Annotated in this window: 52 protein-coding genes and 1 pseudogene (1 of these 53 only partly in view); 5 read left to right on the top strand and 48 right to left on the bottom strand. The window is 53.5% G+C overall.

Translation table 11 applies throughout. The features are described 5' to 3' along the window. The 22 genes from ACAW75_RS12810 to ACAW75_RS12705 form a co-directional block, all read right to left on the bottom strand. Nucleotides 1–3,007: the 5' portion of an Ig-like domain-containing protein gene (locus tag ACAW75_RS12810; protein ID WP_370729123.1), read on the bottom strand. 989 nt of this gene lie to the left of the window's left edge; only the first 3,007 of its 3,996 coding nucleotides appear in the window; its start codon is at nt 3,005–3,007; its stop codon lies beyond the left edge, outside the window. Between the two features lie 393 nt (nt 3,008–3,400). Beyond that, nucleotides 3,401–5,344 (bottom strand): hypothetical protein, encoded by a 1,944-nt coding sequence (locus ACAW75_RS12805; protein WP_370729122.1) that lies wholly within the window; start codon nt 5,342–5,344, stop codon nt 3,401–3,403. Between the two features lie 2 nt (nt 5,345–5,346). Next, nucleotides 5,347–6,246: a hypothetical protein gene (locus ACAW75_RS12800; protein ID WP_370729121.1), complete on the bottom strand. Its 900-nt coding sequence runs from the start codon at nt 6,244–6,246 to the stop codon at nt 5,347–5,349. Nucleotides 6,247–6,252: 6 nt separating this feature from the next. After that, nucleotides 6,253–7,665, bottom strand: coding sequence for an OmpA family protein (locus tag ACAW75_RS12795; protein WP_370729120.1), 1,413 nt, complete (start codon nt 7,663–7,665; stop codon nt 6,253–6,255). A gap of 73 nt (nt 7,666–7,738) precedes the next feature. Continuing rightward, nucleotides 7,739–8,992 (bottom strand): hypothetical protein, encoded by a 1,254-nt coding sequence (locus tag ACAW75_RS12790; protein WP_370729119.1) that lies wholly within the window; start codon nt 8,990–8,992, stop codon nt 7,739–7,741. 12 nt (nt 8,993–9,004) lie between these two features. After that, complete coding sequence (locus ACAW75_RS12785) at nt 9,005–9,907, bottom strand: porin family protein (RefSeq protein WP_370729118.1); 903 nt, start codon at nt 9,905–9,907, stop codon at nt 9,005–9,007. Between the two features lie 154 nt (nt 9,908–10,061). Then, a complete protein-coding gene (locus tag ACAW75_RS12780) occupies nt 10,062–11,024 on the bottom strand; it encodes a hypothetical protein (protein ID WP_370729117.1) in 963 nt (320 codons plus the stop codon). Further along, complete coding sequence (locus tag ACAW75_RS12775) at nt 11,021–11,524, bottom strand: hypothetical protein (RefSeq protein ID WP_370729116.1); 504 nt, start codon at nt 11,522–11,524, stop codon at nt 11,021–11,023. Before ACAW75_RS12775 ends, ACAW75_RS12780 begins: the two co-directional genes overlap by 4 nt. Before the next feature lie 42 nt (nt 11,525–11,566). Continuing rightward, nucleotides 11,567–11,869, bottom strand: coding sequence for a PAAR domain-containing protein (locus ACAW75_RS12770; RefSeq protein ID WP_370729115.1), 303 nt, complete (start codon nt 11,867–11,869; stop codon nt 11,567–11,569). 15 nt (nt 11,870–11,884) lie between these two features. Continuing rightward, nucleotides 11,885–13,033, bottom strand: coding sequence for a hypothetical protein (locus ACAW75_RS12765; RefSeq protein ID WP_370729114.1), 1,149 nt, complete (start codon nt 13,031–13,033; stop codon nt 11,885–11,887). Between the two features lie 21 nt (nt 13,034–13,054). Next, nucleotides 13,055–13,915 (bottom strand): TssN family type VI secretion system protein, encoded by an 861-nt coding sequence (locus ACAW75_RS12760; protein ID WP_370729113.1) that lies wholly within the window; start codon nt 13,913–13,915, stop codon nt 13,055–13,057. Further along, nucleotides 13,912–14,859 (bottom strand): hypothetical protein, encoded by a 948-nt coding sequence (locus tag ACAW75_RS12755; protein ID WP_370729112.1) that lies wholly within the window; start codon nt 14,857–14,859, stop codon nt 13,912–13,914. Before ACAW75_RS12755 ends, ACAW75_RS12760 begins: the two co-directional genes overlap by 4 nt. After that, nucleotides 14,856–16,664, bottom strand: a complete 1,809-nt coding sequence (locus ACAW75_RS12750; RefSeq protein ID WP_370729111.1) for a hypothetical protein — start codon at nt 16,662–16,664, stop codon at nt 14,856–14,858. Before ACAW75_RS12750 ends, ACAW75_RS12755 begins: the two co-directional genes overlap by 4 nt. A 2-nt stretch (nt 16,665–16,666) precedes the next feature. Further along, nucleotides 16,667–17,101: a GPW/gp25 family protein gene (locus ACAW75_RS12745; RefSeq protein WP_370729110.1), complete on the bottom strand. Its 435-nt coding sequence runs from the start codon at nt 17,099–17,101 to the stop codon at nt 16,667–16,669. A gap of 7 nt (nt 17,102–17,108) precedes the next feature. Beyond that, on the bottom strand, nt 17,109–18,926 hold the full coding sequence (locus ACAW75_RS12740; protein WP_370729109.1) for a type VI secretion system Vgr family protein: 1,818 nt from the start codon (nt 18,924–18,926) through the stop codon (nt 17,109–17,111). A gap of 33 nt (nt 18,927–18,959) precedes the next feature. Continuing rightward, nucleotides 18,960–19,502 carry a hypothetical protein gene (locus ACAW75_RS12735; protein ID WP_370729108.1) on the bottom strand — a complete coding sequence of 181 codons (543 nt, stop codon included), beginning with the start codon at nt 19,500–19,502 and terminating at the stop codon, nt 18,960–18,962. Nucleotides 19,503–19,570: 68 nt separating this feature from the next. Then, entirely contained in the window at nt 19,571–19,963 is a 393-nt protein-coding gene (gene tssD, locus ACAW75_RS12730; protein WP_370729107.1) for a type VI secretion system tube protein TssD, read from the bottom strand. Between the two features lie 53 nt (nt 19,964–20,016). Then, nucleotides 20,017–21,381, bottom strand: a complete 1,365-nt coding sequence (locus ACAW75_RS12725; protein WP_370729106.1) for a type VI secretion system contractile sheath protein TssC — start codon at nt 21,379–21,381, stop codon at nt 20,017–20,019. A 56-nt stretch (nt 21,382–21,437) separates the two neighbouring features. Beyond that, a complete protein-coding gene (locus tag ACAW75_RS12720) occupies nt 21,438–21,881 on the bottom strand; it encodes a hypothetical protein (protein WP_370729105.1) in 444 nt (147 codons plus the stop codon). A 32-nt stretch (nt 21,882–21,913) separates the two neighbouring features. Further along, a complete protein-coding gene (locus ACAW75_RS12715) occupies nt 21,914–22,387 on the bottom strand; it encodes a M23 family metallopeptidase (protein WP_370729104.1) in 474 nt (157 codons plus the stop codon). 42 nt (nt 22,388–22,429) lie between these two features. Then, nucleotides 22,430–22,609, bottom strand: coding sequence for a hypothetical protein (locus ACAW75_RS12710; protein ID WP_370729103.1), 180 nt, complete (start codon nt 22,607–22,609; stop codon nt 22,430–22,432). A gap of 328 nt (nt 22,610–22,937) precedes the next feature. After that, complete coding sequence (locus ACAW75_RS12705) at nt 22,938–23,888, bottom strand: DUF2279 domain-containing protein (protein ID WP_370729102.1); 951 nt, start codon at nt 23,886–23,888, stop codon at nt 22,938–22,940. A 180-nt stretch (nt 23,889–24,068) separates the two neighbouring features. Here ACAW75_RS12705 and ACAW75_RS12700 point away from each other — a divergent pair, with 180 nt between their 5' ends. Continuing rightward, nucleotides 24,069–25,214: a T9SS type A sorting domain-containing protein gene (locus ACAW75_RS12700; protein ID WP_370729101.1), complete on the top strand. Its 1,146-nt coding sequence runs from the start codon at nt 24,069–24,071 to the stop codon at nt 25,212–25,214. Between the two features lie 2 nt (nt 25,215–25,216). On the opposite strand, the gene ACAW75_RS12695 is transcribed toward ACAW75_RS12700, so the two are convergent. The 26 genes and pseudogenes from ACAW75_RS12695 to ACAW75_RS12570 form a co-directional block, all read right to left on the bottom strand. After that, on the bottom strand, nt 25,217–26,194 hold the full coding sequence (locus ACAW75_RS12695; protein ID WP_370729100.1) for a radical SAM protein: 978 nt from the start codon (nt 26,192–26,194) through the stop codon (nt 25,217–25,219). Nucleotides 26,195–26,311: 117 nt separating this feature from the next. Beyond that, nucleotides 26,312–27,154, bottom strand: a complete 843-nt coding sequence (accD, locus tag ACAW75_RS12690; protein ID WP_370729099.1) for an acetyl-CoA carboxylase, carboxyltransferase subunit beta — start codon at nt 27,152–27,154, stop codon at nt 26,312–26,314. A gap of 179 nt (nt 27,155–27,333) precedes the next feature. Next, nucleotides 27,334–28,032 carry a DNA alkylation repair protein gene (locus ACAW75_RS12685; protein WP_370729098.1) on the bottom strand — a complete coding sequence of 233 codons (699 nt, stop codon included), beginning with the start codon at nt 28,030–28,032 and terminating at the stop codon, nt 27,334–27,336. Between the two features lie 3 nt (nt 28,033–28,035). Further along, nucleotides 28,036–29,466 carry a cell division protein FtsZ gene (gene ftsZ / locus ACAW75_RS12680; RefSeq protein WP_370729097.1) on the bottom strand — a complete coding sequence of 477 codons (1,431 nt, stop codon included), beginning with the start codon at nt 29,464–29,466 and terminating at the stop codon, nt 28,036–28,038. Between the two features lie 111 nt (nt 29,467–29,577). Continuing rightward, complete coding sequence (gene ftsA / locus ACAW75_RS12675) at nt 29,578–30,993, bottom strand: cell division protein FtsA (RefSeq protein WP_370729096.1); 1,416 nt, start codon at nt 30,991–30,993, stop codon at nt 29,578–29,580. Further along, nucleotides 30,990–31,694, bottom strand: coding sequence for a cell division protein FtsQ/DivIB (locus ACAW75_RS12670; RefSeq protein ID WP_370729095.1), 705 nt, complete (start codon nt 31,692–31,694; stop codon nt 30,990–30,992). The genes ftsA and ACAW75_RS12670 overlap by 4 nt, the downstream gene beginning before the upstream one ends. 102 nt (nt 31,695–31,796) lie before the next feature. Further along, the gene (gene murC / locus ACAW75_RS12665) at nt 31,797–33,146 is read right to left on the bottom strand and encodes a UDP-N-acetylmuramate--L-alanine ligase (RefSeq protein ID WP_370729094.1); all 1,350 of its coding nucleotides are present in this window, start codon (nt 33,144–33,146) and stop codon (nt 31,797–31,799) included. A gap of 123 nt (nt 33,147–33,269) precedes the next feature. Beyond that, nucleotides 33,270–34,376, bottom strand: coding sequence for an undecaprenyldiphospho-muramoylpentapeptide beta-N-acetylglucosaminyltransferase (gene murG / locus ACAW75_RS12660; protein WP_370729093.1), 1,107 nt, complete (start codon nt 34,374–34,376; stop codon nt 33,270–33,272). Nucleotides 34,377–34,460: 84 nt separating this feature from the next. After that, a complete protein-coding gene (locus ACAW75_RS12655; protein ID WP_370729092.1) occupies nt 34,461–35,591 on the bottom strand; it encodes an FtsW/RodA/SpoVE family cell cycle protein in 1,131 nt (376 codons plus the stop codon). A gap of 65 nt (nt 35,592–35,656) precedes the next feature. Beyond that, nucleotides 35,657–37,000, bottom strand: coding sequence for a UDP-N-acetylmuramoyl-L-alanine--D-glutamate ligase (gene murD, locus ACAW75_RS12650; protein ID WP_370729091.1), 1,344 nt, complete (start codon nt 36,998–37,000; stop codon nt 35,657–35,659). Nucleotides 37,001–37,190: 190 nt separating this feature from the next. Then, entirely contained in the window at nt 37,191–37,523 is a 333-nt protein-coding gene (gene mscL / locus ACAW75_RS12645) for a large conductance mechanosensitive channel protein MscL (protein WP_370729090.1), read from the bottom strand. 104 nt (nt 37,524–37,627) lie between these two features. Continuing rightward, nucleotides 37,628–38,590, bottom strand: coding sequence for a DUF3078 domain-containing protein (locus ACAW75_RS12640; RefSeq protein ID WP_370729089.1), 963 nt, complete (start codon nt 38,588–38,590; stop codon nt 37,628–37,630). Between the two features lie 51 nt (nt 38,591–38,641). Next, a complete protein-coding gene (locus ACAW75_RS12635; RefSeq protein ID WP_370729088.1) occupies nt 38,642–39,469 on the bottom strand; it encodes a mechanosensitive ion channel family protein in 828 nt (275 codons plus the stop codon). A 55-nt stretch (nt 39,470–39,524) separates the two neighbouring features. Next, nucleotides 39,525–39,701: a hypothetical protein gene (locus ACAW75_RS12630; RefSeq protein WP_370729087.1), complete on the bottom strand. Its 177-nt coding sequence runs from the start codon at nt 39,699–39,701 to the stop codon at nt 39,525–39,527. A 25-nt stretch (nt 39,702–39,726) separates the two neighbouring features. Next, nucleotides 39,727–40,317 carry an RNA polymerase sigma factor gene (locus ACAW75_RS12625; protein ID WP_370729086.1) on the bottom strand — a complete coding sequence of 197 codons (591 nt, stop codon included), beginning with the start codon at nt 40,315–40,317 and terminating at the stop codon, nt 39,727–39,729. A gap of 106 nt (nt 40,318–40,423) precedes the next feature. Then, on the bottom strand, nt 40,424–41,257 hold the full coding sequence (tsf, locus tag ACAW75_RS12620) for a translation elongation factor Ts (RefSeq protein WP_370729085.1): 834 nt from the start codon (nt 41,255–41,257) through the stop codon (nt 40,424–40,426). Nucleotides 41,258–41,411: 154 nt separating this feature from the next. Then, entirely contained in the window at nt 41,412–42,272 is an 861-nt protein-coding gene (gene rpsB / locus ACAW75_RS12615) for a 30S ribosomal protein S2 (RefSeq protein ID WP_370729084.1), read from the bottom strand. 179 nt (nt 42,273–42,451) lie between these two features. Next, entirely contained in the window at nt 42,452–42,838 is a 387-nt protein-coding gene (rpsI, locus tag ACAW75_RS12610) for a 30S ribosomal protein S9 (protein WP_370729083.1), read from the bottom strand. A 3-nt stretch (nt 42,839–42,841) separates the two neighbouring features. Next, nucleotides 42,842–43,285 carry a 50S ribosomal protein L13 gene (gene rplM / locus ACAW75_RS12605; RefSeq protein ID WP_370729082.1) on the bottom strand — a complete coding sequence of 148 codons (444 nt, stop codon included), beginning with the start codon at nt 43,283–43,285 and terminating at the stop codon, nt 42,842–42,844. Between the two features lie 200 nt (nt 43,286–43,485). Beyond that, entirely contained in the window at nt 43,486–44,109 is a 624-nt protein-coding gene (locus tag ACAW75_RS12600; RefSeq protein WP_370729081.1) for a Uma2 family endonuclease, read from the bottom strand. Nucleotides 44,110–44,349: 240 nt separating this feature from the next. After that, nucleotides 44,350–44,484: pseudogene (locus tag ACAW75_RS12595) on the bottom strand (DUF1501 domain-containing protein); the annotation flags it as partial. Between the two features lie 5 nt (nt 44,485–44,489). Further along, nucleotides 44,490–44,837 carry a XisI protein gene (locus tag ACAW75_RS12590; protein WP_370729080.1) on the bottom strand — a complete coding sequence of 116 codons (348 nt, stop codon included), beginning with the start codon at nt 44,835–44,837 and terminating at the stop codon, nt 44,490–44,492. Further along, nucleotides 44,822–45,238 (bottom strand): element excision factor XisH family protein, encoded by a 417-nt coding sequence (locus ACAW75_RS12585; RefSeq protein WP_370729079.1) that lies wholly within the window; start codon nt 45,236–45,238, stop codon nt 44,822–44,824. Before ACAW75_RS12585 ends, ACAW75_RS12590 begins: the two co-directional genes overlap by 16 nt. A 41-nt stretch (nt 45,239–45,279) precedes the next feature. After that, on the bottom strand, nt 45,280–46,755 hold the full coding sequence (locus ACAW75_RS12580; protein ID WP_370729078.1) for a DUF1501 domain-containing protein: 1,476 nt from the start codon (nt 46,753–46,755) through the stop codon (nt 45,280–45,282). Nucleotides 46,756–46,852: 97 nt separating this feature from the next. Further along, nucleotides 46,853–50,368 (bottom strand): DUF1553 domain-containing protein, encoded by a 3,516-nt coding sequence (locus tag ACAW75_RS12575; protein ID WP_370729077.1) that lies wholly within the window; start codon nt 50,366–50,368, stop codon nt 46,853–46,855. A gap of 250 nt (nt 50,369–50,618) precedes the next feature. Beyond that, nucleotides 50,619–52,094 (bottom strand): aminotransferase-like domain-containing protein, encoded by a 1,476-nt coding sequence (locus ACAW75_RS12570; RefSeq protein ID WP_370729076.1) that lies wholly within the window; start codon nt 52,092–52,094, stop codon nt 50,619–50,621. A 74-nt stretch (nt 52,095–52,168) separates the two neighbouring features. On the opposite strand from ACAW75_RS12570, the gene ACAW75_RS12565 reads away from it, so the two are divergent. From ACAW75_RS12565 to ACAW75_RS12550, 4 genes are all read left to right on the top strand, one after another. Beyond that, entirely contained in the window at nt 52,169–52,816 is a 648-nt protein-coding gene (locus tag ACAW75_RS12565) for a pyridoxamine 5'-phosphate oxidase family protein (protein WP_370729075.1), read from the top strand. Between the two features lie 105 nt (nt 52,817–52,921). After that, a complete protein-coding gene (locus ACAW75_RS12560; RefSeq protein ID WP_370729074.1) occupies nt 52,922–53,557 on the top strand; it encodes an FMN-binding negative transcriptional regulator in 636 nt (211 codons plus the stop codon). A 34-nt stretch (nt 53,558–53,591) separates the two neighbouring features. Next, nucleotides 53,592–54,830 (top strand): hypothetical protein, encoded by a 1,239-nt coding sequence (locus tag ACAW75_RS12555; RefSeq protein ID WP_370729073.1) that lies wholly within the window; start codon nt 53,592–53,594, stop codon nt 54,828–54,830. A gap of 215 nt (nt 54,831–55,045) precedes the next feature. After that, nucleotides 55,046–57,472: a glycoside hydrolase family 2 TIM barrel-domain containing protein gene (locus ACAW75_RS12550; RefSeq protein ID WP_370729072.1), complete on the top strand. Its 2,427-nt coding sequence runs from the start codon at nt 55,046–55,048 to the stop codon at nt 57,470–57,472. Nucleotides 57,473–57,671: the final 199 nt, after the last annotated feature.

Genomic DNA, 57,671 nt, shown 5'->3' with positions numbered 1-57,671 from the left:
CGGGCGTATTGCGTACCTGCACAGCCAGTGGAATGAGCCGACTTTCACAGCCATTGCTGTTCTGACTCACCTTGTAAGTAATGTCTCGCACCTGGTCGGTGGGCGGCTTGGGGGCCTCGGTGCTGATGAAGGTGCCGTTGCCGTCATACCACCGCAAATTCTGGCCTGTGGCAGAGAGGGCGGGGGCTGTTTGGTCGCGGCAAAGCAGGAGCGTGGCGGTGACGGGGTCGGGCGAGGCGGGACTGATAACTTGCTCTATTTTCGACCGTGGTCCTTCGCAGTTATTCACAAATTGACTGACCCAGAAGGCGGTGGTACCGTTGGGGTCACTGGCCGGTTTGATCTGGCTCTCGGCAGTACCGCCTGTTTCCTGCCGATACCAGCGTAACCCCTGACCAGTGGCGGCGAGTACAGGTACGTCTTTATACTGGCAGATCGGCGCTGGCGTACTGACGGTTGGTGCTGCTGGCAACGCAATCACATGCACGGTCAGCTTGGCGCGGGGGCCTTCGCAGGTGCCAAACCGTTGTGCCACCCAGTAGGTCTGATCACCGGGTTGGGCGGTTGACACAGCTGGTGCATTGTCTGCTCCCGTTCCGCCCGTTTCCGCCGTGTACCAAAGCAGACTACTACCCTGTGCCGTGAGTGTGGGCGCGGCGGCCTTGTTGCAAACGTTTATATCTAACACGCCTGGCGCACCGGGCGTATTACGTACCTGAACCAGAAGGGGGATCAGTTTACTTTCGCAGCCGTTGCTGTTCTGACTCACTTTATAGGTGATGTCACGTACCTGGTCGGTTGGGGGTTTCGGGGCTTCGGTACTGATAAAATTATTGCCACCGTCGTACCAGCGCAGGTTCTGGCCGGTCGCTGTCAGGCTGGGGGCTGTCTGGTCGCGGCAAAGCAGGAGCGTGGCGGTGCCAGGGTCGGGCGAGGCGTCGTTGATGCGTTGCTCCAGCCTGGCGCGGGGGCCTTCGCAATTGTTCACCACCTGGCTGACCCAGAAAGCGGTAGTGCCTGCCTGATCGCTGCCTGGCTTGATGGCGCCCTCTGAGGGACCGCCGTTCTCCTGCCGGTACCAGCGCAGGTTCTGCCCGCTGGCCGACAGCGTAGGGACATCTTTGTACTGGCAGATAGCGCCCGGCGCGTTGGGCGTGGGCGCCGATGGTAGTGCAATGACATGCACGGTCAGCTTGGCTCGTGGACCTTCACAAGTGCCAAATCGTTGCGATACCCAATAGGTCTGATCGCCAACCTGTGCGGTAGAGATCCCGGGTGGGTTAGCCGCGCCGTTCCCCCCTGTTTCTGCCGTATACCAGAGCACATTGCTGCCCTGTGCCGTCAGTGTAGGGTTAGGTGCGTTATGGCAAGCGTTTATCTCCGAAACGCCGGGTGCGCCGGGTGTTTCGCGGATCTGTACCACAAGAGTCACCAGCCGACTTTCGCAGCCATTGCTTGTCTGGCTCACTTTATAGGTGATGTCACGTACCTGGTCGGTCGGGGGGCGAGGGCCATCCGTACTGATAAAGTTGTTGCCATCATTATACCAGCGTGGATTCTGTGCCTGAGCTGTTAAAGTTGGCGCATCCTGCCGTTGACATAATTGCAACGGCGAATTCACCGTTGGGTCGGGCGAAGCGTCGTTGATGCGCTGCTCCAGCCTGGCGCGGGGGCCTTCGCAATTGTTCACCACCTGGCTGACCCAGAAAGCGGTAGTGCCTGCCTGATCGCTGCCTGGCTTGATGGCGCCCTCTGAGGGACCGCCGTTCTCCTGCCGGTACCAGCGCAGGTTCTGCCCGCTGGCCGACAGCGTAGGGACATCTTTATACTGGCAGATAGCGCCCGGCGCGTTGGGCGTGGGCGCCGGTGGTAGTGCATTAACATTGATGGTGATCTCGGTCAGATCAGACCGGCAGCCATTCTCATCGCGCGAAACGAAAAACTTCTGCTGCCCGGCAGAGCCCGTATTAGGGCGCGGCGCATTGCTGCCAAGACTAGTTCGGCTGGCGTCGTACCAGACCAAATTGGGACCATTGGCCGACAGCACATCGGCCCCCTGATTCTGGCAGTACGTTATGTTTTGATTCGTGCCGGGTGCGCTGCTTTTAGGCTTTATCGTGACGGAGACATCGACTTTGTCGCTCTCACAGCCGTTGATCGTCTGCGATACTTTGTAGCCGAACGTACCTGGATTGCCTGTTGTCTGAGTTGGCGCACCCGGCTGTCTATTTCCGTTGGAATCATACCAGTTGATGGTGCCACTCCCCGATGCCTGAAGCGTTACGCCATTCTCGCCCTGACAGGGAGAGGCTGGCGTTGTCACGTTGGGCTTATCTGCTTTGGTAATGGTTATTGGCGTTGAGGAAGGAATCAGATACAGGTTTTCGTCAGGGTTGACGGCAATGATCTGTATCCGATAGCCAGAGCCTGGCGCAAGGGAGGCGGGTAGGGTCACATTAACTTGTTTGTTGTTAACGGTGCCATCGCCTAGTTGCGTAGGATTGCCGAATGAGCCGTTTGCATCTGACAACAGCACGCGTGGTCTGAAGCTAGGCTGCAGCACAACATTCGGATTGTCGAGTGAATATGATACGGTTAGGTTAGCACCGCTACAGAGTGACGAACGGGAAACCGATGTGTTCAGGGTAAACTTTAGAATAGTAATCTGCGCGGCTCCACTGACTTGTCCGGTGCAGCCTAACGCATCTTTTACATTCCTGACGTATTTATTATCGTATGGAAACGGAATCTGGTTAGTCAATGGAACAACTATTGAGAGATATTGTGTGGTGCTTTGACTGCTGCCACTTCTCGGAGCATAGTTGTTGGCAATGTCTTGAAGGGTGTAGTTGTTATACTCGAATGTAAAGGGAGGCACTCCTGAAAACGTAAGCTGAACCGAGCCACCCATACCGGCCTGTACAAATGGAGTTCCTGAAATAACGAGTGCTGCGCCAGGGCTGAAGGAGAACTTGGAGCTTTCTGAAACTACAGAGAAGTAGTCCATGTGAGTCACTGTAAAATAGTAACGATCACCTGGTACTAATGAAGAAGTAGATAAGTTAAACTGTATCCGAATTTTATTTGCCGCGGTATGAACACCCGCCGCCCGCGTTGTAACGGTACCGATGTATGTGCCAACCCCCTGAGCAACGACGGTGGAACCAGATACACCGAACCGATGAAGGTTTACCCTGTACCGATTGGCTCCTCTTCCATCGTCGGTAACATTAACATTAAAATCAACCGCATACGGATTGGTCTTGCATATCGTACTGAAGGGCAGGGGTTCTGGTGAAGTGATTTGGCCGAGACCAATTAACGGCATCAGAAAAAACAGTAAAATAAGTACAGAAGAGAAAATCGTTTTCATGATGTGGAGGTGTAAACAGGCTATCCATTACTTCTTCTTGCTAATCTTTCCAGCTTTCAATAACGTGCGTATGCCATTGACGGTCAGCCCCATGCCGACTACGCCGCCGCCGTATACGCCATAGATGGTGGGGCTGCCATATTGGGTAATAGACAAGGCATTGGGCGGCGGTGGTATATCCCGCCGCGACAGATCGCGGTAGAGGTTATACTCCGCATTGAGCGCGTTCACTTTCTGCGAATAGGCATCATACTCTTTCCTGATGCCCGAATAGGCCACATAGCTACCGCCCAGGGCTGCCAGGCCACCAACGACCTGCATCCAGCCGCGCAACCGCATGCCAGCCACCATACGTTGCTGTTCGCTGGTAAGCGATTTTTTCAGCTCAGGCGAAACCGACATGGCCGCTGGCTTCTGAATGATCGGCTTCGGTAGCTTCTCTTTCTCCACGGCCCTGGGTACGTCGGCCAGGACCGGTGCGGGCGTCGTTGGTTTTGGCGTCGGTTTGTCTACCGGTGGCACTACCGGAGGGGCAACCGGTTTGGCTTTTTCGGCCATCACTTTAGGCGGGTCGATAACGGTTTTTGGCGGCTCGGCAACAGGCTTTGCTGGTTCAGCGGTGGGCTTTTGCTGTTCAGGCGCTGGTTTTGCTGGCGCTGGTTTTGGCGTTTCCGTTACTGGTGGCTTACTGATTTCGACCGGCCTTTTATCAGTTGGCTGCACTGTTTTGGGGGCTACCTCCTCAGGAACTGGCTTGGGTGGTTCTGTTACAGGTTTAGGCGCTGGCTTCACGGGTTCTGTCCGTTGGGGAGGGGGCGGGGCCGACTGATTAACGGCTACAGACGGAGCTGTTTTGGGGACCGTAACCGCTACTGTCTCTGTAGCCGGCGCGCTGGTGGGCGGCTCAGCTTTGCGCTTACGTTGTTCTTCATTGGGGGCCAGATAACCGGGCGTTACTACGTCGGGAAGCGGCTTGGTGGCCAGCGGGCGGGTGGTGTCTGGTTTTGGGGCTTTTGGCTGAAGCAGTACGAAACCCAGCTGGTCGCGATCCCGATTTTTATAGATGAACTTGTTCCTGTTGGCCTCGTCGAACCGAATCGAATTGCCGTCCAGCTCGTAGGTTCCGCTGCCATCGTTTCGGTATTGCCCCGGTGGTACACGCGGCGATTCGGTTTTAACAACATCCAGCGCTTTGCTATTGCGCCGAATGGTCACGTTGAACTCGTAGTCTTCCTGCCGGTACACCTTTAGCGGTTCGCGAATCTCGATAGGTGGTGGCGGCGGTGTCTCGGCTACCGTAGGTAGCTGCGCCGTAACGGTATTGGCTGTTTGCGAAACACCAGCGCCGGGGCGTTCAAACGTGATCTGACTGATCAATACCGTCCATTTTTTGCCGTCGCGCGTCGCCTGTAGCGTAGCCACACGCTTAACACGCTGAAAGCTGCGCCCCTGCGTGCGCTGGTTGGTACTCTGCCCCCTGAATATGGATTCATAGAAAATATTGATATGGGCCGATGTGGGACTATCCATGATCGGCTCGGTCTTCCGAATACTACTGACGACAAAAACGACAGGATTGGCCTCTGACGTTTTGCTGACGTACTGGAGCAGATCGTTGAGGTAGCGCTTAAGGGTTTTGTCTAGATCGGCGGCCGATTTGTGATCAATATGGTTAGGGTCTATGTCGTCTTCAATGGTACAATTGTCGTTGACGAATAACTGCTGACCCTGTTCATTCAGGGTGTACATATTCAGGATTATTTCGTTTTTATCGAACTCTGTATTCGTGTCGAACAACAGCGTGTTGATCCGTTCGGGGAGATCTTTCTCAACACACTTCTGGGCCAGCCGCTTGATCTCATTGATATCTTTTGTTGTTAACGGCTGATTCTGCGCCCAGACCGAAGGCGCTAAAAGCCACTGACTGATCAGCAAACACAGGAACAGCCGTAATAAGCGTTGACTGGTCATGGTTATTTAGCGCAGTTAGTGTAGTAGAATTTACCCCGTTCGCCGGTACTGGCTGCGTAGCCCAGCGCGTAGCCTTCGCCATTGTAGCTGTACTGAAACGTGACGCGCTCGGTCAGGGTGAGTTGGCCGTTTCGGAACTGGTTGAGCACGTATTGAGTGAGCAGACCGGGCTTGCCGCTCCCATCCTGGATGTCGGGAATACCGCGAAACCGGAGTTGGGTGTTGTTGTAAAAGCCACTGCTGGTGTAGGTATACGTGGAACTGGTTACCTTGCTAAGCGCCGGTTCGTTGTATGTTTTCACCAGGTGGTTCCCGTTGTTGTTCACCGTAAAGGTTTCATACACGCCATCGGTATGCGTATAGGAGGTGAGGTAACCGGTGGCGGGGTCAACGGCAAACCGTTCGCTGGTGCCGGGTCGGGTACGTGTTGCCAGCTTCCCGTTATCTTGAAAAGTAAGCAGTTCGTCAACAGTGCCGCCCGGGCTTTTGATGGTCAGGCTTTTTAGTCGATTACCTTCCCAGGCATATTCCCAGGTAGTACCACTGCCCTGAACCGGCGCAATCCGGGTAATCAGTCCAGAGGTAGCATCGTAGGTATAGGCGTAACGGGTGGTGCCTGTTGGGGTTTTGTCTTCGCGGGTACGTACATAACGCAGCGAATCATAGCTATAGGTTTGGGTCAGGCTGCGCTGGCCGTTCTGATTTTCTTCATACACCTGGGTCAGGTTGCCGAAGTCATTGTACACATACCCCCGTCGGCTGATCGCCCCGCCTTCCCGAATGGTTTCAACCAGCCCGATCCGGCAGGCGGCAGGAAGCTGGGCGCCTGCTAAATCGGGTTCGTGGTAGCAACCCGTCAGCACGGCCAGGCAGCCTATTACAAAGCGTAGAAATGGATTCATAACGAGCTAGTTGGTTTCTGATCGGGTAATGCCCGACGAAGAGCGGGCGGGCAGGTACGTCAACGAAACGCGTCTGTTCTGGCGTCGACTACCTTCATTATTGTTGGCACCAACAAGAAAGCGGCTGCCATAGCCGATAAGCTCAAGGCGACTGTCATCAATACCCCATTGCCAATGCAGGTAACTGGCGGCTACTTTAGCTCTGAACTCACCCAGGTATTTGTTCAGTCGTTCGTCGCCCAGCCGGTCTGTGTGGCCCACCAGCCGCAGATTGACCGTTGGATGCTGCTGTAAATAGCTCCCCACCCGTCCCAGGATCGCCTGTGCTTCGCTGGTAAGTGCGCAACTGCCTTCGTCAAAAAAGAGTACAGGCAGGTTATCAGCCAGCACAACTGTATCGGGGGCTGTGGTCGTTGACGCGGGCGATGAAACAGGGCTGATGCCGGTTGGCCGAGGCGTTTCTGTTACTGGCCTGCGTGCCGGTAGAGCAACCGTCTGTACGTTCAGGCCAGCCGATACGGTGATCGTCTGCTGGGCTAAAACGGCTTTTTGCTGGTTGATCAGGAGCAGCTCATATTGGTCAGGCGGTACGTCGTAGGCCGTGAAAAGCCCCGGCCTGCTGGCGGCTGAAGCAAGCACCACCGGGGTTTTGTTGCCGGCGGCCCGGAGAATGGCTTTCACCCCACTGCCGGCCTGTGCGGGTTCACTCTGCACAGAAAGCAGCACCAGTTCCCGCAGGAGCCGTACCGTGTGCCGATGGGCTACGCCGCCCAGTTGCTCCACGCTGATATTTCCCTGATAAGGCTGGTAGCCTGTTGCCTGAACTTCCAGGGCCACAATATCTTTGGTCGTAAAATCGGTGGCGCAGTTGCCGATGGCGTCTGTGCTCAGGCAGGTACGTTGGCCGGTTTTGGTGAAAACGAAACAAACCTGGGCTTGCAACGGCCGGCCCGTCAGGGCATCAGTTATGGCAAAGACACTGTGCTGGACCTGGCCGGTTATGTCGCTGCTTTTCGGTTGTACGTAGTGCGTTTGTTCAGTCTGTAAATAGGGCCGGTCTACACCTTGCTGGTCAGTAGCTACGAGCGGAATGACCACATAGGCTTCATCGGCTGCCGTAAACGACGCCGGGTTCAACGGCAGGCGCTGGGTACGGTAGCCCGCCCGCTCGATCAGCAGTACGGTGGCGGTGCAGGCTATATCTACGGCAAACTGACCGGTGCCCGCCACACTGTTACTAACCAAAGTAGCCCCGTTTGTTGACCGTACCAGCAGTTTTGCCGCCAGCGGCTGATGGGTGCTGACATCCTGCACGACGCCCAGCAACCGCAGGCAGACCTGTTGGCCGACTCGGTTAGTAGCGGCTGAGGCCAGGGAGCACGCCAGCAAAGAGCTGAGAAGAAGGAGACGAATGGGCATGGGGTGGAAGAAGCTGAAAAGCCGATAGATCCGGGTACCGCTGGTGCAACCAATTGGCTGCACCAGCGATCACTTACTGGTTCGATGCAACGCCAATGTTACCGAGCAGCACCTGCCAGTTTGTCTCGAGTTGCTCATTGATGGTCTTCTGCGACGGCTGTAGCTTAACCCGTACATTTTTTTGAGTCACGTCGCTGTAGGTAACCGTGTCGTTCTTGCCGTATCCCTTGAAGGTTTGCTGGCCGGTAATGAGCCCGTAATAGTTACCGTCAGCCTCCTGGGTGAGGTCTTTCACGTACTGAACATCAGACCAGGTCACCTCGGTGTAGTTATAGGGGAGTAGTTTCAGGCGGGTCAGGTACGTTCTGACGCCCATTTTCCGGGGCGGACCAGGTTTGTTCACTGAGGTAACCTCAATGGTGGCGTCGGGCATGAACAGATTCAGCGCCTGCTGTATGGCCCGGTCTTTGTCATCGCCCGACAGGCTTTTGTCGGTAATAATGGCCACATAAGACACGAACTCATCGACCCGCTGCAAGGCTTTTGCCCGGTAGGTCACCCGGTCGGCATCACTCATCACTGGCTTTGAGGCATTGCCAGCTGGTGCTTCTGCCGCTACCGTTGGCGGCACCGGTGCCGGCATAGGTTTCTCTTTCTCTGGCCGATTTTTGGGCTGTGCTACCGGTTTAGAAACAACGGGCGCCGGGAGTGGTTCGGGGGCGGGCGGCGCAACAGGTGGCTCATTGACCGCCACGGAAGACGTACCGGATGCCATCAGCTGAGGGCGCATCTCAGCCAGAATAGGTCCCATTTCGGCGAAATCAGTCAGCACCTGATGCTTTCCATCGCTGTAGAAAATCATCAGCAGTTCATTTTTATTGATCGCTGCGGCCCCGCCACCAACGGGTTTGTAGTTGACCACCTCTTCACTCTCATAGGAGATCGTCCCCCGCAGTATCTCCAGCGGTACGCGCCGGATCAGCATATCGGTGGGTGATGTACGGGCGGGCGCCATCAGGAAATCTTTCAGTTGCTGGTTGGCCCGCACGGGGTTGGTACTCACCTCGTCGATGATCAGGAAATTGCCTTCCTGCGTAAAGGCCATCAGCACCACATCGCGGCTGTAGTTGTGATTGATCAGCGATTCACCATGTTTTACGGTGAAGCTTATCCGTTTATCGGTGATCTCAACAAGCTGTGCGTCTTTGTAGCGGGTTCCGTTCGCCAGGTAGATGGCATCACCCGCCGCGCCAGTGTTGCTTTGAGCGCGCGCGGTCTGACAAAGACACAGGCCTGCGAAGACACTCAGAATTAGTCGGTATAACATGGCTTCAACGATTTATTGACCGAATAAATAGCGAATACCTACCCCAAACGTGACTTGCGAAACAAGCGGCGCCCCAGCCGCCGGAGCCATGGAGGTGAACCCATAATTACTTTGTATGTAGACCGTGAAAGGCTGGCTGAACCGGGCGCCCAGCTTCACGTCGCTGCCCGCATGAAAGGCATTGAAGCCCGCGTCTTTGAAAGAAAAGTTTTCGCCACCGCCGCTGACATTCACGCCGTAGGCCCCGTATAAGCCCAGTGAATAGAACAGATTGACGGGCTTTGCGTCGTTATACAGCGAAGCAATGGCCAACGTACCTACACCGTAGCTGAGTCCAGCGGTGTTAGGGCTTTTGCCTTGCGACAGTTGCAGAAACTCAACAGAAGGCACCAATGCCACCTTTTTGCCGAGTGGTATCTCCATGGTAATACCACCACGAAAAGCCAGACCCATGTCTGAGCTGTTGCTTTGTGCGGTGAAGAAGCCACCCCCGGCGCCAGCCGTCAGGCCGAAGCGGGTTCGGGGATCGGAAGACGATGCCACTGGCGCTGCCACCTCCCGCCGGGTGCTGGTCACCTCCTGGGCGGGTGCCGGGCGGGAGCGGGTGGTCGGGGCTACTGCAGGCCGGGGTGCCGCCGCCTGATTCGCTTTTCCATCGAATCGCTCTACTTCACCGTTGTTATACCGGATGTAGCGGATATCGCTCTTCTTAATCTGGTACTGCTGCCCCTGGGCCGATGCCGACTTGCGATAAGAAATAGCCGTTTCATTGATCTCGCTGATGAAACCTTCAACAACAGTATTGTCATTACGAACGATCTGATCAGCGCGCCGGGCCGCCTGACCAAAACTGGTAAAAGAAAGCAGCTGGCCGATTAGTAGACCAACCAACAGGAAGGTACGGGTACTGTTCATAAGGAAAATTGGTTATGGTGTAAATAAAAGACTGAGTGCCAATCCGGTACACGGATAGAATCAGGCCAAATTTCGGCCTAAGCGTAATGCTGCGAATCCCCCAAAAAGGGTATATCGAGTCGTACAGTCTACATGGTATGCGCTTTTTTACCCTTCAGCGGGCCAGATCGATGCGAATAGGCCGGTTTAGCTTGACGGTGAGCGAACTGCCGTTGAGGCCCCCGATGTCGAGGTCCTGGGTTTTGGCCTGAATCTGGAAGGTAAACAGGCCATCGGCAAAGGGAAACTGGTCTTCCTGCTGGTCTTTGTCGACGTAGTTTATTCGCCAGGGAGTATTCTGTGGAGCCGAAACCGACGTGATATGGAAGCCGGGCGGGGCCGTATAGATTTCGTAGCGCTCGGTGGTTTTAGCAAACGTGCTGTTGTCGCTTAATTCAAAGTAAAGGCTCAGCGTTACCTGCCGTTCGCCCACAATAATGAGCTGAGCCGAGGCATTCACGGTTGGGTTGGTCGTGCTAAATTCGCCCGAACCACGCACGAGCAACGGTTTGAAAGGGCCATAATGACCTGTGAAAATGACGGGATGTAAGTTCGTTCCCTTACTGGCAGGTGGGGGTGGCGGTGGCGGCGTACCTCCGCCGCCCCCTGCCGCCCCGGCAATGGTCCGGTTCAGGCCCACCAACGCTGTTTGAAGGCCCACCTGTTTAGCGGCCAGGTCGGTGCGCTGGGCCGACAGCTGCTGTAATTCTGGATCACCGTGCTGTTGGCCATCCTCGTATTCGGCAATCAGTCGCCGATAGCTGCGCGTCGTCTGTAAAAAAATAGCCTCGTTGAATTGCTGATCAAGGGCATCGGCCTGGCCAAAAAAAGCACTGAGCCATCGGTCGTCCATCGGCACGCCCTGGCTCAGCGCCGACAGGTGTGTGTCTGTTTGGGCTAGTTGAGTGCGGTACGTGGCCAGTCGCTGGGCTGACTGGCTTAATCGGGCATCAGACAGGACCGGAATGGTGTGAAAAGAAACCCAGCCACACCAGGCCAGTACACCCAGAAACAGCAGGTAGGTCAACACGAATTGACGCTGGCGATGAATTCGTTCGGGATAATTTTCTGGTTTCATGGGCGTTGGCTGGCTTTCATGGCGCGGAGGTTGTCGAGGTTCGCCTGTTTCAGCATCACCTGCGTTTGTAATACCTGTACGGCCGTGTTGAGGCCATCGATCTGTACTTTCAGCTGCGTTTTGGCCGTCAGGCTGTTTTGCCGGTTGGTGGTCTGTAACGCAAGCAGATCCAGCAGTTTCTGATAGTTCTGGCCCGTGGCACCCGTTATCCGGGCAAAGAGACTGTCGGCGCTATAGCCCTTTCCCAGCCGGCCAATAGCCTCCTGAAGCTGGAAACGAACCGTTGAGAAATCGCTGGCTTTGCTGATGGGGTCTATCGTTTTCAATTGCCGGACCAGGCTATCGGCCAGTTGCGCATCAGCAACGTACCTGGCTGCCTGTTCGGCCGTAAGCGACTGCCCACCGGTTCGCCGCTGGCCACCTGCCCAATACATGATACCTACTACGCCCAGACCGATAACCAGCGTAACCAGCGAAAATTTGATAAATGCCTGATCCATGCCAGATGTGTTTGACCGTTTAGTTGTTTAGCTGCCACTTCCCTATCCGCCAATTAGTACCGTTGGCAGGCCCGTTACGATAGTGCCGCCATGTATAGTCTGATCACCTTGACGGGCGGCCGCTTTTCCGCCAATCAGCACGGTTTTTGAGCCAATCAGAATGGAGTCGGGCGGCCCGACGCAGACGCACATGTCGCCCATACAGGCGGCGGGTTGCCCGCCAATCAGTACGGTGGGCGCACCGGGTGGCAGAATTGGTCCGCCCACATGAGGAATGGGCGGTAAGCCCGGCGTGATCATCGGGCATAGGTGATTGTCGCCCATTCGGGCCGCGGGCTGTCCCATAGCAAGGTGGGTTGGTTATCTACTCCAGAAGCCGCTGCGTACACCGGCTGGTTTTGGCGCAGGTACGTCCTGCTTGTCAACAAAAAATTCATCTTTCGACCGCTCCAGGTAGTTCAGGTCGCTCAGCTTTGACAACAACCGGATCAGGCAGTCATTGAGGCGGACGAAAGCGCTCATAACCGGTTGGCAGTCAGCGTGCTCGTAGGGCGTGTCGAGCATCTCCTGCAGGGCTGTTTCCCATTCCACCGGTGTTACGGAAGTCCAGTTTTTAATGTAACTGAACATGGCCTCCCGTTCCCGGTCGGGCGTGCTCATAATCGCGATTTGCAGCTGGCGGGCCAGCCGCTTTCCGGTGCCGACAAGCCCCACGGGGGCGTCGTGTAACCCCCGCAGCTGGAACATATCGAGCTGATCGCCTAAACACAGCAGGCAGGCTTCGGCAACGTAGCCAATGCTGGTAGCCAGCGCGTTTGGCTGCCCCGACCGGGCGTTGGTGCGCACCCGTATCAGGATAGCCGTGGCGTAAGTAAGCAATTCACCAAGCCGTTTGCGCAGGTTGTGGTATAAGTCGCGATAGTCGGGTAGTGACCCAACCGCCCTGACGGGAGGCAGGTAGTTGTCGGCCAGGCTGAATACACCGTTGGTCAGCCGTAGTTTACCAACGGGCAGATGATACGCTGCCGCCAGCGACGTATGCAGGTTTACGGCCGGCACCGCGCTTAGCCGAAGAGCTGGCCGTACGAACGGATAGCGTAACGGCTCCTCACTGGGGTCGGGCTGGCCGTGAGGCGATGGACTAAACGGGTCGATGTCAACGATAACGTACCCAACCGACTGCCCCAACCGTACCCAGTCTTCGCGTACGGCAGTGAGCGGTAGCTGCAAGGCATCGGCTGGCTCAGTACTCAGCTCAATGCGGGCCCCACCCGGCGTAATGGCCCGACAAACCGACAGCACAACCGACTGCCCATCGCAGGTGAGCCGCAGCGGAGTGTCCTGCCCGGCAAGGGGCGGTAGCAACCCATAATCCAGCCCCGATAGCAGCGAACCGGCGGCGTCGCGTGCCAGATCACGGGTGGCATCGTCGGTAGCCAGCAGGTGACTCCGGGTTATTTTCATACCATCGGCCCAGTTTACGGGCCAGTGAGTCAGTGGAGGAAGCATAGGTACTGCGGTTAAAAACGGTTACTGGGCGGCGCGGTCACGGCTGCTGACGTAACTGCGGGCCACGATGATGGCGTCGGATTTTAGCTGGCTGTGATTCAGCGACTGGCTTGGGTCGAGGTATTTTTTTAGAAAACCACCCAGCCTGGGCTGATAAAATACCCAGCCCAACAGGCTGCCCTCCGTGTCGATTTCGTGGTATTGAATCGGGTGTTCGGGGTCTTCTTCGTGGTTGTGCGAATAGAGCATATAATGGAACAGATCGTGCAGACTCCGGTCGATAGGCGCCTTAATGGTGTACGTTGTCAGTAGTGGATTGTCCGGTGATTTGCTTACCCGCACATGAAGCCGAATGGTGTCGACCAGCTCAAGCAGCGGCACAGACCGGTCGACGGGGTAAAACCATTTGCGGTAGATCCGGGCCGGAATCTTCACAAACGATTCGTAGGCCAGCATGAACAGCGTAGGCAACAAGAAGGGGAGCCAGCCCAACGCCATGGCGGGCAGGAACGTACCTGACGCCCGCAACACGCCGTATGCCAGCGTTTGTGCCGTGGCCAGTAGAGCGGCTGTCAGCACCATCAATGCCAGCTCGTCGATGACGGGTGCGGCCAGTATCCACTGAAACTGGCTTCTAACCAGCACCAGATGGGCTATTCCCAGCACCAGCACCAGCCCTTCAAGCAGATAAAAACTGGCCAGCATGGATTCCTGACTGGTGAGCGCCGCCCCTACACCAGCCGATACAACGAATCCGGCCAGCAGGTAAATGGCCATTCGTTTCGTCAGGATGGTCGCTTTCTGACGCATAAGTAATAGAGCCAGCGCCGCCAGGGCAAGGCTGAGCAGGCCAACAAGGGATACGAGCAGGCTGGTGGTCATCGGGCAGGGGCGTTGGCATGGTGTAAACAGGTGGTCATACCCAGCCGACCGGTCATGGCAGTGCCAGCCAGCGTAAACCAGGTATCGCTGGTTTCTGGCAGGGGCACAACCACGTAATCGGCGTCGGCGGGCAGCAGATACCCCGCCAGCAGGTCAATATGCCGCCAGCCCCTGCCTGTGGGTAGGTAATCCACTAATTGCGAAGGGGTTAACGGGCCGATGGCTAGCTGTACCACACCGCCATAATCATTGATTTCGTCGGTAGTCGGTAAGATCCAGTCAATGCCAACCCGGGTGTCGCCCAGGCGGGGCGAGGCGTGGGGGCTGGCATGGTCTGTGTTCTGTAAGGCTGGCAATCCGGTTCTGTGCGAACCATAGGTGATATGGACGGGCACCTGCAGGAAGCGCCTGAAGTAAGTGGCGGTTTCTGACCAGTTGCCAACCACGCGATGGGCGTTCATCCAGATAGAGAGCAGGCATACCTGCTGCTGTTCAGTCAGGGTATGGCCCCGCACGACCAGTAGCCAGTCGAACAGCTCCCGCCAGATGGGACCCGTCGATTTAGCCAGCGTCTGATGCTCATGCTGTTCAATCCGCACCCGTAGCCGCATCATCTCCTGCTCGGCAGGTAACCAGAACTGCCGACCCCGTTTTTCTTCCTGCCGCAACCGTTTCGACCGTTCAGCGAACGTTTCGGGACGATCATCTGCTGGGCCCGACGGGTGGAAAAGTGCCTCGGGTAGCATATCGTAGAAACCCTCGCGGCTGATGTCGACATAACGGGTATCTGGCCGACCTGGCTGTTCCACCACATCGGCAACGGTGACCACGTCGGGGCTAAACGCCCGGGCAAACGTACCTAGCGGCCGCACCACCACATTGGGATGCTCCTGCCGGGCCAGCCATACTTCGGCCCGGATGTCGGTGTCTAATGGCCTGTTCATCGGTGATTTTCGGGAATAACACGAACGGGTAAAATGCCTGCCCAAAGGCCGTCTATCTGAGCGGCCACCTCCCGGCACCAGTGCTGTTGTTCATCGGGGGGAAGAACTCGCCCGGGGCGGAATTCCAGCCGTACGTCGAGTACCCGCATGAGGCCCTGGCGCGCTTCAGCGCCAACGACTACGCTCTTCTGGATAGTTACGGCGGCTATCAGGTCGGGTGCGGTGGCCAGGGCAACAGCCCGCAGGTCTTCGGCCGTCAGGGCCCGGCCCCGTGTGAGCAACATACGCCGGAACGCAGGCAGGCTCGTGGCGTCGTTTAAGCGGGCTATGCCGCCCTGCAATGGCTGGATGAGCAGCAGCCGGTCGCGCCGAACACTGGCCGACGGGGTGTCTATTTTGGCCGAAACCGGCAGGCGATTGGCTCGCTCGGCCGCCGTTGTCAAACAACGAACGAACAACGTACCCGTAGCTGGCGCCTTGTTGACAACCAGAAACGGCGTGGGTTCACCCGGCAGGTTGGCCGGCAGCTGTTGCCGAATGCGCTGCATACTTTTCTGAATTTCGTCAACGGCATCGTGGCCCAATGGCAGAAAAGCAGCGCTGTCATCGCGAAGCTGGTCGAGCGTATGTTGAACCAGCTCGGCGGCCTGTCGGCTGTCGAACCGCCCCACACCCCGTTGCCGGACAACATAACTGTGCTGGGCCGGGTCGTCGCCGACAGTATGGGGTACGTACTGATTTCCCTCGCTGTCTGTCACATCAACAATCGTGAGCAGCGGCCTGTCTGTCTGGATCGGGAAGACATTCAGGGTATCGTTGAGCCGGAACGTAGCTGTGCTGGCCTGCACATTCAGCACCGGAAAAGCGTTGAGCAGGCAATCGGTCTGCTGTAACAGGTCGGCGCTGAATGTAGGTGGAAACAAGACCCGAAGCCAGGTCAATGCTGGCAATGCCTGTAGTACAGCTGGTTCGAACGACTCACTCAGCGCCTGGGGAATGTTGTTCACGGGCCATGCACCAGGCAACGATACCGTCATGAAATGCGGCCTGTAATACCGCTGGGCGTGCAGCTCCAGGTCATGCAGCACCGCCTGCGCCTGCGCCAGTTCTGTTTGTAGCGAATGAATGGCTATCAGCGGCGTCGTTGTTTCACCCGTTTCAATGAACCAGTCTGTTTGCCCAAGTTGTGCACAGCGTTGCTGCGCGTCGGGCTGGTTTTTCCAGTTGAAGAAAAAGCGGGCCTGTAGTCCGGCATCGGTGTTGCTCGGGTGTACTGGCTCGGGCAGGTCGAGGCCAAGCCAGATTGTATGCTCGGGCAGGTGGCGGTGGGCCGGGGCTGTGGCCAGGGTAGTCCGGTTCTGCTGGTCGTCGAGCCGCCAGAGCTGTGTGCCGGCTGCGCCACAAACGACTCGCCCATTGAGCACCGAAAAATGACCGGCTGGCTGCAAACCCAGTTCGTCGCCAGTCTGAGGATGGCGGGTGGTCATCGATAGGGAAGAATCAACAGTGCTCCACCGCTCAGTGGGTTGCGCCACCACTACGCCATGGGCTGGTGTGGGGCCCGTTACCGTGTCGGGAAGGAGCACCTGCACCAGCCGTTCCAGAATGCGACCCCGCGAGGCCAGAATCTCGCCATACACCCGCTCAGACTCGGTGGCCAGTGCGCCAAATAAGAGATCAACCAGGGGGTCGAAAGCCGTAGTAATGTCCGTGGCATCCAACTGGTGATCAGCTAATCCCCAGAGGCGCGCCGCGTCGCGGAGCATCCTGGCTTTGATCTGATCGCGGGTGTCGAGGCTGTTCATGCTTATTGGCTGGCTACTGGGTTGATATAAATGGTGAAAAGCAGTTCAGGCATTGGCTCATCAATATCGATAAGCGTACCGTTGACCCGGATCGTGAGTCGCTTCCGGGTACGTCGACGAACACCAGCGCGGTCAGTTTCTTCCAGTTCATCTACGTCTACGGCGACGCGGGCAAAACGAATTCGTTTTTCGTAGTGCTGAATCAGTTCAGTCAGGCTTTGCTCGGTTTCGCCTTTCCAAAGGGTCGGGTGCGTGATGGCGGCATAGTCGCCCTGCCAAACGGCATTACCTAGCTGTGGGTCAAAGCGGTACTCTCCAAGCCGGGTGACCAATAGCAGGTCAATATGCTGCCTGATGGCTTCTGTCAATGAGAGTTTGGGCAGGTTCCCCGGTTGCATCAGCCTCGTTAGCGGGGCCGCTAGGGTATAGGCTTTCATGAACGATTCAATTAATCATGACCATTGCTCCTTTCAGGGTAGCCAGTGGCCCCCCATCCAGTTCCAGTTGCGCGCCTGCTTTCACGGAAGTAGCCGTATCGCCACTGATGGATACGGTCATGCCCTTTAAGCTGGCCTCTGTAGTGCCGCTGAGCGTCAGGTTGGTCGATGCCTGTATGGCCATCGACTGCTGCGTTTCCAGTTGCGCTTTACCCGCCTTCACGGTCCATTCGTCGCTGGCATCAACCGTAATTGTCTTTGCTTTGAGGGTAATGGTGTCGGCGTCCAGGTTGATGGTCCCTTCGCTTTTCAGGCTGATGTGGGTATTGTCGAGCGACAGGCTGATCTGATTTTTCTTGTCGCGGTTATACAGACTGATAAATTCCTTGCCTTCTTCGTCGCCAATGACAATGTGGTTCCCACCCCGTGTAATGATGGTTTTGTAGTAGTTATCCTGGCTGTAGAAGGTGTCTTGCCGGGTCGATTTGTCATACGACACGCCCACCACCACTGGCCGGGCCGGGTCGTTGCCTTCAAAAATGACCATGACTTTGTTATGGACCTCCGGCACAAAGTACATTCCCTGATTAGCCCTGACATTCTGACTGGTCAGTACCCGAATCCAGGTAGAACTTTCGGCGTCGCCCTGCGCTTTTTGCCAGTCGAACAGTACCCGTACCCGGCCCAGGTGTTCCGGGTCGTCATTGTGCAGCACTTCGGCGGCCTGCATCGTGGCGCTGGGTACCTGAAACGCTGGATTGACCCGGAACTCGACCCCCGCCGGAATGGCCTCAAACCGATTGGTATACCCGCCGCCCAGATTCGCCTCATGGGTGATGCTGATGATCCGGTACTGCCCAAAACTGGCGGTCCGTTGCCGGGCCAATCCGCTGGCTTCACCTACGCTGATAACTGTACCTACTTTTAACCCGATCCGGTTACTCGCCCCGCTGAAAATGACGGCGTTGGCGACCGATGCTTTTTTCTCATACCCGGCAAACAGCTTGGCATCGGCATCGGTCAGCGCAGGAATTGGCGACCGGCTGTAGGTACGTTCGGGGTACAGATTTTCGGCCTTACTGATCAACAATTGCCCATACTCGCCCAACCCGGATACGGTTACCGCTTTGGAATGGCTCTTCGCGTGTTCGTCGCTGACCGGATTGTAATCGTTGATGAAAAACTCACCGCCGGGCAGGTCCATCCGCATATCGAATGCGTTTATGTCTTCGCCATACACCAGCTTGACGGTCGATTCACTGGGTACGTCGCCAAAGACTGTTTTCTCGCCGTCGAAGTAGAACCAGTTGCCCGTAGCCGCCGCAAAACGATGCAGAAAATTGTAGCTCGTTTCATCATACTTGACCACATACTCTTCCTGGCGGTTAGCACGGGGCTTCACGCTGGGCTTCAGCAGGTCAAGGTCATATTCCTTCAATACCTTGTCGACAATGGCGCTGTGGTCAAGCTGGTAGAAAGCCCCGTAGCGGGTACCCTGTTCGAGTAAGATGGAGGCGCTAAATCCCCGAATGACAACCAGATTACCCAGCGAGGCCTGTTTCGACAGATACAACTGCGTAACGAACCCTTTAAACGCAAACGAATCTGCCGCCCCCTGCTGATAGCCAATCGTGATTCGGGCTGTTTGCCCAATGAAACTTTTCGACTGGTCGATGGTCATACCGCCTTCGCCTTCAACCTGTTCGATAGGTATGGCCAGTTCAAACGTGTGGTGCTGGTCTATCCACTGCCGGATGCTGACCCGCGAAAAAATCGGCACGTGCTTTCCGCCAATCTCAATTCGTACAGTGGATAGGTTATTCATGGTGTGGATAGATAAAGAACAAATGAGGCCTCATCAGGGGTACACGTTGATACCACCCGTACTCAGGCTATAACTAGCTGACAATTCGACCGATGCGCTTATGTACGGCACGTCGATCGTGATCATTTTTGGCTCTTCTCCAGACGTGTGTATGTCCAGATTGGTGTAAAGGACAGACCCCAGGCTTCGGAGATCTTCCAGGTTCACTCTGGCAGCTCGTGTCAGAGTGCCGCTAAGAATCCGTGCCAACCGGAACATGGCGCCGTAGCGTGGCACATTTCGCAGTAGTCTGGCCAGGTTGCCGCCCATCGCCAGGCCTACCCCCCAATCGCTGGTGTTGATCGTACTGATATCCGCTGGTGTCGGACAATTAAACGCGGCGACAATCACTGCTGACGCAACGGTTCCGCCCAGACCCAGCCCGAGCCGGGCACTGGTATAGTCAAAATTTACGCCCTGCCCGGTGTCTGAATTCCAAAGCCGTCCCGTAACGCTTTCGATGCCAGCGACCATAACAATGCCGCCCGATTTATTGCCAATGCCTACCCATGTGGTGGCTGGATTGTAGACGCCCATAGTAACAGGTGGTATTTTTTGACCTGTAAAGCCTGTTGATGGGTCAGTACAGGTCAAAAATCAGTGAATCACTTAGCCCACTTATTCTCGTGCGACGCTCCGCCAACGCTCAGTTTACGCGCCGAGATCACGACGCTGGTGCTCATCGGGGTGTTGGTCCGGGCATCCATGCTTTCGGAGTACCCGGTCAAAAAAGCATCTTCAAACTTGATCTCTTTCATGGGGGCGTCTTCGTCCTGCTTAAAGAAGGTTATGCCTCCGCTGAACTTCTTGTGCGGGTCGATCATCAGCTCAAAGGCCTTTGATTCCTTGGTCGATTCAAACTCGGCATTCACCTGTCCACCCATCACATCAGAGGTTGGTTTGCCGGTCGTGTAGTCGGTATTCTGGCCGAGCGAATAGCTACAGTGCAGTAGACGGAACTCCTGTCCGTCGAGTTTCAGAAATGCTTTAAAAGCCATGGTGAAAGGGGTTTTACTAGTTAACTAATTGACTATGAGAAATATAATATGGGCTATTCCTGTTCTACGCCGCCTTTCCAGTCATTGGCATCATCGCCACGGGTACCGTCGAGGCGAACCAGAAAGCTTTTAGCGGGGAAATACGGCTTGATGTGGATGTCGAGGAACACCTGGTCTTTCACGTCTCTGTTGCGCTCGAATCGCAGGATCTTGAAATCTTCGATGATCTTGTCAGACCCGGTAATGCTGTTCAGAAATTTCACGATCTGCGCCTTCAGGTCTTTCTCGGCGTCGTAGGTCCAGTTTTCGAAAGCCCGGCGGTTCAAAAAATCGATCAGCACTTTCATGATCCAGTCAAAGACACGTACCACCGAGTAGGTCTGAAGGCCTTGATTATCACCCGTGAAGAGGGTCTTGGCCGAGTATGCCATCACTTTATTGAACTCATTGACCATCGGTACGAGCCCCATTTTTTCAAGGGAAGCGATTTCGCTTTTTTTCAGGCTGAAGCGTACGCCATCTACTTCGTTGAGGGTGCCGTGCTTGCTGCCGGCTACGGGTTGCTGGAGCTGCGTTTTATAGATTTTCCCAGCCAGCGCCGTCGAGGGCGGCAGGTAGAGCGGTTCTTCTTCGCCCAGATCGGTGTAGGCTTCGCGACCCACCAGGTAGTTGCAGGTCATCATGACGTTGGCTTTGTAGGCATCCGCCGATGGCATATCTTCTTCGCTGAACAGCTCCATCACGTCGTCGGGCGTATCTACGTGGCGATAGTCAGTTACGAGCATCGCTTTGGTTTCATGAGCCAGCCTTGCCCATTTATCCACTACCTTCTTGGCGCCCAGGTAACCCGGCAGCACCAGTAGCGAATAGTTTTGGCGCAGGTCAAGCTTGTCGTAATTCTTCCGTAATTCATTGGCGATGGCATCAAAAAATAACGTGTTGTCCAGGTCCTGAACCTGTTCTGCGTCGGCATTGACAATCGATAGGTTCTTGATCTTCTCTGTATCGGCGTTTTTATAGAAGAGCGCCACCGACCGGTAGGCCGTTTCGAGTTCTTTAGTACTGTCGAGCGCAGCTTTTAAATTAAGGCGTAAGGTGTTGGCCGCCAGGGCTGTTTTGTCTTCGGCCTCACCAACCATCTTGACTATATCATCGTGATTAGCCAGTAAGTCGGACCAGGCTTCGAGCCGTTTTTTGAGCAGTTTGCGTTCTTTCTCGCTGCCCTTCTCGGTCAGGAAGATCGTTTTCCGGGCTTTCTTGGCCGGGTTAAGGTTTTGGGCGCCTTCCACGGTGGTTTCCACAAACTCAAACCCACCAAACCGCTCCAACTGCTGAACGCTATCAGCTACCTGTTGAGCGGGATTGGCCAGACGGACCCGTTCTTTAGCCGATATGGCCGATTGATTAACTTGTTCCATAAAACAATAGCTGATATGTTGTTTTGGTTGGGTAGTCGCTAGATTGGTTGAGCAGTCTAGCCTTCCAGTTCCTGAATCATAGCCTGCAGGGCCGTGAGGTACGTGGCCTTGGCTGCCGGGTCGGCCAGGATTTTCTGTAGCACTTTGTTCGACCGCAACTGTTTGATAAACTTCTGGTAGTCTTCCTGCTGGCCGCTCAATTCCTGTAAAAACGGACTCTGGGCCGTGATGCCTTTCCGCCCAAAGTCGCCCAGGTTCTGAAAGCGTAGCTTCTCGTCGACTGGCTGCCCTGCTGCATCGCTGAAGTTAACGTCGAGTGTGGGTTGATAACGGGCAAAAACCGCGTCGATCGTTTCGAGTTTGGCTTCTATAACAGGCTTAAAGGGCGCATTGGCTGTTAGCTTTTGCACAATCAGGGTGCGGTTTTTCTGAATATCAGCTATCGCTTCGTTGGCGTCATTTCCTTTGCGTTCCTGACCACCGATTCCGTACTCGATCATAAATTTGGAGGGGATATAGTACTACTTATTGCTTAAAAGGGGCACGTATAGTATTGGTAGCCAAGTACTTCGCCGGGGTCGATACGCCCGCCAAGCCCTTTGCCCAGCTGTGGGGCTGTACGTATTTCGAAATGGAGATGGGCTTCTTTGGTAGGAATAGAGCTGGCATTCCCGCTCCTGCCAGACCGGGCGATTACGGTGCCCTCGGCAACACTGCACGGAACGCTGATACTAACCTCTTTTAAATGAGCATAAAAGGCATACAACGTCTGTCCGTTTGCGTTAAACTGGAGAATCAGCGTCACGCCGTAGTCCTTGCTCTCGGGGCCCGCAAACAGAAAGCCATCGGCAACGGCCTTTACAGACGTGCCAACGCCTGCCTGAAGGTCCCACCCCTGATGGGGCCGATGGCCATGCTGGCGCACCAGCCCAAACGTATTCGATACGGGATCGACGCGCCCGAACTGGTGGGTTCGGATCTGCATCACGTCTAATGGTGTCGTCATGGTAGTTAATGGGCTGAGTGATAGTGGCCCTGCGTCCTCAGATTAATGGGGCAGAGAAACAATGTTACTGCCAGTTGGGGCGGGGGCGTCGCCCTGCACGCGTTGAGCGTCGTCGGGAAGGGGGAGTACCGGGCTGGGGCTATTGGCCTCGGCCGGGTCAATGAGTGCATCCAGCAACAGGGTGGATACGAAAGCACGTATAGGGAAATAGAGAGTTGTCATAAGAAAAATGTGTGGATAGCAAACGCTGGATCAAAATTGTTCAAGCGTCTACTCCCATGCATCCCCCAAAAGGGGTATTTTTCAACGTAATGACAGAAAGTAGCTCACCGACCGGCCCATAATGGCATACGGCTGGGTAACAGCGCTTTGACGCGGGCGTGACTAACGGCCCGGCGCTGGGCCGACGCTCCGGGATATGGGCAGAGCCTGGCTCGTTTTCTTCGGATGAATAGCGTGGCTGGCAGCTGTAGAAACGGCCTGGTAACGGGCCAAAAGATGCCGTTCTAGAGGGGTACGAAAACCTGATGGTTCCGGCAACGTACCTGGCTTATTCCTTTGGCAGTAATAATGGGTGAAAGCGTAGCCCCTTTTCCGCGTTATACTCAATGGAAGGAGCCGCAATTTTGAAGAACTGAACCGTGCCTACAAACCGCTGCCAGGGCAGTGGTTGCCATGGGTCAGGTTGGTTGATCCGCGCCAGATCTACATCGGGCGAGAGGAAGAATTGCCGGAAGCGTTTAAACTCGATCGGTTTCCCAGTGGCATCTTTCATGGGCGGGTTTTCATGGCCGCCCGTCATGCCGCTGCCACTATAGCCAACATCCAGATTGAGCCATCGGGGAAAGTCGGGGCCAACGGGCAGGACCGATGCCAGATTGACGGAGAGCCAGTACTGCTGCCCGTTATAGTCTTTCAACATTTGCTGGCCGGTGGTTTTACCCAGCAGATTAGGCCGAAAAGGGGGGTAGATCGTTTTCCGAAACCCGTATTTCAGGCTGACGATTTGCTGCCCCGCGCCCAATTGCTGCCCCATAAACAGGGCGGTGCCGGCTACATTGGCCACCATGTCGCCTTTCGAGAAGCCCCAGCCTTCGGCATGCCCGTCGTACACTTCGAGTGTGGTCTGAAACAGCAGCGCCAGCAGGCCGCCGGTCAGAATGCTCGCCCGCTCGTCGACACCGCTCCAGCGCATCAGCTCGTAGCCGCCCCGGCTCATGCAATAGGCCGTTGCTGCATGCCCCACTTTGTCCATTTGTAGCCATTCGCGGTTGTCGTTGAAGGTATGGAAGGGCATCTTTTTCTTGTACCACTGCTTCCGTAATAACAGAAGCGTGATGGTATAAAACGCCGCTGTGCCCACGACCACCCCGATAAACCGCCCCTGATTGATACCCGATTCGCTCGAAGCGCTTGCCATCGGCAGCGGTTGCGCCTGTAACGGCCCGCCGAAGGTGAGCACCAGGTCAAGAAAGAGCAGCAGGCAAATCCGTTTAATCATGGGCTAAACCTAATGAATAGACGTGAGAGCTGCGACGCGGGTGGCAAGAAAGATGTTGCGATACGCCGCCGTGTTGGGATAAGTAGCCGGATAAATAAAATACGGCAGTACTGTATACGTAAACTGACTACCAATCAGTTAAACAGTTACAAGAAAACAACGCCTGTTGCCGACACCTGTATGCGCTCCGTTTATTGCCTTCTGGCCTTGCTGATGAGCTCATCAGCGGCCTTTGCCACTCATATTATTGGCGGTTATATCCGGGCCGCACGTATTAATACTATCTCAGCAACCTACGAGATTACGGTCACGATCTATCAACAGCCCGCTGCTGGTGGCGACGAGGGTTTTACCAATTCTAATACGGTAACCTTATGTTTAGGCGACGGTACGTCCATAAGCTTACCCCGTCTTAGCCCTGTTACACTGGCCGATGGCGGAAAAATTGTTGTCGCCTTATACAGAACCACCTACACATTTGCCGGACCGGGCGTTTATCAACTGGTGGCATCGGCCATCAACCGAACGGCTTCCATTCGTAATATCGATAGTGGCTTACCTACTGATCAACCCTTTACGTTGCGGACAACCATTCAGGCGTTCAGCGCCTTTAAGAAGTCGCCTTTGCTACCATTTCCCACAACAGGATTACAGGCCGCCCTTAATCAACGTTTTTCGATGCTGTTGACCGCTGCTGAGGCGGGTGGGGATAGCCTCTCCTACGCGATTGCTGTTCCATTGACCAGTGCCATTCCCTTGAGTACTACGCCCGATCTCTGCAATAGCCTTTCGGCAGTAGCGACCTACCAGTTTCCCAACCGGGTAAAGCAAGTGGGTACGTTCCGGGTCAATGCAAAAACGGGCTTACTGACCTGGGACGTACCCACCGAAGTAGGAGTGTATTCGGTGGCGGTGGTGGTTTCAGAATGGCAATATGGGCAATTGATTAGCGAAACACAGCAGGAATTAACGCTGACAGTGATCGACAAAGGAGGTACGCCCGTTATACCACCTGCCTACGAACCAGCCTACGCTGGTCTGCTCACGGCTATTGATGGTAGCCCACAAAATAGCCTATCGCTCCAGGTTTCGCCAAATCCGGTTGCTGGAGACGTAGTTCAGGCCGAACTTGTTTTTGACCAGCCTCAGCGCGTTAGACTGGAATTGCTTGACAACCAGGGACGTACCTACAAAACGGTCCATCTCGATGAGCCAGCGCAGCAGCACCGATACCTATTCGACCTGAACGGGAAACCCGCTGGTATATACCTGATTCGGGCTGAAGCTGGCGGAAAGCAGGTGGTTCGGAAGGTGCTGAAGCAGTAGCGTTAAAACAACTGCTTCCACGTACCCTTCATGTAGTTGTATTTCAGGGTGCTGGGCAGGGCTTTCCACCAGTATTTCGAGACCTCGACCGCAAAAGAAGGCTGCATGTAGCAGTTGATGGCGCAGCCTTCGCAGGCGGGTAACCGGCCTTCCAGGGCCACCAGCTTTTGCACCTCGTCTGACCGGTATGCCTCGTAAAGCTGGCCATTGATAGGTACGTTCTTTAGCCCCAGATGATAACAGGGAAGCACCAGCTCGTTTTGCGGCGAAATGACCAGCGTGGTGCTCGCCGCCCGGCAAACCGGCTTCTCTACGCGATTACCCCCATCCCGACGGAGCTGCACAAATCCGTCGTTCAGGTACACACCGGGCCGGTTGCCCCAATCGGTCAGCTGCTGTAAGGCCGCCTCCGACAAAGCCCCACCTGTATCGACGGTATTGTACGAAAAAACGGGATTCAGAATCAGTACCAGTCCATTGGGCTGGCAGATGTTGCTATACATCGCCTCGATCTGGCCAATGTTGTGCTCAAATACCGTAAATAAAATGTCGGGGCGCTCACCCATTGATCTGGCAATGGCTATAGATTCCATCACTTTCTCGAAGCAACGTACCCCGCGCCCAGTATCATGCTCGGTGGCATCGGGTGAATCGAGCGAAAAATGGAGCATATCCACCAGCCCGCGCAGGCTATCGGCCTGTTTGGGATACAGTAAGCCGTTGGTCGTTACGGTCGTGATAAAGCCCTGTTGCTTGGCTTCGGCCAGTAGCTCAGGCAATTGGCGGTGTAGCAGGGGTTCGCCGCCGGTGAAGTCGATGACCCGCACACCGAGGCGTTTCAGATCGCGGAAGTTTTCACGGGCATTCTCGATCGTCACGTAGGGCGATGGCCGCTCCCAGATATCGCAGAAACCACACGTAGCGTTGCAGCGATACGTGACGTAGTAATTGCATAAAACCGGATGACGAACGAGGCGCATGGATGGTAAGGGAGGAAAGGAAGACAGGGACTAAAGGGAGGAGGGGAAAAGATGCCGTAACGTACCCGGGCAACGCTATCCCTTTCCTCCCTCTAGTCCTTGTCTTCCTTTCCTCCTTTATTGTATCATTTTCAACAAGCTCGCCAGCTTGTCTTTCAGATCCTTGCGGTCGACGATAAAGTCCAGAAAGCCGTGTTCCAATACGAACTCAGCGCTTTGGAAGCCTTTGGGCAGGTCTTTGCCAATCGTTTCGCGAATAACGCGCGGGCCGGCAAAGCCAATCAGGGCGTTTGGCTCAGCGATATTGAAATCGCCCAGCATGGCGTAAGAAGCCGTAACGCCGCCCGTCGTTGGGTCGGTGAGCAGCGAGATGTAGGGAATCTTGGCTTCCGATAACCGGGCTAGTTTAGCCGATGTTTTAGCCATCTGCATCAACGAAAAGCCTGCTTCCATCATCCGGGCTCCCCCCGTGCGGGAGATCATCAGGAAGGGAGTTTTATGCGTGAGTGCATAATCGATGGCGCGGGCAATTTTTTCGCCAACTACTGACCCCATAGACCCACCAATGAAATTGAAGTCCATACAGGCAATGGCGATGTCGACACCGTTCATCTGACCATAGGCCGTTCTGACAGCATCTTTCAATCCCGTTTTGTTAACGGTAGCCCGAATGCGATCCGGGTATTTCTTCGTGTCGGTAAACGTCAGCGGATCGGCCGATGTCATATTGGAATCCAGTTCGGTGAAGATATTATCATCGAAAAGGATAGAGAAATAGGCGTCGGAGCCAATTTTCTCATGGAAGTTGCAATGCACACAGGTGTAGGCGTTCATCTTGTGTTCGCGGGTATGCATCACCTGCTTGCAACTCGGGCACTGATACCACAACCCGTCGGGAGCTTCCCGCTTCATTTCGGTTGGGGTCTGAATACCCTTATCTTTACGTATAAACCAGGACATATTGTTTGTCTTTGCAATATCCCTATTCAGCAACCTTGTTTACTCAAAGAGCTATCTCGGTCATTTCTGATAAACGGGAAGGTAAAGATACAAAGGAAATGAGGAGCAAAACTCAGATCGTCTGGAAGTAGGTACGTCTCTGTGGGTAAACGGGTACCCCGCCAGCGCCTTGCGGCCCCCTAAAGTTCCATAAAATACTGCCGTTGAGCTGGTTCGTGTCGCTCAATGGCGTAACGAAGCGATGTACGTGGAAGTTGATGAATATGATCGTGCAGGAATTCATCCAGGGCTGGCTGGTCGCGTTTCCCTATTTCGCGGAGCATCCAGCCGATGGCTTTATGGATCAGATCGTGCTGGTGCGTCACTAGTTTCTCCGCGAGCGCAAACGTATCGCCAAACTGCTTATGGCGTATGAACTGCAACGTGGTGACAATGGCAATGCGCTGGCTCCAGAGGTGGTCTTCGTCGGCTAACTCATAGAGTATTGACCGATCGCCGGTTAACAGCGGCAGACCAAGTAGGGTGGGGCAAGAGGAGTCGACTAAATCCCAGTTGTTAACGTACCTGCGAAGAGCAACGTACCTGTCTGCAATATCCTGCCTAACCAGGTGGCCCCCTTTTTTAGCCTGCAATGTCCAAATAAGCAACCCTATCATACGGCACTCATGATAGGGGTCTCTGACAAGCTGCTCTATTTCTGACGAAAGCAAGTGGCGAAACTGACCAGCAAGTACACGTTGTTCAGGCATAGACAGGCCTAAAAAAAGATCACCCTCGCCATACTGGCCAGGGTGCGTTTTAAAATAATTGGAAACAAAGATCGCGCGCTCGGGCCGCTCAAGCGCAATGATCGCTGACCGAACATCGGTGTAAGTCATAGACTAATCGAATAGACGAGTCCGGATGATTTCGTGGTCGGGCAGGAGCGGCATTTCGTGCAGCATGACCCGATGGCGACTGAACGCGGGCGCTTCCAGCTCGCGCTCACTGAAGCGGTTATTCAGGAAATCGTTGATCAACTGACGAATTTCTTCGGGATCCTCCTGCCGGGTAGGGTTCAGGCTGATGCGATTATCACTACCGTACCCCACGCCCGATAGGCCGTTGGCATAGCCTCCCGCTAATGGCAGGGTGGTGGGGCCAGCATGCGTAAACGTAGGGGTGCGCACGTCTGCTTCGTCGGCAACCAGGTCGATGGTAGAGACCACCTCAGGCTGTTTCTGCTCAAAATTATCGGGCACAAGCTCAACAGGCGTCTCTGTGTTATCTGCGGGCGCTTCAACAGCGGCCGGCGTTGGTTCAACAAAGCTGGTCGTTTCAAACCCGGCAGCGATGATGGTGACCCGCATTTTGGAGCCCAGTGTATCGTCGAAGATGGCACCGATTTTGAACAGACGAGCCTCTTCGCCAATTTTCTCGACGATATAGTTTGAAATGACCGTTTGTTCTTCCAGTGTTGCTTCGTACTCCGAACTTGACGAAATGGTCAGCAGAATTCGTTTGGCACCAATAATATCACTGTCATTGAGCAGGGGTGAATTCAATGCTTCCTGAATGGCTTTCAACGCACGGTCGTCTCCTTCGGCATCCGCCGAGCCCATCACCGACGGACCCGCTTCCTGCAACACCTTCTTCACGTCCATGAAGTCGGTATTTACATCGCCTCGTGTTGTGATGACTTCCGCAATGCTTTTTACCGCAGTAGCCAGTACGTTATCCGCGTGTGCGAATGCTTTACGAATGCTAAGCTTACCGTAGAGATCGGCCAGTTTATCATTCATTACCACCAGAACGGTATCGCAGCTTTTCTTAAGCAGTTCAATACCTTCGGTAGCCTGCTGCCGCTTATCGATCCCTTCGTACTTATAGGGGGCGGTTACCACAGCAACGGTGAGCAACCCCATTTCGCGGGCCACCTCAGCTACCACCGGCGCCGCCCCGGTGCCTGTACCGCCACCCATACCTGCCGTGATAAATACCATTTTGATGGCACCTCCCAACAGATTACGAATTTCATCGATGCTTTCCAGTGCGGCTTTTCGGCCCACTTCAACGTCCATGCCAGCCCCCTCGAGTCCCGTGCCAAGTTTGAGTTTTGTTTGCACATTGCTGCTAATCAGCGCCTGACGGTCTGTATTGCAAATGGCAAACTCAACATCCTTGACACCCATTGTTACCATGTGCTGTACGGCGTTGCTGCCGCCACCACCCACACCAATTACTTTAATAATGGGGGCGTTACCGTCAGGCAATTCGTATGTAAATCCGTGGTCCAGCATAGCTTGATTGCGGAGTGGGGTTCGAGTTGTCATGTAAACAGTGGGTAAAGCAATTGGGTACTTAATGTTGGACAAATTATTTTTGCTATGCGGCTGATTATCAACTAAGAATCATCTCTATTAAACATGACACCGAATAACACATCAATCACGGTACGAGTCATTTACATCACCTAATTTAGGGTTAAACAACTTTTTCAGCCAGTCAAAAACACCCGTTGGCGCCTTCTCTTCCACCGGCTCGGGAGCCGTTCGGTACGCAGACTGACCCGCATTACTTTTCTGGGTTGTACGGGTTGAATCTACCGGACGTACCTGGCCGTTTTGAGGAACAGCGGGCTGCCCGGGATCGCTGATGAACGAGATTCGATCATCAACGTTTCTAAAGCCAGCCCACACCAGGCCTACGGCCGTGGCATAGGCCGGATCGCTGACCAGATCTGCCCGCAAATTGTATTCCAACTGTTCGGGGTAACCGACCCGGACATCCATATCGGCTACTGTTCTGAATATCTCGTCGATACCATCGATCAGCGCTGACCCACCCGTCAGCACAATACCGCCCAGTAATTTGTCTTTATAACCCGACCGGATAATTTCGGCCTGTACCAGTGCGGCAATCTCTTTGAGGCGCTCAGCAATGATGATGGACACATTCCGGAGGAGCACGTCTTTGGGTTGGCGACCGGGAAGGCCAGGTACCGATACGACCTCGTTAAGGCGGTAAGCCGACGGGTTGGCATTGCCAAATTTCGTCTTTAGCACTTCCGCCTGTTGAGGCAGCACTTTGCAGCCATCCTGTATATCGTTAGTGAGGCAATTGCCCGCCCAGGGGAACACCGCTACATGCCGTAGCACGTTGCGGTGATAGATGGCCAGATCAGTGGTACCACCGCCAATATCGACCAGCGCGACACCTGCCTCCCGTTCTTCGGGGGTAAGCACAGCCATTGCTGATGCCAACGGAGACAACAGAACCTGGTCGCGCTGAAGGTGGCTGGCCGTACGTTCGATACAACGGCGCACGTTGACAGCCGCATCAGACTGGGTAGTAATGATCTGAAAATCGGCCCCAAGTTTCACGCCATTGCGGCCAACCGGATCTTCAACGCCCGATTCGCTATCAACGGTAAAGTCCATCGGTAGCACGTGTACGATTTCTTTGCCTGCCAGCAAGGGCGTCCGGTACATGTCGCGCAGCAGATGGTCAATGTCTGCAGGCGTTACTTCATCGCCCGGCGAGAGGCGCGTGATACTGCCCGGTTGCTTCTGCGAGTTTATATTGTGGTTACTGAAGCTGACGTTGACTAACCCGATATCGACATTGGATTGGTTCGACACTTCTTCAATAGCCCGGTTGATGGCATCGACCGTTCGGGTAATATTCATGACCTTGCCTTTCGTCACGCCTTCCGAGCTGGCCCGGCTTACGCCCAGTACTTCCAGCATCGGCTGGTTGTTACTGCTTCGAGACAACCGACCCGCCACGGCACACACCTTCGTGCTGCCGATGTCGAGTCCTACCACAATCTTGTCATCCATTTGATGATGGGTCATCATTCGCAAACTAACTGGTTACGATACTGTACGCTTACCCGGTGATAGCGATTCCACCCTTTCTGGGGGGCTATCTGGGTATAAAACAGCTTCACTTTTTTAAACTTCGTTTCAATGGCGTCGGGTAGACCAAAATCAATCTGATAATCACCGACCTGCGGCCACAAGGTTACATTACCCGACTGGTCAACACTGACTTCTGCAATCTGTGCCCGCCATAAATCCGATTCACGGATGTATTGGAGCAAGGAGAGCAGCGGTTTACCGGCCTCATTGGCTAAGGTGCGGTGGGTTTGAAACCACTCTCCCGAGACAATAGGGACCCGCGCAGCGTAATTCATCGACAAAGGGAAAAACCGCCCTTCCTGGCTGATATACTGCCCGTTCACCATCCGTAGCCCGTCGCCACCTGCTATTAATCTAGCCAACGGTTTAGGCTGTTCAATCTGGACGAGCAGGTTGCCCGCTAAGTCACGCGACACATGTGCCCGCTTAATTAAACTGTACTGACTGAGCCGTTGCTCAAGTCTACTTAGGTTGATTTCATCGAACGCCTGGCCAACAAGAGGATCAACTCCATTAGTAGTCAGAAAGCCGGTGACATCTCTACGCGTCAGAAACCGCTGCCCATCCACCTCGTCGATGTCGACAACAATGGCTTTGCAATGGCTTTGGTGCAGACGTTCTTCTGTAAACGCAAGCAAACCGAAAAGGGTTAAAGCCCCGATTGATTGCCAAAGCCATTTTTTTCGGTTACTAAAAGTAGAAAACATCTGTAGATAAGCTAATTCAGCCGATTAATTATTTTATCCATTGGTGTTAAATAAAATTTTAAGGGCGTGAAGCTGTTGATCAATATCACCTGCTCCGACTGTAACCAGCAAGGATGGCTTCATTTCCCGCAGAACGCCGGGTAAGGCTTCTTTGGTACTGATTTGCTTTGATTTCGAGGTAACGCGCTGTAAAATCAAGTCAGACGTGACACCGTCGATTGGTAATTCCCGAGCGGGGTAAATATCTAATAAAATTAACTGGTCGGCCAGGGAAAGACTTTCAGCAAATCCTTCGGCAAAATCACGGGTTCGGCTAAATAAATGGGGCTGAAAAATTACAGTCAGTTCGCGGTCTGGATAGAGTGCTTTTACAGACGATAAAAAGGCCTGAACTTCGGCCGGATGGTGCGCATAATCATCGATAAACACGATCTCGTCGGTATCCAGAATGTATTCGAATCGCCGTTTTACCCCTCGGTATGTAGTCAGACCTTCGCGAACAGCCGCTGGCGATACGCCCACTTCGAGCGCGACGGCTCCGGCCGCTACGGCATTCTCTACATTATGAAAACCCGGAATGACCATGCGTATGTCGGTAACAGCACCGCCAGGGTATACCAGGTCAAACACGAATCGAGCGTTCTCGATGCGAAGATTCGCTGCATAATAGGCGGGAGACGGCTCGGTACCTTCGTTGAGCGCGTAGGTACGTACCTCGGCCGAAGTTTTATCTGCCAATGGCAGCCCCTGCCGCTGAAACAGAATACCCGACGGCTTGATCTGGCTTACATAAGCCGCAAATGATTGAAGTACTGAGTTATGATCGCCGTAAATATCAAGGTGGTCGGCGTCTGTCGACGTGACAATGGCATACTGCGGAAACAGCGTCAGAAATGACCGGTCGAACTCGTCGGCTTCCACTACGCAGATAACCGTAGACAACTCATCGGCTGGTTCGTTGAGCAGGAAGTTGGTGCCGTAATTCTGCGTGATGCCACCTAAAAACGCAGCGCAATTAACGCCTGCTTGGCGAAGCAGATGCGCCACCATGGAGGAGGTCGTGGTTTTGCCGTGTGTACCGGCTACGCCGATTGTGGTCATTCGGCCGGCTAGAAAACCAAGTACCTGCGACCGCTTCTGCAACGTGAATCCGTTCTCTGTCAGGTAAATGTATTCGAGATGCGTCTTAGGAACTGCTGGCGTATACACAACCAGTGTTTCTGCTGGGTTAGCCCGAAAATCGGCCGGAATCTGCTCAACATCTTCCTCGAAGTGAATGGCCACGCCTTCCGAAACTAACGCATTGGTCAGGGCGGTTGGGGTGCGGTCGTATCCGGCTACAGTATAGCCATTGACTAAAAACCAGCGTGCGAGCGCACTCATACCGATGCCCCCGATGCCCAGGAAGTAAACGTTACGTATAGTGGATAAAGATGAAGGTATCAATGGATAGGTCAGGTGTAGTTCTACAAAAGTAACTAGGTGATTTACAAAACCGCAAGGGGTTCATACTACTTTATTTCTTGAGGTAAGAAGAAGGACTTCCCCGGCAATATCCGCAGCGGCTTTTGGGAAGGCCAATTCACGAATATGCCCACTTAATGTTTCCTTTTGTTTTGAATCAGATAACAAGCGAAGGGCCTCGGTGACCAGCGTTTGCCGGGCGTCGCGATCATTGACCAGTAACGCCGCCTGCCTGTTAACGAGCGCCATTGCATTGTGGGTCTGGTGATCTTCAGCGGCAGTTGGTAACGGAACCAGGATAGCGGGCCGCCCAACGATGCATAGTTCCGATACAGATAAAGCGCCTGCCCGGGACACGACTGCATTGGCTACGGCGTAGGCCTTATCCATGTCATAAATAAACGCATGTGGCTGTACGAGTGTGGCACCGGCCTGGGCAACTGCTTTGTGTGCCCGGTCGATAAAGGTGGTGCCCGTTTGCCAGATCACCTGTACGCCCGCCTGTACCAACTGGGGCAGGCCCGCCTCTATGCTTTCGTTCAACGTGCGTGCGCCCTGGCTACCGCCAATGACCAACAGCGTGGGTACGTTGGGCTGCAAACCGAATTGCGTCTGGCCGGCCAGAACCTGTTGATCGGCCAACTGAATGTCGCTGCGTACAGGATTGCCCGTTAGTCTGATCTTAGACGCCGGGAAGAAGGCATCCATATCTGGATAAGCGACACAGATACGTTTTGCCCAGCGGGCGAGCACTTTATTGGTTAGACCCGCAAATGAGTTTTGTTCCTGAATCAGGATAGGTACGTTGGCGAGTGCCGCTGCCAGTAGGGTTGGGCCACTGGCGTAGCCACCCACTCCAATGGCTACATCGGGGGTAAAGTCGCGGACAAGCTGCCGGGCTCGGAGCAAACTGCGGCCTAGTTTAAACGGGAATGCCAGATTCGACAGCGTCAGTTCGCGTTTGATCCCCACCACCGGCAGGCCTTCGATACGATAGCCCGCACGCGGTACCTTTTCCATTTCCATTTTGCCTTCAGCACCCACAAATAGAATCTCGGTGGCTGAATTGAGCCGCTTTAGTTCGTTGGCAATAGCTATTGCGGGGTAGATATGTCCACCTGTTCCGCCGCCTGAAATAATAACCCGCATATGGCTTGAATCTTGACAATCGTATTGGTGAGCAGCCTTTGGAAATTCATTTCCGGCTGGTTGATAGCCTGTATGGTATCGGGCTTATTTTAAAAGCTTACTTTCATCGGCTTCATCGCGGCTAACGCCAATAACAATACCGATGGCGGCACCAGTGAACAACAGCGATGTACCACCCATACTCAACAAGGGGAGGGGCAAACCGGTAACGGGCACCAGACCAACCGCTACGGCCATGTTGATCATCGCCTGAATCACGATACTGAAGGTTAGTCCCGCCGAGAGTAGTCCCCCAAACGGCCGGCTACTACTGCGAATGGCGCGCATACCGCGCATAAGCAGCCACAAATAGGCTACCAGCACGGCAATGCCACCCAGCAGGCCATACTCTTCTACAATAATGGCAAAGATGAAATCAGAGTAGGGGTGTGGCAGAAAGTTTCGCTGATGACTGTTACCTGGTCCCTGCCCCTTGATGCCGCCATTTGCCAGCGCGATGTATGATTGTTCTACCTGATAATCGATCTTTTCCGCGTCTTTGAACCGGTCCAGGCGGCCCAGCACGGTTTCATACCGTTGTCCCAGTACCAGGGCAAATCCGCCCACGACCATGCAGAAAATAACCATACCTGCCAGATAGCTGCGGGGAACCCGCCCAATGTACATCAGCAGAAAGCAGGTTAACCCCAGCAACAACGCCGTTGAGGTGTTGGAGATAACGATAAGGGCGCAAATGACCCCAATCCACCCGATCATGTTCACGAGTACCTGAGGCTCATAGGCCACACGTTGCCGTTTGGCCAGCATGGCGGCCAGGTTCGAGATCAGCGCCAGTTTGGCCAGATCCGAAGGTTGAAACGTTTGGTTAATGATCGGGATGGTGATCCAGCGGGAGGCATCGTTTAGGTTAGTGCCTTTGAAATAGGCCCACAGCAGCAAAGGGACCGACAGCCACAGGCCGTATTTAGACAGCCGGGCGTAGTGGATGTAATTGATCCGATGCGCCAGAAACATACAGCCAAGCCCTAACACAACCAGCGCGCCGTGCTTAAACAGATATGCTTCCGTGTTGCCACCCATTTTCTGGTAGGCAATAGTCCCTGTGGCGCTGTAAACGACCAGTACGCTCAGAATAGACAGAAACAGGACAATCCACCAGATCTGTCGATCACCTTTCAGGTTGTCGCGTGTCCAGTCGCGGATAGAGTAGGTCATGGTTCGTTAAGGTAAATAGGGTAGACTGAATGGACGGGTAATAGGCTCCGGTTATACGTTGTTTCTCATGTCTTGATCAACAAGGCTTGCACAGCTGCCTTAAACTGATTCCCCCGGTCTTCGTAGTTTTTGAATAGATCGAAGCTGGCGCAGGCAGGAGATAATAGGGCGGTATCGCCGGGCTTTCCTAACTCGAGAGCTACTTGCACCGCTTCCCGCACGTCCTGCGTTTCCCGAATTAGGGTCAGTTTATCGCCGAAATAGTCGATCAGTTTTTTGTTGTCTTTCCCCAGGCAGATAAGCGCTTTCACGTGCTCACGGACTACGCTATCCAACTGACTGTAGTCGTTGCCTTTGTCCTGGCCCCCGGCTATCCAGATCGTTGGCGTGTCCATGCTTGAGAGGGCGTAAAAAACGGAGTCGACGTTGGTGGCTTTCGAATCATTAACGAACCGGATGCCGTTGATAATGCCCGCTGGTTCCATTCGATGGGAGGCGTTCACGAACGTACCCAGGCCTTGAGCTATGGCTTCGTCAGGTACGTTCACCGACTGGGCTGCCAGGATAGCAGCCAGCATGTTCAGGGCATTATGCGGGCCTTTTAACGGTAGATCAGCCGTGCCGATCGTGAACGAACGACCGCGAAAACGGGTCGTTAATCGTCCATCTTGCGCATACCCTCCGGGCGCAACGGCAGTCTCCAGCGAGATAGGCAACGCGTAAACGTCGGGTTGCCGGATAGCCAGTTCCTGCGTGGTTGGTTTATTCTCCTGGAAATAGATAAAGGTGTCGTCTGAACGCAGATTCTGCAACACACGGAATTTACTGTCTACGTAATTCTGGAAATTATACCCGTACCGATCGAGGTGGTCAGGCGTAATGTTCAACAGAACGGCCGTATCGAGCCGGGTGTCAAACATCGTGTCGAGCTGAAAGCTGCTCAGTTCCAGGACGAAATACTCAAACGTGTCGTCGATGACCTGTTTAGCGAAGCTGTCGCCAATATTCCCGGCCAGTCCCACATTAAACCCGGCCGTTTTAAGCAGGTGGTAGGTAAGCAGCGTGGTGGTAGTTTTGCCATTGCTGCCTGTAATGCCAATTAGTTTGGCCCTTGTATAACGGGCAGCAAACTCAATCTCCGAAATAACAGGTATACCCATCGCCTTCAGTTCAACAACCAAGGGCACCGTATCGGGAATACCCGGGCTTTTCACTACCTCGGTGGCGTTCAGGATCAGGCTTTCTGTATGCTGGCCTTCCTCAAATGCTATACCCGCCTGATTAAGTGTTTCCAGGTACGTTGCCTTCAGCGGGCTTCGGTCTGACAAAAACACATCGTAGCCTTTCGCTTGCCCTAACAAAGCTGCGCCAACGCCCGATTCACCACCACCCAGAATGACTAATCGCATAGACAGGTATGAGCTTCAGGTGTGCAGTCTCAGGGTTCAGGCGGCGTTGCTGACTCCCCATCTGGTGATTCGGCAGCGCCACCTGACCCCTGAGACTGCACACCTGAAGCTCTTTTTTACCCCAAAAGTAAGGAATACAAAAAAGCCCCAACCGATGGGTCAGGGCTTTTTATAAACGTATAGGGGTGTCTCAGGCTTTAGCCTCCTCATTGTCAGCGCCCCGCAGTTTATTGGCTGCTTTAACAATCAGGAAAATAATCCAGGCGATAGCCACAAACTGGATAACCGTATTCAGGAAATTACCGTAACGGATGGCTACCTCTGGCGTGGTGCCAACGGCCTCTTTCAGTACATATTTCAGCTGGGTCAGGTCAACGTTACCCAGGGCAAGACCTAGAATTGGATTCAGAATGTCTTCAACCAGTGATGCCGTGATTTTACCGAAAGCTGCGCCGATAATGACACCGACGGCCAGGTCAAGCACGTTGCCCTGAACAACAAACGTTTTGAATTCTTTTAACATAGTTGTGAATGGTTAAGGGGTTCGGATTTTACGTAAGTAAATGCGGTAGTGCAGGAAAACTATTTCATTCAGGAGACAATTCAAAACTGACTGGCTGCCATAGTTTATTTCTTTCGGAATGTGCTGGCGTTATAGATCAACCCAATACCTAGTGTTTGCTGAATTTGCAGGCCGTCGTAAAAGTCTTTATCGTATAGGGCAATAAGACCAAACGTAGTGCTTAAATACCGATTGAGTTTAGCCGTAAGGAGCAGGTCAACCCGGTGGTCAATGGCGTTCAGCGTCTGGTAGTTGGCGTATAGTTGATAGCGGGCATTTAAACTCACGCTTTCGCTCAGCTTCTTGTTCCAAACGGCCTGAATCTGCAAGGCCAGCCATTCTGCTCGTACTGTCTTCCCTGCCTCTACCCCGTAGGCAGTAGCCGTCGGGTCGGGAATAATTACCTTGTCGGCACCTACCCGGTAGCGAACGGCATCGTCGAAGAGAAAAGTAAAGCGGGGCGCAAACGGGCTGATACGCATCGAAAACTCATCGTTCGGCTTATAGGCCAACCCCCAGGCCAAGGCGAACTGAGCAGGTGAAAAGAAGCTGGATACCTTGAAATCAGACGTACCTGTGGGGAGGTTATCGTATTTGAAACCGGGCGCGAAATAGGTATTGAACGTACCTGAGGCAAATAGATCCCACCTGGGTTTAATCGTATGACCCAATACCGATATGATAATTAACTGATCAGACGATTTTCGGGTAACGCCTCGTTGCGTGAGATAGCCCAACTGGAAATCGGCCGTGTTGTCCCACGAGGTTTTGCCTTTTTCGTACAGCGCACGTGCCGCCACAATGCCACCAATGGCAATTGAATTGACACCGCCACCGACCCAGTTACTAAAACTGGCCTGATTGAAATTGACACCACCCGAAATCGACTTTTGCCAATACGTAGTATCGCGTTTGATAGATACGGTATCCTTGAAATTTGTGGTTACTTGTTGCGTTGCTGGATCCTGAGCCCACGCCATAGAGGTGAAACACGCCGCAATGGCCACGCTGACTACTCTATTTTTCATTGACGAACTGACTGGTTAATAGATCATTACGGTAGGGGAGGGGCCATAGGCTCACAAGAACTCGATGGTCTTGGTTTGAAGCATCTGCATCGGGATCGTGGTAGTCGACTCGCCGGTTTGTAGTGTCAATGAGGTGCTATCGACCTGAATAATCTGCCCCATGATGCCTTCAATTCTGATCGTTTGTCCTTCCCTGAACTTGTTCTTCGAATAGAAAGAAGACAGAATGTTAGCCATTACATCGCGGGAGGCCAGTCCGTAGCCAACGGCAAAGGCCAGGAAAACGCCACCGATAAGCAGGTTAAAGCTCGATTCCAGTAATTCCGTGTTGATGCCAGCCTGCCCAAGCGCCGAGATAATGGTAATGATGAGGAAAAAAAAGAAAACAACCATGCCCAGTAGGCGCCCCGACGAGATGCCGAATGAAGCACACAGGCTCACTACGCCTTGTTTCAGTACGTCGGCAACCAGTACACCAACCTGAAGCATGATAGCGGCAGCAATCAGCTTAGGGATGAAGTTGACCAGCGACGTAACCATACCCGTGATAGCGGCAATGCCGAGCGTCTCGGTGGCGGCGGTGATAAATACCAGCAGCACAAAATAGTAAAGCACTTTGGCGACAATCTCGCTCAGCCTGATCTCTGTCTGTAACTGACGAATAATATCAATTTCGTTCAACTTATCACCGAAGCGGTCAAAACCAGCGCTTTTCAGTACCCGCTGAACCACGGCCGCTAACATCTTGGCGACCAGTATACCAATAGCCAGCACCACGCCTGCCCCAATAAACTTGGGCACAAAGTTGATAAACTGAGTAATGAGTGTTTGAAAGGTGTTGATCAGTATTTGGGTAATGTTAGGTAGCTCAGTGTTCATAGTCAGTTCGTTAGGGTGGTCGATTGGTGGAAGAATGAATACGTTATTGATGGGTCTAGCTGTTGTCTGTATCGGGGAAAAGCATAGCCGAAATAGAGCCAAACAAATCGCCTGAGTAGAGCTCAACGACAGTTAATGCGTTACGGATCAGGTCAATTTCCGATACCAACTGTTCTTTCAAATGAGGCGGACATTCCCCCTCCGGTTCGATGAATTTGAATGGATTGTCCATACGAATTGTGTGAGTAGGTATGTTGTTATTTCCAGAATGTCAAGGCTTTAATGCCGACCAGTATCCAGAAAATGAGCGCTTCGACATAGCGGCGGCGTAGTTTTTCCTTAGCCCGCATCAACCGCATTTTTACAGCGCTTTCTGTCAATTTTTGCCCATCAGCAATTTCACGGATACTGATGTCGTCCTGGTATTTCATCATCAATAAGCCGCGTTCATCGGGCGTCAAATAATCCAGTGCCTGATTAAGGCGCTGTGCTTCCATTTCAGCTATTTCGGCATCTTCATCGTCGGAATAATCGGCCAGTGTTCCGTAGGGATCATCTGAATAAACCTCTTTTTGCTTCGGGCTGCGAAGCTGGTCCATGCAATAGTTATAGGTTACAGAATACAGCCAGGTTGAAAACTTGGCCTGTTCCCGAAAACCGCCCAGCTTGGTAACCACCCGCAAAAAAATGTCATGGGTAAAGTCTTCGGCACGTTCTCTGTTCTTGGTGAACGATAAACATTTACGATAGACTTTGTCGCAGTACCGTGTGTAAAGGGCTTCAAAGTAGCTGTTGCGTTGTGTAGAAAGATACAGCTTAACGAGCTCTTCGTCGGTTAGGTGTTTCATACTGAGTGATAGTGAGACAAGTAGCGTGCCGGAAAGTAACGCAAATCACGAAAAAAGCCCGACCATCTGGCCGGGCTTTTTTCAAAAATACCTGTAAATCTCCAGATTAACCGATAGATACCCGCTTGAATGACGACACGGTCAGGCCTTTGCTGGTCTTGTCGAGCAATTGAGCAATAGTTACCGAGCTATCTTTCACAAACTCCTGGTTCAGCAGGGTATTATCTTTGTAAAATTTGTTCAGCTTACCCATGGCAATTTTTTCGAGCATCGCTTCCGGTTTACCTTCCTGGCGAGCCTGGTCTTTACCGATCTCGATTTCACGTTCGATCACGCTGGCATCGATACCGTCTTTGTCAAGCGCCAGTGGCTTCATGGCAGCAATCTGCATGGCTACGTCTTTACCCACCTCAGCTACGTCGGTGCCATTGGTGTTGCTCAGGCCTACCAGAACGCCCAGTTTGCCATTTGAGTGAATGTATGACACCACCTTGTCGGCAGAAACGGTCTCGAACGACACGATGTCGATTTTCTCACCGATTTTACCCATCAGATTAGTGATGTGATCCTGAAGTGAGCGGCCATCAGCCTGTACCTCGGCCAATAGAGCTTCTTTCGTTGTTACGTGGTCTGCCACGGCATTGCTCAGTACGCTCATGGCCAGATTCTGGAAATCAGCTACTTTCGATACGGGCTCTGTTTCGCAGGCGAGTGCCACTACTTTACCTGATTTGCCGTCTTCGCTCACATGGGCCAATACTACGCCTTCAGCGGTGGCATTGTCGGCCCGCTTGTCGGCGATTTTCTGACCCTGCTTGCGCAGAATAGCTTTAGCTTCCTCGAAGTTGCCATCGGCTTCAACAAGGGCTTTTTTGCAATCCATCATACCGGCACCTGTTTCCTGCCGGAGTTTATTTACGTCTGCTGCGGTAATTGCCATTTTTTAGAGAGAGTTTTCTGTTTTCTGTCTTCTATTGCGCTGCCTTGTGGCGGAGCAACGGAAGACAGAAAACGATTTCAACATAAAAAATAGCCCATAGCCGTGTTGGGGCTACGGGCTATCCGGTCAATCGTCTGTGTCTGTTAATTAATCGTTAATCGGTGTTGCCTTCTGGCGTTGCGTCGATCGGAGTAGCTTCGGCTTCAGGGGCTTCCTCGACGGCCACGGCCACAGGGGCATCAGCTCCTTCAGCAGCGGCAGCGCGGGTTTCTTCCTGACGCTTGGCATCTTCCTCTTCCTGCGCGGCCTGGCTGTCTTTATCCTGCTTGCGCTCCATCAGACCTTCTTCGATAGCCTTACCAATCGCCAGCGTAATCAGCGAGATCGATTTGTAGGCATCATCGTTGGCTGGAATAGCGTAATCAACGAGGTTCGGGTTCGAGTTCGTGTCGCACATGGCAAACACGGGGATACCCAAACGAATCGCTTCCAGAACAGCAATGTTTTCCCGCTTCACGTCTACCACGAACAAGGCCGCAGGCAAACGAGTCAGGTCAGCAACACCACCTAATACACGCTCCAGTTTTTCTTTTTCGCGCGACAGCGTCAACCGTTCCCGCTTGGCGACGTTCTTGATGAGCACTTCATCTTTGAGCATCTTTTCCAGCGTTTGCAGTTTCTTCAGCGACTTGCGAATCGTAGCGAAGTTGGTCATCATGCCACCGAGCCAGCGGTCAGTCACGTACGGCATTTTCAACCGGCGTGCTTCTTCCGAAACGATTTCCTGAGCCTGCTTCTTGGTTGCCACGAACATGACCTTACGGCCCGAGCGAACGATGCCTTTGATAGCATTGCACGCTTCGTCGAGCGAAGCAAGGGTCTTATTCAGGTCAATAATGTGGATGCCGTTCTTCTCCATGAAGATGTACGGAGCCATCCGGGGGTCCCACTTGCGCGTAAGGTGGCCAAAGTGCACACCGGCGTCAAGGAGGTCTTTATATTCGACTTGTGCCATTTTCTTTAAGGAACAAATACTACTAAAAAGTGAGAAATACGCAGCACCGCGCGTCGGCATCTTCTAAGCGCAGTCTGGACTAAACGGAAGTTTCAAGTTTCAGAGTTTCATGTTTAAAGGGGTGCGCTGCTACTTGCAGAGCCACCTGAAACTTGAAACTGGAGACATGAAACTGTTAATTAACGTTTCGAGAACTGGAACCGGCGACGGGCTTTTTTCCGGCCTGGTTTCTTCCGTTCTACCATACGTGAGTCCCGCGTCAGGAAGCCTTCTTTCTTGAGGGCTGGGCGGTTCTCAGCGTTAGCTTCAACTAGTGCGCGGCTGATGGCCATGCGTGTAGCTTCTGCCTGCCCCGTTACGCCACCGCCCCGTACGTTTACCTTCACGTCATACGTCGTGTCGGCTTTAACGGTAGCTAAAGGCTGGCGGGTAATGATTTGCAGTACTTCGGTCGGGAAGTACGTATTCAGATCTTTTCCGTTAACCGTGATGGTTCCGTTACCTGGCTGCATGTAAATGCGGGCAACAGCGGTTTTCCGGCGACCGATGGTGTTGATACGCTCCATTGGTTAGAATTTAATTTCTTTCGGTTGCTGCGCCGCGTGTGGGTGGCTGTCACCCGTATACACGAACAGATTGGTGAATAAATGACGGCCCAGACGGTTTTTGGGCAACATGCCACGAATGGCATGTTCGAGCACGCGCTCGGGGTGTTTCTCTAACCACAGGCGAGGCGACGCAAAGCGTTGTCCACCGGGGTAGCCGGTATGCCGAACGTAGACCTTCTCGGTCATTTTCCGGCCCGTGAAACGAACTTTCTCGGCGTTGATGATGATGACATTGTCACCCATATCAACGTGGGGGGTGAAGTTGGGCTTGTGTTTGCCACGAATGCGGGCCGCAACCTGGCTAGCCAGACGACCTACAATGGCATCCTTCGCGTCAACGACGATCCACTCCTTGTTTGCGGTCCCTCTATTGGCCGAAACAGTTTTGTAGCTTAACGTATCCACTGGATTGTGAGCGGTATTTATTGATTAACAGACGATTGCACAGCGCAAAAAGATTCCCGCCCTAAAACGGGAGTGCAAATGTACGGGGTATTTGGCTGAATAGCAAGGGTTAAGCCATCTGTTACTCAGCAAATAAGCCGATTCGGCGGCAGATCGATAAATTGGGCAACCAGTGGTTCACCAGGCAGTAGACCGACGGTTTACGCAAAAACCGTTTTTCGGTAGATATCCGACATGGGTAACGCCAACGTACCCAGCCGAACGGTTGACTCCAGCGTTCGATAATCGTGGTTCAGCCACTCGTCAGGTACGTTGGTGCGGGAATAAACCGAGGCGAAGGGCTGCAACTGGTCGATGAACACGATATGTTGCAGAGAAGGAATGAGCTTGTAATAATTCATTTTCTCGCCCTGATCGAACTGGCGCGTGCTTTTCGAGAGGACTTCGACCACGATTTCCGGGTTCTCAATGCGCATAGCCGATGATTTGCCGCCAGGGGTAAGCCCGTAGGTAACGGGCTCTTTCACAACAGATATGTCAGCATTGAAATCCATGTGTCTCTCCGGCCATGTGATCAGTACATTACTACCTAATACCCTGTAGTTGGGAAGGTCGATATAATGATTATTCAATAGCCAAATAACGACCGCAACAAGCGTTTCGTGGTCGGCCGATGCCTGACTCATAATGATCTCGTCGTTTAAGAATTGAACGGTGTAGGGTACGTTGTCAAGTACGTCGAGATACTCTTCCCAGGTAGCTGGCAAACGCAGCAACTCATCGTCTTCCAGCGAATCCGGTATGTTCAGGGCAGTGGCTTGCATCGGCATGTCTGTTTGGTCACACAATATACTAAATAAGGAGGAAGGGAGGAAGGGAGGAAGGGAGGAAGGGAGGAAAGGAGGAAAGGGAGGAAGGGAGGAAAGGGAGGAAGGGAGGAAAGGGAGGAAGGGAGGAAAGGGAGGAAAGGGAGGAAAGGGAGGAAGGGGAAGCTTCGCTAATTTCATGCTCTTGGCGAAGCTTCCCGTTCCTCCTCTCCTCCTTTCCTCCCTTCCTCCCCTTTTTTACGCCAGCAGCGGCTTGATCACTTTGCCGTGAACATCAGTTAGTCGGTAGCGGCGGCCCTGGTGTTTGAAGGTTAACTTTTCATGGTCGACGCCCATCAGGTGCATGATGGTGGCTTGAGAATCGTGGACGTGACTCTTTACGCTGTTGCGTAGTCTGTGTAAGAGCGTTTTTGCGGAGACTGGAAGCCTAATACAATGTGAGACTTAGGTACGCCTCGTTCTTCCAACTGACCAACGATATCGTAGTCAGTGGCATCTTCCTGAACCCATATCTTGCCATTGCGTATGTCAAGGTGAAAGACTGGATAATATACACGTTTGCCATTCTCCCAGCCAACAGTAAGAAGTTGGTAGTGATGATGCTGGGTGTCGATCAGCAGTTGTTCTTCAATGTCATCTCCTGATATGTCCAATGAAGGGAGGCAGGCGTAAGATTCAAGCAGGTCAATGATGATTTTCTGGTATTGTTCTACGGTGTTATCCATTGCACAATTCGTCTAGTCTGTACATCATAAACAATTAATGCGATACTATCTTCCTCAATGGTAGCTTGAATAAGGGGCTTCTGAAAAAATGATGCATGTATTTCTGAGTCCACCGCGAGGTATAATTTTCGTGGTATCTCGGTTTGCTGTAGACCAAGCCTATACACGTCATACTGCCCCTTCGCCGCGTAAAAGTCGTTCAGTTTCGATTTCCCAATGAAGCTTTTTACTTCAATAGCTATTTGTTCGTTACCTCTTTCAGCGGCAAAAACCTGTTCAGCGGCTAAGTCAACTTCAAGTCGTAATCCGCCCATTTTTAAAATCAACGGGTCGTGCGTGATTGTCCAGCCATCAGCCTCTAGTGCTTCCCGAACAAGTTCATGAAACAAATCTTTTGCCATTAGCTAAAACTAACTATAATCAGTGGGTTGTCCTAACGGACCTACGCCAGCAGCGGCTTGATCACTTTGCCGTGAACATCAGTTAGTCGGTAGCGGCGGCCCTGGTGTTTGAAGGTTAACTTTTCATGGTCGACGCCCATCAGGTGCATGATGGTGGCCTGGAAATCGTGGACGTGAACGGGGTCTTTTGCCACATTATAGCCAAACTCATCCGTTTCGCCGTAGACCAGCCCTTTCTTTACACCAGCGCCCGCCATCCAGATGGTGTAGGCGCGGGGGTGATGGTCGCGGCCGTAATTATCGCGGGTGAGTTTGCCCTGTGAATAGGGGCCCCGGCCAAACTCGCCGCCCCAGATCACGAGCGTGTCGTCGAGCAGGCCACGTTGACGAAGGTCGTTGACGAGCGCCGCCGACGCCTGATCGACGCTTTTGGTTTGAATCTGAATGTCGTTGGGCAGGTTGCCGTGCTGATCCCAGCCCTGATGGTAGAGTTGCACGAACTTCACGTCTTTCTCGATCAGTTTACGGGCCAGCAGGCAGTTGGCCGCGAACGTACCTGGCTTGCGACTTTCCGGGCCATACAGATCGAATATATAACCAGGTTCTTTGTCGAGGTTTAGCGTTTCGGGCACCGATGCCTGCATACGGTACGCCATTTCGTATTGCTGCATCCGGTTGTTGATCTCCGGGTCGAGCACGTATTTGCTTTGCTCGGCGTGTAGTTTGGTCAGGTAGTCGAGCATACGGCGGCGGCTGGTACGGTCGATACCCGGCGGGTTGTTGAGGTAGAAGACCGGGTCGGGACCAGACCGGAACACCACGCCCTGATGCACTGACGGCAGAAACCCGTTGCTCCACAGCTTGGCGTACAGCGGCTGGTCGCCCCCCCGGCCTTTCGAGAGCAATACCACAAATGCCGGCATGTTCTGGTTGTCGGAACCCAGCCCGTAACTCACCCACGAGCCAAAGCTAGGTCGCCCGCCCTGCTGACTACCTGTCTGAATGAAGGTAATGGCCGGGTCATGGTTGATGGCATCAGTGTTGAGCGTTCGGATGAACGTAGCGTCGCCGGCGATCTTGGCGATGTTGGGGAGTAGCTCACTGACCCACATTCGTCCCGGTCCGTACTGGGCAAATTTAAAGGTCGAGGCCGCGAGTGGAAATTTACTTTGGCCCGCACTCATGCCGGTGAGACGCTGCCCATTGCGCACCGACGCGGGCAGGTCCTGCCCCCACATGGCCTCCAGCTTCGGTTTGTAATCGAAGAGGTCTAACTGCGACGGTGCCCCGCTCTGAAACAGATAGATGACCCGCTTTACTTTGGGCGGGAAGTGCGGCTTCCCCAGTGCCGGTAGATCGCCAGGAGCATCCCTGGGTACGTTCCCCGCGAAAAGCTGGCCCGGATTCAACAGGGAAGCCAACGCCAACGTACCTAACCCTGCGCCGGTTTGCCCCAGGAAATTCCGGCGGCTAAGGGTGTCGTGGATATTATCGAATAGTTCGTCCTGAATGTCCATAAGTGGGATTTCGTATTGGGGATTTTGTGTATCGGATGTCGCGCTGCCTGTTGGCGGAGCTACAGCTGATACCCGAAATCCCCAATCCAGAATCAGTTTATCGTTTCACAATGGCTTCGTCGAAGTTCATGATCGTGCTGGCTACTACGGTCCAGGCGGCCAGCTCGGCGGGGTTTTGTTGCTTATCGAGAGGGTATTCGCCAACGGTGAGCAGTTCCTGCGCCCGTTTAGGGTTTTTCCTGAAATCGGCGAGTTCTTCGGCATACAGTTGCTGCATCAGCGCCACTTCCTGGGTACGTGCCGACCGACTAACCACGCGGCGAAAAAAGGCATCGACAATAGCTTTGTTTCTGTCTGTACCCATCGGTCTGCTGGCGACCCGTTGTGCCATAACCCGGGCCGCTTCGATAAACTGCGGGTCGTTGAGCGTTACCAGTGCTTGCAGGGGTGTAGCCGTTTTCTGGCGTTTTACCGTGCAGACATGGCGTTCGGCAGCGTCGAAATTGAGCATCATGGGCGGTGGCGATGAGCGTTTCCAGATCGTATAGAGGCTGCGCCGATACAGGCTATCGCCATGACTTTGGGTATAAACAACGGCGTTGCGCGTGGCCAGTGCCTCCCAGATACCCGACGGCTGATAGGGTAACACGCTTGGACCGCCCAGCTTTTGCGTTAGCAAACCACTTGCCGCCAGGGCATTGTCGCGCACCTGTTCGGCCGAGAGGCGGTAGCTCGGTCCACGGCTCAAATAGGTATTATCGAAGTCGGCCTCACGGGCGGCTGGACTGACTGATGACGATTGCCGGTAGGTAGCCGATGTAACGATGAGTCGGTGCAGCGCTTTTACGTCCCATGGATTGGCCTGCTGACCAGACTCCCGGTCGCCACCGGCCCGGAAACGAACGGCCAGGTAATCGAGCAGTTCGGGATGGGAGGGAAGTGCGCCCTGATTGCCGAAATCGTCGGGGTTTTTAGCCAGACCCTGCCCAAAATACTGCTGCCAGATGCGGTTCACCATGACCCGGCTGAACAGTGGGTTGTCTTGACTGGTGAGCCAGTTGGCAAGCCCAAGTCGGTTGCGGGGCTGGTCGCTACTCAGGGCAGGCAGGAAGTGCGGCGTTTCGGGCGTTACTTCTTCGCCGGGGGCATCGTAAGCACCGCGTTTCAGCAGGTACGTTCGGCGGGGCTGGCCCATCTCGCGCATCACCATGACCTGTTTGGCGTCGGTAAGGGTCATGAATTGGTTGCCCCGGTACACCATGGCACTGTCGAAGGCGGCGCGGTAACCGGCATCCTGGGTATGTATGTAATAGGTGTATAGGCCGGCGCGTTGCTCCGGCGTGCGGTTGGCGGGCGGCGTGTGCAGGGCGGCAGCCAGTGCGTCGGTCTTTCCGGCAAGGCGAGGTAGCTCAAGGGGCGTGAGGCAGCGAGTATAGATCCGCAGTTCATCGACGGCAAAATCTTTGTAGAAATTATCGTGCATACGCCCTACATAAAAGGGGTGCTGTGCCCAATGCGACTTCTTCATGCCCCAAACGATGCTATGGATCAGGTGGTCGTTGATGATCCGGGTGGCCATAGGCTGGCCATTCAGATAGAGCGACACGCCTTTCGCCTTACCCATTCCGTCGTAGGTGAAGGCTACCTGAAACCACTGACCAGCAGGCACTTTCCCGATCGATTCGATGTCGATGGCGTTGGCAGGCCAAACGTGGCTCATCATCATTTTTAACCGACCGTCGGGCAGCAGATCGAGCTGGTAGCCGCGTTGCCCGTCCATCGGCCCCGTGGTGCGGCCAACCAGCGTCATGGCAGTGCCGAGTTTGGTCAATTTGAACCAGCTACTGACGGTAAACGGCTCGTTCTGGTCAAAGGCGGCCAAGTCGGACGGCAGCACAATGAAACTATCGCCCGGTAGAAAACGAGCCTTGCCGAACCGCCCCGGCACTTGCTTCGGTAAGTTATCGACATCGCCGCCCAGGTAGGCATGCAAGGTGTCATTGGCGGTGTTCAGGAAGAGGTTACGCGGATTTTCTTCTATCGACAGGCGGGTTTTGGGCTTTAGCGGCTCCTTCTTTTCCTCAGGCACTGGCTTGCCTCTCGCCAGTGCTTTGGCTTCAGCCAGTTTCCGCTGTTCATCTTTACGTTTCCGTTCATCCGATTTCTTCGCTTCATACGCCTTCACATCGCCCCGATCGGCTTCATCGAACGAGTAGCGGGCAATTAAACCCGTTTCGTCGGGCGGAGCAGCGTGTCGCTCGGTTTGGCCCAGCCACTGCCCGAACCGTTGCTGGTACACTGTTCGGTTCGGATTTAACTGTTGCTGCAGGGGCGTCAGTTTCTGATGAATAAAAGCGAGTTGGGCCTGTTCCTCGGCCGATGTAAGCGTGATGGTCGGGGCTGCTTCGCCATTGTACGGAATCTGCCCGCGTTCATTGTTCGAGTTGAAAAAGGCGAACAACGAGAAGTAATCTTTTTGCGAAATCGGGTCGTACTTATGATCGTGGCAGCGGGCGCATTCGGTGGTCAGGCCCAGAAACGCTTTGCCAAACGTAGCCACCCGGTCGGCCACGTATTCGACGCGGTATTCTTCATCCACAATGCCGCCTTCCTGCGATTGCTGGTGGTTTCGGTTGAAGGCCGTTGCCAGTAGTTGATCACGCCGGTCGTCGGCGTTGGTTGGCTGAGGTAGCAGATCACCCGCCAGTTGCCAGGTGACAAACTGGTTGAAGGGCTGATTCTTGTTGAACGACCGGATCACCCAGTCGCGGTAGGGCCACATGGTGCGCAGGCCGTCGTCCTGATAACCGTGCGTATCGGCGTAACGCGCCACATCGAGCCATTCCACCGCCTGCCGTTCGCCGTAATGCGGACTAGCCAGTAGCCGGTCGACCACTTTTTCGTAGGCATTAGTTGATTTATCGGCCAGAAAGGCGTCGATTTCGGCGAGGGTAGGGGGCAAACCCGTCAGGTCGAGCGTTACACGGCGGAGCAGCGTGGTCTTATCGGCCTCAGGTGCGTGCCGGAGCGCCGGAGCGGTCAGTTTTTTCTCGTTTAGTTTCGCCAGCACGAACCGATCGATGTCATTGCGTGACCACGAATCGTTGTTGATCGCAGGTACGTCCGGCATCGTTGGCGCCACCAGCGACCAGTGTTCTTTATACTCGGCTCCCTGTTCTACCCACCGGATCAGCATGGCCTTTTCGTCGGCGTTCAACGTCAGGTTCGACTTCGGCGTGGGCATCATTTCATCGGGGTCGGTGCTGGTAATCCGATGAAAAAGTTCGCTGTTGGCCAAATCGCCGGGGACAATGGCTTTTTTGCCGCTTTGGGCCAGTGCGGCATAGGCCCCTTCGGGCGTGTCGAGCCGTAGCCCGGCCTGTTGTTTGTTCTTGTCGGGGCCGTGGCAGGCAAAGCACCGATCCGACAGAATGGGCTTGATGTGCAGGTTATAGTCAACTTTCTCAGGCAGGTTCAGCTCCGCCGCTACCACATCGGCCGGCTTGGTGACGCCGGCAAACTGGCTGCACGATGTCCAGACCACGCTACCGAACAGGCTGGCGGCCAGTGTGATGAGTCCGTAGCGACATGACGTTGATGCCCTGCGTGTCATAGAAACGTTGACGATGAAGGTTATGTAAACAAATTTACATCAGAATAATGCTATTCGGCCCGATTTCTACCTGATGATAGGATTGGCTGCGGATTTTGGATTGAAACGGCTGATTGATAGTACGCGGATTTAGGGGATTTAAAGTGATTGATACGGATTTTGGATTCAGGCGGATCGAAAGCTCACGCCTGAGGAGCCAACAAGCTGCGCTAACCAGTTTAAACCCCTTCAATCCGCGTACCATCACCAGCTACATCATCTGCTTCAAGACCATTACCGCCTGGTCCAACTCTGCTTCGGTCGAGGATGCAAAGCCCATGCGGGTACTGTTCAGCGGACGGTCAGGCAGGTTGTGGACAAGGCCCGGCGAGAGGTACAGTCCCCGTTTCCCGGCGCGATCGGCCATGGCTGGCAGGTCGATGGCCCTGTTGAACGTAGCCCAGATAGCTAGTCCGCCGTCTGGTTTGGTGAACTGGATCTGCTCGGGTAACTCGTTTGCCAGTAGTGCGCAAAGATGATCGCGCCGGGTTTCGTAGGTACGTATCGCCTTCCGGAAATGCCGTTTCATCTCCCCCGTTTGAAACAGTTGCCCAATCGCAAATTCCAGCGCCGGGTCGCCCTGCCGGTCAATAATGCGGCGAAGTCGTGCCAATTCATCGATCAACAGCGTGGGGGCCACAACATACCCCACCCGAAAGGCCGGCGCCACTGATTTGGTGAGCGAACCGATATAGATGACCATGCCCTGCGAGTCGGTGCTGGCAAGTGGCAGAATAGGTCGGCCGAGGTAGTGAAAATCGTAGTCATAATCATCTTCCAGAATGGCAAATCCGTATTGTTCAGCCAGTTGCAAAAGCCTGATGCGACGGTCGGCGCGCAGGGTCACGGTAGTTGGGTAGTGGTGGTGCGGCGTGACATACACCATCCGAATAGGCTGGCGGGTGCATAAATCGGCCAGCGCCTCAACGTTCATTCCGTGGGCATCGACGGGAATGGTCAGGACCTGTGCGCCTGCCTGCCGGGCGTTCATGGTGGCCCCGGTCCAGGTAGTTTCGCCAGCAACAACCACATCGCCGGGGCGTAGCAACACCTGACTGGTCAGATGAATACCCATAATGCTGCCACGCGTGATCAGGATATTGTCGGCGGTCGTTTGCAGCCCGCGTGTTTCGTTAAGGTGCGCCGATAATTGGTCGCGGAGGAAGGGGTGGCCTTTCGTGTCGTTATAGCCAAAATGGGCCTGCGGGTTGCCCCACCGAAAATACGACCGATAGGCCCGACTGAGCTCATCGAGCGGTGCCAGTCGGGCGTCGGGTAGGCCATCATCAAATCGTAACCCCGACGGGCTGCCCGGCGCTTGCCGGCTCAGGTACGTTCGCTGTTCAAAAGCGTAGCCCGGCTGGCGGGTCGACGTGCCGTTCACAGGCTGGGTACGTTGCCAATCGCCCAATGTCTGTGGAAGTACGCCGGGCATATGATCGGCTACAAACGTGCCACTTCCCGCCCGGCTTTCGAGCCAGCCCTGGGTCAGCAAATCATCATAAGCGGCCACAATGGTCTGCCGGTTCAGGGCCAGTTGATTGGCCAGCAGGCGCGTACCCGGTAAGCGTTGCCCTGCCGATAACGTACCTGCACGGATAAGCTGGCCAAGCCCTTCGCTTACCTGCACATACAGCGGTGTAGCAGATGCCTTATCAAGATGCAGGAGCGTAGCGTAAGGAAGCATAGTGAGAAACCGGACTAGAGAGTTTTCGAAAACTGGTATAAAATGATAGTCCGGTAAGGTACGAACTTTGGGCTATGAAAACGCCACGCACCACGCCCAGTCGACTGGCCAAACGGGCTCAGTACGACGCCGAAACGATTCACCCCATTCTTGACGAAGCCCTTTTCTGCACCGTCAGCTATGTGCTTAACGGGGAGCCGATGGCTATTCCAACGGCTTTTGCGCGCAATGGCGACCGGCTATACATTCATGGCTCCGTGGGGAGTCATTTCATCCGAAGCATCGAGAACCAGGTGCCCGTGTGCATCACGGTCATGCTGGCCGACGGGTTGGTATTGGCAAAGTCGGCGTTTCACCATTCGGTCAATTACCGGTCGGTTGTTATTTTCGCCAGCGCGGAAAAGATGGTTGACGAAGCCGAAAAAATGCACGCGCTGGCCCTTATCACCGATCACCTGATTCCCAACCGCTGGGCCGATCTGCGCCCCACAACGGCCAGCGAATTACAGAAGACCACCGTACTGGCCTTTTCACTGGCCGAAGCCTCTGCCAAACTCCGTACCGGTAGTGCCAACGACGATCCTGAAGACATGGATTTGCCAACCTGGGCCGGTGTCATTCCTTTGCAGACCATACGCGCTACGCCCATTCCTGCCGACCACAATACGGTAGCATTACCGGGGTATTTAAGTAGGGCCGAACCGGTAGTTAACAGTCTTTGACTACCGAAGTGATGCCAGCATGTTATTTATGTAGCGCCGAAGCTCCAGCTTCGGTAGGTAAAGACTTGTTAACTACCGAAGCTGGAGCTTCGGCGCTACTCCCTTATGTACGTACCCAGACACTTTCAGGAAAACGATCGCGACCAACTACTCCAGTTCATACGCGATCACTCGTTTGCACTGCTCGTGATGACGAACGAAGCCCGTGTGCCCATTGCCACGCACCTGCCCATCGAACTACAGGTCGGCGATGATGGCGTGGCCCGACTGGTTGGGCACGTGTCGAAGGCGAACCCGTTGGCAGCGTTATTTGGCGCTGATTTACAGGGTCTTGCCGTTTTTTCGGGCCCACACGCCTATATTTCCTCCTCATGGTACGACCATGTGAACGTACCTACCTGGAATTACCTGTCAGTCCACGTGTATGGACGTACCCGCGCACTCTCGGACGCGGAAACGTTCGATTTACTACGTACTCAGGTCGATAAATATGAAGCGTCCTCCGCCTGTCCTATTTCAATCGAGAGCATGACCGAGGCATATGTTCGGCGCGAAATGCGGGGACTGGTCGCATTTGAGATGACTATCGACACCATGCAGGGAGCCGCCAAGCTGAGCCAAAACCGCGACGATGCCAACCACACCGCCATCGTGGATCAACTCCGCCAACGCGACGATGTTGAGTCGCACCGCGTTGCCGATGAGATGCAGAGGCGGCGAAGAGCAGGTACGTTAGGGTAGCCGACGTATTGCTTATTGCTATAGTTTTGTTTTGATGACCCAAGGAACAAGACTAAATGAGCTTATCAACTGCTGCGAGAACCGATTCAATCGCGGTGGAGCAGGTACCTGGAAGCATGGCGATTTTGTTGACTTGAACAGGGCAATTGAACGTGATACCAATACAAATATAAGCCCGAGTACCCTGAAAAGAATATTCGGCAAAGTAGCTGTTGATGACGATTATGTTCCCCAGAAAGCTACCCTCGATGCGTTAAAAAAATACGGAAATTATATAGAGCCTGAGCCGTTACAAACGCCTGTATCGCAACCGACTACACGCTCCAGGGTAAATTATTTTTACTACTGGAAGATTTTACTCATTACCCTTACAGTAAGCGCCCTGTTGGGTACAGTGTTTTTAATCTGGCATCTGTTTAAACCTAACGATAGCTTTGCCAAAATCAGCCTTGTTCGTCTAGAAGGTCAGTTGCCAGCTACCACATTTTTTGAGTTGCGCGTATCCGAAACCGACGATAGCCTGTTCGTGAATTTTGGTGATAAATCGCCGCTGGTGTATATAAAGGCCGGTGAAAAAAGCGCCGCGCATATTTATTATTTTCCTGGGGTTTTTACGGTATCTGTACAAACGCGGTCGCAGACAATTGCCACGACAAGTGCGTATATACGATCCGACAAATGGATCGGTTTTGCCTGCCATCGACAAGATGATATCCCCGTCCATTTCTATGCGTTCCCTGTGAATAAAAACAAAGGTGATAGCGTAGTTCAGGTTACAACTAATCAACTGACCAAGATGGGGCTAGATACAACAGGGCCTATATTGACCCGGTTTTGTAACTACACGCCTATGGCTGACAATGCGGATGATTTTGTGTTCGAAACAACGTTTAAAAATGCCTTACCCGATAAGGCTATTTACTGCCGTAGCACACAATTTCAACTAACTGGCAGTAACAGTATGATCAGGTTCAAATTTGTTAGCTCGGGTTGCAGCCTGCGGGCGTTGAATGTAGTAAGCGAACAAACGTTTAAAGGGTCTAAAAGTGATCTTTCTCGATTTGTGCTTGACCTCAACAACTGGAATACCGTAAAACTGATAAACCACCACAGGCAGGTAGCCCTGTATGTAAACGACAAACAAATTTTTACCGGTACGTATCAGCGTCCGTTAGGTACTATCAGCGGATTATTTCTGGAGTTTGAAGGCACCGGTTCCGTGAAAAATTGCTACCTCAACGCCTACGACGGGAAGGTACTTTATCAGTTGTAAGATCGCTACTGCTGTATATTCCTATAGTTGATGGCCTGCCTGCTCGCTGGTAGTGGCTTGTTCATTATACTTATTAATCATTGATTTACAGACAGATATACTGTTCACTACTTTGATCATAGTTTGATCAACGTGTCCTGCTGTTTTGGCTATCGATACCGTCTACCTTTCGGAGAGTAATACCAATCTCTTACCTGCTATCTCTCCGGCAAAAGATGAAAACAACTTATTCATTATTGAAAATCCTGTTACTTGTTGTGGCTATTTGCCTTACAACAACTGCTTTTACGCAGACTCCAAAAGAGGGCAGTAGAATAAACCAGTTATTTAATTTTAGCTGGAAATTCAAAGCTGGCGACGTACCCAATGCACAAACTATTGCTTTTGATGATAGTGAGTGGCGTAAGCTGGATTTGCCACACGACTTTCAAATTGAACAACCCTGGGATAGTTTAGCCAGCCGGGGACGTGGATTCAAGGCAATGGGTGTAGGCTGGTATCGGAAAACGTTTACTGCTGATACAGCCTGGAAAGGTAAACGGGTTTTTCTCGACTTTGAAGGCATCATGCTGCATGGAGATGTGTGGCTTAATGGACAGAAAATTGGCGGAACAGCGTATGGCTACCTTGGCTTTGACGCTGATATAACAGCGTCACTTAACTACGATGGACTGAATATAGTCGCTGTTCGGTCGTCTACCGGCGAAAAGGGCAATTCGCGCTGGTATACGGGTGGCGGTCTTTTCCGTGATGTGCATTTGGTCGTAAAAGACAGTGTTTCTATTGCCCGTCACGGTATTTTTATAACGACCCCCACCATTTCTGAGCAGAGCGCCCAGGTACGTGTACAGGTGGAAGTGGCAGGAATTAAAAACAAACAATACGACCTGGCGATTAAGGCAACGTTATTTTCTCCTGACGGAAAACAAGTCGCCGAAACAAAAATAGTGGCCCCGAAAAAATCAAAACTTGTTTCTGTAGAAGTTCCTCTACCCAACGTACCCATTACGAACCCAAAACTTTGGTCTTGCGAAACGCCTGATCTTTATTCTGCTGAAGTGGTCTTGGTGATGGACGGTAAAGTAATTGATAAAGTAACCAAAAAATTTGGCATTCGTACCGTTGAATTTTCTAAAGAACTTGGGCTGACATTAAATGGCAAAAAAGTTTTTCTCAAAGGCGTTGCCAATCACCACGATTTGGGTGCTGTAGGGGCTGCGGCTTACGAGACATCAATTGCCAGAATGATGGATAAACTGAAAGCCTTTGGCTTCAATCACATCCGCACGTCGCATAACCCGTACTCAGAGTCATTTTTCGACCTTGCCGACGAAAAAGGCATCCTGGTTGTCGATGAATTATACGACAAATGGGGTAGTACCGTTGCCTGGGCAGGAAGTGCGCCCTGGAATGATATCTGGTATACGAATCTGGTAGAATGGATCAAACGGGATCGAAATCATCCTTCGGTCATTATGTGGAGCTTCGGCAATGAACTGCAATTTCAGGAAGAACGGTGGGGGTTTCCGACCAGTGATTGGGGCGTCACTACCTACCGGATTATGGATGTGGTGGCAAAACGGTACGACCCTACCCGCAAAACAACAGTGGCCATGTATCCTGCCCGGGCCGGAGGTATCATCAAAGCCGACCCGGATTTCAAGATCAACGAAAATATCATTCCGCCCGAATTGGCGACCGTTACCGATGTTGCCAGCTTCAACTATGTGTGGGATGATTACCAGACGTACCTGAAGCATGCGCCGAACATGATCATCTACCAAAGTGAGGCGGTGACCAATGAGTTGGCCGCTCCTTTCTTCGGCATGGACAGAGACAAAATGGTGGGGCTGGCCTACTGGGGTGGCATCGAATACTGGGGAGAATCGCAGGGATGGCCGAGCAAAGGCTGGAACTATTCATTTTTCAACCATTCACTGGAGCCTAACCCACAAGCCTATTTGATCAAAAGTATTTTCAACGATGAACCGCTGGTTCGTATTGGCGTGGTCGATAGTGAAGCCGAATCACATCTCTGGAACGATGTGGTGGTAGGCCGGAAATATGTCTCGTCGCACTGGAATCGGGAGGCCGGGAAGCAGTATGATCTCTACACGTATACCAACGCAGACGAGGTAGAGTTACTGGTGAACGGGAAGTCTGTTGGTGTACAGAAAAACGTTGCTGACGTAAGAAAACGCAATACCATTTTCTGGAAAAGCATCCCGTTCGCACCCGGCAAAATCACCGCAATTGCCCGAACAGGTGGCAAAGAAATAGCGCGTCATGAACTGGAAACAACCGGAAAACCAGTAGCCTTAACGATTGAAACGGAAAACACGAACTGGAAAGCTGATGGTATGGATCTCCAATACGTAAAGGTGTATGCCCTTGATAGTAAGGGAAATAAGGTACCAACTGCGGCAGGAGAACTTACATTTGACGTTAGTGGCGCGGCAACGTTGATTGCTGTAGACAATGGTGACCATTCAGGCAACGACCTGTTCAGCGGCAATAAAAAAGCACTGCACAAAGGCTTCGCAATGGCTATCCTGCGGTCAGCAAAAACCGCTGGTTCTGTAAAAATCAACGTTAGAGCAACGGGGTTGAAGGCGATAGAGAAGACAATGACCGTACACTGATCGGAACTAGTGTAGCTGGCTGCGTTCGCGCTATGGATTGCTACTCCGTTGTCGCCTGCCTGTGGCGAGTCCGTTGTCGCTTGCCACAGGCAGGCGACAACGGAGTAGCAATCCCACCTAAGTCCATCATGAACATCTGGATGTGCGTTGGCACCCTGAGCGGAACGGTCCGCCGCTGCGGTCGAAGCGGCTTTCGCGC

It is taken from the genome of Fibrella arboris (assembly GCF_041321095.1).
In the GTDB taxonomy this organism is placed as follows: domain Bacteria; phylum Bacteroidota; class Bacteroidia; order Cytophagales; family Spirosomataceae; genus Fibrella; species Fibrella arboris.
This window is presented reverse-complemented; position numbering and strand designations above follow the sequence as displayed.

Coding starts and splice junctions, on each gene's coding strand:
- ACAW75_RS12805 (WP_370729122.1), bottom strand. CDS start 5,344: ATGACCAGTCAACGCTTATTACGGCTGTTCCTGTGTTTGCTGATCAGT.
- ACAW75_RS12800 (WP_370729121.1), bottom strand. CDS start 6,246: ATGAATCCATTTCTACGCTTTGTAATAGGCTGCCTGGCCGTGCTGACG.
- ACAW75_RS12795 (WP_370729120.1), bottom strand. CDS start 7,665: ATGCCCATTCGTCTCCTTCTTCTCAGCTCTTTGCTGGCGTGCTCCCTG.
- ACAW75_RS12790 (WP_370729119.1), bottom strand. CDS start 8,992: ATGTTATACCGACTAATTCTGAGTGTCTTCGCAGGCCTGTGTCTTTGT.
- ACAW75_RS12785 (WP_370729118.1), bottom strand. CDS start 9,907: ATGAACAGTACCCGTACCTTCCTGTTGGTTGGTCTACTAATCGGCCAG.
- ACAW75_RS12780 (WP_370729117.1), bottom strand. CDS start 11,024: ATGAAACCAGAAAATTATCCCGAACGAATTCATCGCCAGCGTCAATTC.
- ACAW75_RS12775 (WP_370729116.1), bottom strand. CDS start 11,524: ATGGATCAGGCATTTATCAAATTTTCGCTGGTTACGCTGGTTATCGGT.
- ACAW75_RS12770 (WP_370729115.1), bottom strand. CDS start 11,869: ATGGGACAGCCCGCGGCCCGAATGGGCGACAATCACCTATGCCCGATG.
- ACAW75_RS12765 (WP_370729114.1), bottom strand. CDS start 13,033: ATGCTTCCTCCACTGACTCACTGGCCCGTAAACTGGGCCGATGGTATG.
- ACAW75_RS12760 (WP_370729113.1), bottom strand. CDS start 13,915: ATGACCACCAGCCTGCTCGTATCCCTTGTTGGCCTGCTCAGCCTTGCC.
- ACAW75_RS12755 (WP_370729112.1), bottom strand. CDS start 14,859: ATGAACAGGCCATTAGACACCGACATCCGGGCCGAAGTATGGCTGGCC.
- ACAW75_RS12750 (WP_370729111.1), bottom strand. CDS start 16,664: ATGAACAGCCTCGACACCCGCGATCAGATCAAAGCCAGGATGCTCCGC.
- ACAW75_RS12745 (WP_370729110.1), bottom strand. CDS start 17,101: ATGAAAGCCTATACCCTAGCGGCCCCGCTAACGAGGCTGATGCAACCG.
- ACAW75_RS12740 (WP_370729109.1), bottom strand. CDS start 18,926: ATGAATAACCTATCCACTGTACGAATTGAGATTGGCGGAAAGCACGTG.
- ACAW75_RS12735 (WP_370729108.1), bottom strand. CDS start 19,502: ATGGGCGTCTACAATCCAGCCACCACATGGGTAGGCATTGGCAATAAA.
- tssD (WP_370729107.1), bottom strand. CDS start 19,963: ATGGCTTTTAAAGCATTTCTGAAACTCGACGGACAGGAGTTCCGTCTA.
- ACAW75_RS12725 (WP_370729106.1), bottom strand. CDS start 21,381: ATGGAACAAGTTAATCAATCGGCCATATCGGCTAAAGAACGGGTCCGT.
- ACAW75_RS12720 (WP_370729105.1), bottom strand. CDS start 21,881: ATGATCGAGTACGGAATCGGTGGTCAGGAACGCAAAGGAAATGACGCC.
- ACAW75_RS12715 (WP_370729104.1), bottom strand. CDS start 22,387: ATGACGACACCATTAGACGTGATGCAGATCCGAACCCACCAGTTCGGG.
- ACAW75_RS12710 (WP_370729103.1), bottom strand. CDS start 22,609: ATGACAACTCTCTATTTCCCTATACGTGCTTTCGTATCCACCCTGTTG.
- ACAW75_RS12705 (WP_370729102.1), bottom strand. CDS start 23,888: ATGATTAAACGGATTTGCCTGCTGCTCTTTCTTGACCTGGTGCTCACC.
- ACAW75_RS12700 (WP_370729101.1), top strand. CDS start 24,069: ATGCGCTCCGTTTATTGCCTTCTGGCCTTGCTGATGAGCTCATCAGCG.
- ACAW75_RS12695 (WP_370729100.1), bottom strand. CDS start 26,194: ATGCGCCTCGTTCGTCATCCGGTTTTATGCAATTACTACGTCACGTAT.
- accD (WP_370729099.1), bottom strand. CDS start 27,154: ATGTCCTGGTTTATACGTAAAGATAAGGGTATTCAGACCCCAACCGAA.
- ACAW75_RS12685 (WP_370729098.1), bottom strand. CDS start 28,032: ATGACTTACACCGATGTTCGGTCAGCGATCATTGCGCTTGAGCGGCCC.
- ftsZ (WP_370729097.1), bottom strand. CDS start 29,466: ATGACAACTCGAACCCCACTCCGCAATCAAGCTATGCTGGACCACGGA.
- ftsA (WP_370729096.1), bottom strand. CDS start 30,993: ATGATGACCCATCATCAAATGGATGACAAGATTGTGGTAGGACTCGAC.
- murC (WP_370729094.1), bottom strand. CDS start 33,146: ATGAGTGCGCTCGCACGCTGGTTTTTAGTCAATGGCTATACTGTAGCC.
- murG (WP_370729093.1), bottom strand. CDS start 34,376: ATGCGGGTTATTATTTCAGGCGGCGGAACAGGTGGACATATCTACCCC.
- ACAW75_RS12655 (WP_370729092.1), bottom strand. CDS start 35,591: ATGACCTACTCTATCCGCGACTGGACACGCGACAACCTGAAAGGTGAT.
- murD (WP_370729091.1), bottom strand. CDS start 37,000: ATGCGATTAGTCATTCTGGGTGGTGGTGAATCGGGCGTTGGCGCAGCT.
- mscL (WP_370729090.1), bottom strand. CDS start 37,523: ATGTTAAAAGAATTCAAAACGTTTGTTGTTCAGGGCAACGTGCTTGAC.
- ACAW75_RS12640 (WP_370729089.1), bottom strand. CDS start 38,590: ATGAAAAATAGAGTAGTCAGCGTGGCCATTGCGGCGTGTTTCACCTCT.
- ACAW75_RS12635 (WP_370729088.1), bottom strand. CDS start 39,469: ATGAACACTGAGCTACCTAACATTACCCAAATACTGATCAACACCTTT.
- ACAW75_RS12630 (WP_370729087.1), bottom strand. CDS start 39,701: ATGGACAATCCATTCAAATTCATCGAACCGGAGGGGGAATGTCCGCCT.
- ACAW75_RS12625 (WP_370729086.1), bottom strand. CDS start 40,317: ATGAAACACCTAACCGACGAAGAGCTCGTTAAGCTGTATCTTTCTACA.
- tsf (WP_370729085.1), bottom strand. CDS start 41,257: ATGGCAATTACCGCAGCAGACGTAAATAAACTCCGGCAGGAAACAGGT.
- rpsB (WP_370729084.1), bottom strand. CDS start 42,272: ATGGCACAAGTCGAATATAAAGACCTCCTTGACGCCGGTGTGCACTTT.
- rpsI (WP_370729083.1), bottom strand. CDS start 42,838: ATGGAGCGTATCAACACCATCGGTCGCCGGAAAACCGCTGTTGCCCGC.
- ACAW75_RS12600 (WP_370729081.1), bottom strand. CDS start 44,109: ATGCAAGCCACTGCCCTGAACATACCGGATTCGCTGGAAGACGATGAG.
- ACAW75_RS12590 (WP_370729080.1), bottom strand. CDS start 44,837: ATGGATAACACCGTAGAACAATACCAGAAAATCATCATTGACCTGCTT.
- ACAW75_RS12585 (WP_370729079.1), bottom strand. CDS start 45,238: ATGGCAAAAGATTTGTTTCATGAACTTGTTCGGGAAGCACTAGAGGCT.
- ACAW75_RS12580 (WP_370729078.1), bottom strand. CDS start 46,755: ATGGACATTCAGGACGAACTATTCGATAATATCCACGACACCCTTAGC.
- ACAW75_RS12575 (WP_370729077.1), bottom strand. CDS start 50,368: ATGACACGCAGGGCATCAACGTCATGTCGCTACGGACTCATCACACTG.
- ACAW75_RS12570 (WP_370729076.1), bottom strand. CDS start 52,094: ATGCTTCCTTACGCTACGCTCCTGCATCTTGATAAGGCATCTGCTACA.
- ACAW75_RS12565 (WP_370729075.1), top strand. CDS start 52,169: ATGAAAACGCCACGCACCACGCCCAGTCGACTGGCCAAACGGGCTCAG.
- ACAW75_RS12560 (WP_370729074.1), top strand. CDS start 52,922: ATGTACGTACCCAGACACTTTCAGGAAAACGATCGCGACCAACTACTC.
- ACAW75_RS12555 (WP_370729073.1), top strand. CDS start 53,592: ATGACCCAAGGAACAAGACTAAATGAGCTTATCAACTGCTGCGAGAAC.
- ACAW75_RS12550 (WP_370729072.1), top strand. CDS start 55,046: ATGAAAACAACTTATTCATTATTGAAAATCCTGTTACTTGTTGTGGCT.